The following is a 57,671-nucleotide window of genomic DNA, read 5'->3' on the forward strand; positions in this document are numbered from 1 at the left end:
TGGCGTGCGTGGCGAACGACGACTGGCTGATGAAGAACCCGTGCATCTCATCGCGCTCCTCGTCGCAATGCAGGGCATTGGTCCCGTCCGGCCTGCTGCCGCTGACGTTGCGCTCCAGCAGCTCGATGCAATAGGCGGGGTGGCCGCTCTCGCAGTAACGACAGCGACCACAGGACCCGAAGGTCATGACAACCTTGTCGCCGGGGCGCACCTTGGTGACGTCCGCGCCGACCCGCGCCACCACACCGGCGCCTTCGTGCCCGAGCACCGCCGGCAGCGGAATCCGCATCCACTGGTCCCGGAGCGAGATGTCGGTCCGGCAGAGCCCTACGACGTGCACCTCGACGAGAACCTCGTCCGGCCGCGGTTGATCCAGCTCAAGTTCTTCGAGCATGAACGGCTGCCCCTCGTCCCTGGCGACAGCAGCGGTAACGCGCATCCCGGCCTCCTTGGAGATTCTCGCCCGGGCGGTCGGGCGGCCGCCCGGGCGGATTCGAGTGCTGCTAACCGACCAGGGCGTTCGGGCCGAACACGTGCGTTGGCCGCGCAGGACGCCGAACCGTCTTCGGAGATCGGTGCCGACTCGCCCCGGACGAAGCCCCGGAACCTGTGTCGGCGGCACGGCTCATCGACGGATGATGAGCGGTGTTCCAGCCTCATGACCGGCCCCTTTGCCTTGGTCTCGCGCTCTGGAAACACCACGTTAATCATTCCGGTATGGTGCCGGTCACGGGTAGAACTACGTGGTTTTGCCGACCGGCGGAGGCGACCGGACGATCTACGAGGCATAGGCGGGTGTTCTCGTCAATCCGCCGTCAGTGGCACGACATTCCGGGGCGCGACATTTCCGCCTCGCTTCGGCGGGACCGCGTAGCGGAAGACGGCCGCTGGACACGGCCGTCTTCCGCGAATGCTTGTGCCGCAAGGGCATCCCGGAACCAGGGACAGCTCCGGGCGGGGTTCAACGCTGTTCGGATAGCAGTGCACCCGCTCCGATCTCGACGCAGACGGAACAGGCCGTGAACTCCTCTTCCCGCGCCTCGACCAGCGTCAGCCACTGCACCTGCTTTCCCCGCACCAGGCGGCATTCGCCGGAGTGGAACCGCTTGCGGCCGGGCACCACGCCGACCATCGCGTCGTCGTCCAGCCGCTGCCCGGTCGATAGCGCCACGAAGATCTCGCGGGACGGCTCGGCCGCCGAATCCGGTCCGGCCGCTGCCCCGGACCGCGCTGCGGCGGCATCGCCGGACGCCTCCACATCCTCCGCGGAATCAGGGAGTTCGCCATTATCCGCGGATTCGCCATCGCCAGCGGCTTCCTGCCCCCTGAGCTGCCTGCGCCGCCATACCGAGGCCACCACCAGCACCAGACCGGCGGCCGACAACGCTAGCGCTACGTACACCAGCACGATCTGCTCCAACAGCCACCCGGCGGCGAGGCAACCACCCGATACCACGGCCAGCACGAGAGCCAGCATGTCGTTCCTCCTTCTACAGTGACGTGACGTCTTGCGGTCGGAAGTCCGGTCAGAACGATTTCTTGATCGCTGTCCTGTCAGCCACGAAAGCCGCACGCAAATCATTCTGAAAGGACTGGCCAGCGGTGGTTACTCGCCCTGCGCCGCTCTGGCCGGGGACGCGTCCGGGTCCGCGGGCCGGTATTCGGGTGCGTACGTGACGTCGGCGTCCTTGATCCGCTGGGTGAGGAAACCGTTCCAGACCTTTAGCTTCGCGTCGTTGTCCAGCTTGCCCTTGATGGCGTCCCGGACCTGCTCGAACGAGACGGGCGTCGAGGGGTGCACTTCGCCGACCTTGCCGACGTTCCAGCCCTGCTGGGTTTGCACCGGCCCGAACACCGCTCCGGCCGGTGCCGCGAAGGCGGCCTTCGCGTAGCCGGGATCGAGTTGGTCGGCCTGCACGTCACCGAGCGAGCCGCCCTTGTCCTTGGTGCTGCCGTCGACGGAGAACTGCGCGGCGAGGGCGCCGAAGTCGCTGCCCCCGTTCGCCTGCTCCGCGATCTGCTGGGCCTGTGCCATATCCGGCACGACGATGTTGGCGACGCCGCGCTGCTCCGGAGTGACCATCTGCGCGCGGTTCTGGTCGTAGTAGCGCTGCGCGTCGGCGTCGGTGACCGGTTTGACCGGCTCGGTCACCTTGCCGAACAGCCGGGCGCTGGCCTGCTGGCGTTTGATCTCGTCGAGGACGTTCTGTTCGGAGACGCCCCGGGCCCCGAGCTCCTGGATGAAGGCACGGCGGTCACCACCACTGTTTTCCTTGATCATCTTGTCGAGCTGGTCGCTCGCGGCCTTGTCCGCGACGACGATGCCGTGCTCGGCGGCGGCTCGGTCCACCACGTCGCTGACCACCAGCGCCTTCGCCACCGCCCGGTTGAACTTGTCGACTCCCGCGGGGTCCGGCGGCCGCTGCAACCCGTAGAGGAACTCCATCAAGGCGACCCGCTGCTGGAGCTGCTGCTTCGTGACCAGGACGCCGGATGAGCGGAAGGCCGCGTCCGCGGGCAGCGCCTCCGCCGCGTGCATGGCGGTCTTCGCACCGGATCCACCGACGACCACCAACAGCATCGCGACGACGACGCCCGCTCGATAACCGGTAAGGCGGAACACCGAACGCCTGCCCAGTTGCTCGGCGAAGCGGCCGAGGACACCCCGGTTGAGCCAGGTGGGCATACGGGTCTTCATGAACGAACCTCCGAGAGTTCCGTATCGGCAACGCGGACTTCGGGAGCCTGCACCTGCTTGCGCGCGGCCGGCGGCGTCAGCCGCACGACGGCGAGAGCGGCCAGGTACGACAGCAGTACCGTCACCGCCAACGTGAGCCCGAAGTCGCGGAGCAGGGCGATCTTCGAGGGGACGAGGGCCAGGTATCCGACCACCGAGGTGACACACGCCCACGCGACCACCCGCCGCAACACGGCCGATCGTTTCCGCTGGTCATCGGCAAGCAGCACGGTGAACTCGCACGCGGTCACCGTGGCCAGCGAGCCGAGCGCGATCGTCAGCGGGCTCAGCGGTTCACCGACCAGCCACAGCCCGGCAACGGTCCACCCGGTCGCCATCGCGGCGGCTGCCATCGCGCGCAGCGCGTCCCGCCGGTGGCCGCGCAGCCCGACGAGCAGGACCGCACCGGCAGCGGCGATCCCGACCAGGTTGTCCAGGTAGCGGTGCTGCGAGATCTGTTCGTAAGCGCGGGCCGCGGACACCGGCAGCCCTACGACGTCCACCTGCGTTCCGCCGGGCGGCGGCGGTAGCGCCGCGCGCATCTCGTCGAGCAGCTCGGTCTGATTGCCGAGGTCCTGGAACTTCAGCCCGAACGTCAAGACCGCCTGCTTCCCTTCGGAGCTGAACACCGCGCTGGTCAGGTACGGCGGCAACAACTGCAGCCCGGCTGAGATCTGCTCCGGGCTCGGCTCGGGACCGAGGAAGCTCAGCAGGTCGGGAGCGGTGAGGATCGGCCGGACCTGGTCCCCGTAGCGGGACACGACCACGTCCTGCGCCCGGTACATCCACCCCAGCGCTTCCGGACTCCGCACGTCCATTCCCCGAAGCACGATGCTGACCTCACCGGAGGAACCCAGGACCTGCTCGGCGTACCGGGCGTTCTCCAGCTCGGGCAACCCGCGGGCGGCATCCTCCGGATTGGCTTGGACGTCGAGCGTCGCCAGCGAGGCCCAGCCCATCACTGCGACCGCCACCAGGCTTCCGAGCGCGGTCCAGCGCAAGCCGGGGCGCCGCAAACCGACCGCCGTCGGACGCTGTGGTGCCTCGGGCTTCGCATCGGACTGGGCATGCGGGTCAGGCTTGGCATTCGCATCGGACCGGGCCTTGCGGCCGACCAGCAGGGTGACGCCGACCGTGAACACCACGCCGAGCGCCAGGGCCAGACCGAGTTGCCGGACGAACGGCAACGGCGATGCGGCCAGCGAGGCGAACGCGACAGCGCTCGCGGCCGAGACGACCAGCACACGACGCCGGTTCGCGGACGCGGCGAGGTACAGCGAGAACGAGCTGCCGATGCCCATCAGCAGCGGCAGCAGCGCGGCCGCCCCGAAGGAGATGGGCACACCGGACAGCCCGAACACCGCCAGGGTCAGCGCGCTTCCGATGACCGCGGCCAGCATCGGCCACAACTTGCGGAACAGGCTGGAACCGGGCGAGGCCAGCAGGAAGCGCAGCAGGATCACCAACGCGGCCAAGCCCGCCAGCAACGGAATCTCGGCTGTGACCGCGCTGGTCAGCGAGGAGGTGATGGCAGGAACGCCGGTCACGGTCGTCTTGGTCGTGTCGAGCCCAGCAGCTCCGACCGCGTCCCGCACCCCCGCGACCAGGTTCTTCGTACCGGCCTCGTCGAGATCCTGACGCGGCCGGACCAGCACGGCGACGCTGTTGTCCTTCGGCACCACGAAATGCCAGCGCGCCCGGGGCTTTCCCTCCTCGTCGAAGATGACGTTCTTGACGAAGTCCGGGTTCTTGGTGGTGGGCAGACCACCGGGAAGCCCCCTGACCAGCAGCGTTCCGTAGCGGCGGTCGAAGTCGGCGGTGGCGGCGCCACCGGCCTCGCGGACCGACGACTCGGACTCTCCGCGGGCACGAGCCGCGGCTTCGGCGCGGGCGCGCAATCCGTCGCGGGTGCCGCTGAGGGTCGCGAGCAGGTTCTGCGAAGAGATCGCGAGCTGGTTCATCACCGTGCCTGGGCCGTAAACGGTGGCCACGTCCGGCAGTCGCGACAGATTCCCTTCGAGCTTCATCAGCTTCTCAAGCTGCTGGTCGCCGAGGAGCAGGTGCCCGGGTTCCTTCGACTCCAGGACGACGGCCACGGGATTCCCGCCGAACGACCGGGCGTGTTCGTCCAGGCGTTGCACGCTGGGATCTCTACTGGGCAGGAACGACTCCACAGTGGTCTCGACGCGCAGTTTCAGCAGCCCGGCCACGGTGCTGCCTGCGATGCCGAGAATGACCAGGCACACCACCAGTTTTCGCGCGGTGATCCGCCGTCCGCCGTTCCCGGACCCCGCGGCGGGCCGCCGGATCACTTCGAGGAGATTCCGGAACCGTGCCCGGGATGCCAGCAACAACCGCATCGCTCCCGACCCACCCCTTTCCCGTCGCGTCGATCTCTCGTGACGGGGGACACAGTACCTCGGTGAACCGCCAATGACAACATTGGAAGCAACTCAGTTTCCATACTTGTGGAGTTTCTCTCCATGCCCGAAAACCGAGAGAGCGGACGGATGGGCAAGCTTTTGAACAGGCATTATGTCTAACCTGCCGCACCAGAACTGGGACTGGGAAGATCGCGCCGATGACGCGAACGCACCCGTTGTCAAACGTTCCACTATGGACGGAAGCATGGAAACTCCGGGGTCGGCGGGTCCGACGACCCGCACCGCCCCGGAGGTTCCGGAGATCAACCCGTCCCGGCCGTCAGTTCGGCCACTGGTGCAACTTGGTGAAGTCGCGCCCCTCGGGCGAGACGCTCTGCCCCGGAGCGGGGTACGGGTTGCTGTTCGTCAGCACATCGGGCAGCGGTGCCGGCACACCCTTGACGATGGCCTCGCTGCCCTCGTCGGGCAGGAGCCGGAAGAAGTGAATCCCGGCCTCGTCCGTGTACTGGAAGATCGAACCGAAGTTGGCGAAGAACGCACCGAGCTCCGGGCCGTAGGGCTTCAAGTACGACAGCATCGGGTTGAGGTTGGTCATCGCGGTACGTGCCTGGGGCACGAGGTTGCTCACGTCCTGTGCCGTCGCCGGGACCCGGTCCAATGTGCCCGGTGCCCGGTGCAGCGTGCCGGTCAGATCGGGCAGTAGCCCGCGCAGATCCTCGGTGGTCTGCGGAAGTTGCTCCAGGGCCGTGTTGAGGGACGGCGCGGCCTCCTTGAGGTCCGCAGCGACCGGTCCGACGGAGGTGGACAGCTCCTTGAGTTTGCCCGTGGCCTGTTGCGTGCTCGACAGCACCCCGGGCAGCTTGCGCACCGACGAGGCCAGGTTCTCCTGCTGACCGCTGGTGGCAGAGGTCAGCTGCTGGGCATTGCGCACCAGCGAGGCGATCTGCCCCTTTCCAGTGTCGAGCGCGTCCAGCACGTCCGTGGTCTGCTGCGCCAGCACTTTCAGGTCCTGCGACTGCGCCGAGATGGCGTCCACTGCGGTGTAGCCCTCCCGTCCCAGCTGGCCGAGACCGGTCATGGCGCCGTCCACGTCCTCCTTCGTACCGGTGGTGCCCTCGCCCGCGGTGCGGATCACACCGCTGAGCGCCTCCCGGGTCTTCGGATCGAGGCTGTGGACGACATCGCGCAGTTGCACGCCCCGTTCAACGGACTCCGGCACGATCCTGCTGCCGCTCGGCATCTCCTTCCCATTGCCATCGACGATGTCGATGTAGGACTCACCGGCGATGGACTTCGCCCCGATCCGGGCCTTGACCTTGGCACCTTCGTGCAACGGCGCCGCGTCCTGGTCCAGGTGCACCACGACCAACGCCTTGCCACCCACTTGCTCGACGCTGTCAATACCGCCGACGGTGACGCCGGCGATCTTCACGTCGCCGACGGGAATCGCGTTGTCCACATCGTTCACTTCGAAGGAGACCGTGTAGGATTTCGAGTTCGCCAGTGGGTTGGTCGCGCCTGCCTTGTCCAGCAGGTATCCCATGTAGATCATCGAGAGGACGAAGAAGACGCCCAGGACGACGAGTTTGCCCGCAGTGCCTTGGAAGAACTTCATCAGTCGCCCCCTGTGTTTCCGCCGTGGGTACCAGGCAGCACACCCGCATCCGGTAGCGGAACCGCCACGTGACCCCGGATGAACCCGCCATTGGCGTCGGAAAGGCTGAACGCCCCGTTGGTGTTGAAGATGAACGCCTGCAGATCGTTGAGGTAGGACACGAGCAATTCGGAGTCCGGTCCCAGATCTCGGGCGACCGGCTGGAGGTCGCCCAAGGCCGTGTGCGCTTGGTCCACCATCGGCCGGAGATCCTGGACGACCGGTCGCGCGGCGGACACGACGGGCCGTGCCGCCTGCACCGTGCTTCCCAGGTTGTCGACGGTGCCGTTGACCTTGCGCAGCACCTCCGGCAGCCGGCCCGACGCGGCGTTGAGGTTGTCCAGCGCCGGGTTCAGCTGACCGGTCAACCCGTTGACGCCGTCCATCGCGCGCTTGAGCTCGCCGGTCGTGTCCGGCAGCTGCGCGATCGCGGACTGGACGTCCGCATTGTGCTCGGACAGCACCGACAGCGTCTGCTCGCTGGCGTTCATCAGCTCGGTGAGCCGCCGGTCGTTGCGGCCGACCGCCCCGCTGATCTGGGACAACGCGGTCACCAGCTCGGCGATGTTCTGACGCCGGGTCTGCAGATTCTGCAGTACCGGCTTGAACCGTAGCAACGTGGCGTCCGCGGCGTTGAGGCCGGCTGGCAGATTCTGCGGCGCGTTCGCCAGCGCCACGTCGGAGGTGGACAGCAGGTTGGTCACCGCTTTCCTGCTGCGCTCATCGAGGTGGTTGAGCACTTCGTCGGGCTGCCTCGGGCGCTCCGTCTGGCTCGCCGGAATGACGCCCTTCGGCGGCAGTGCCGGAGCTGGCGGACCGCCCGGGTTGATCTCCACATACATCTCGTTGAGCGGGTTGGTCGGTCGCAGGACCAAACGCGCGTTGCGATAGACCTCGTACCCGGGTTCCAGCGACAATGTCAGCCGCGCCTTGCCGTCCCGGGTGACCTCGCTGCCGGTCACCTGTCCGACCTCGACCCCGGCGATGCGCACCTTGGGCTGCTGGTCCGGGCTCACCGCGGGAACCTGCTCGAACTCGGCCGCGATCTGGTAACGCTCCGACCAGGGCGGCAGGAACCGCTGATTGGACAAGATCACCGACGAGCTGACCACACCGAGGACGATCACCACTGTCAGCGCGAGCAGGTTGCGTCCCAGGCCCGGAACCGTTCGGATCCGCTCCCAGATCCTGCTGAATGAGAGCTTTTTTGTCACGGTCGGCTCCTAATTCCCTTGAGGCTGGGGCGCGCCGGGCTCGGGCAGGATCTGGTCCTGCCCGGGAGACGTCGCCGGTACCGGGGCGAAGTCGTCGCCGGAGTCGTCCGGCGGCGGCAGCACCTTCAGCCCCTCGGGCAACAACCCCAGCGACTGCAGAAACTGCGCCGTGCCGGGGTTCTTACCGCCCACGGAGGAAACTCCAGCACCGAGCGCGAGACCAAGCATCCGTCCGTTCTTGTTGCCGTACTTCGACAGGTTCGCGGTGTGCGCGGCGAGGTATCCGACCTCCTCGTAGAGCTTGTGGCCGGTACCTCCATTGCCCTCGTAGGCTCCGGTGCCCTTCCACGGCGACATCACGGCGTTCGCGATCGGCCCGTTGATCCGGTCCAGCACCGGCCCGCGCACGAGATCGAGCGTCGAGGTGGCTCGGTCCGCGGTGGGTACCAGCTGGTCGACCACAGGCTGCGCGTCCTGCAACAGCGGCCGGAGTTCAGCCACCAACGGCCGGGCCTCGCGCAGGACCGGATCGGCCTCGGCCAGCACCGGACCCAGCTCCTGCACGGCGGGCCTGGCGTTGCCGGCCGTGTCCGTCAACCGGTTCAGGCTGCCGTGCAGCTCGTCCAGCCCCCTCCGCGTGCTGGTCAGCGTCTCTGGAAGAGCGGTGATCGAGTCGGTCAGCGGCCGGCGCACCGTGGACAACGTCGCGCTGACGTCACCGAGCGAGTCGATGGTGTGCCCGAGCTGCCCGTCCCGGTCGGTCAGCGTGACGGCGATCGCGTCGACGTCCGGCACGATTCCGTACAGATCCTGACCCGGGCGCGTACCCCGCGCACCGGAGAGGACCTCTCCCGCCGGGCCGAGCGTCTGCGGCGCATGTTCCAAGACGTTGCCCAGGTTCTCGCCGGCACCGGCGCGCAGGGACTCGTCCGTCAGCCGCGTCGTGTTCCGGATGCTGTCCTGAGCTCGCCCAGGTATCGCGGCGAGGATCTTGTCGAGTTCGGTGGGAACGCTGGTGCGCTCGGAGGGGATGGGTTCGCCGTCGTACTGCCCGTGCCCATCGCCTTGCTTGAGTTCGATGTAGTAGTTGCCGCCGAGCAGCGTCGTCGGCCGGATGATCGCGGACGGCGCACTACCCAGCTTGTCCGTCGTGGCACCCCAGACCTTCATCGATACCAACGCTTTTTCGCCCTCGTCCTGCTCCACATCGGTCACCGTGCCGACGACGACACCGGCCATCTTCACCTCTGACTTGGCAGGCACCAGCCGGTACTGGCGGTCGAACTCGGCCTGGACCTCGTCTCCGGAGGACAGCGTGGTGCCGATCCGCTCCTTCTGGTACACGCCGAACAGCACCACGAGAACCGCCACCAGCAGGACCGCCCCGATGGCCAGGGGTGAGCCGAACCTGCGCCTCTTCGCGGACATCATTGGCCACCTCCGGTGAGAATGTTCGGCAGCAGTCCGGTGCGCTGCTTGTAGACCTCACCGGGCGCCGGGTAGGGGTCTTGCCCTTGCAGCGGGTCCTTGAGCAGGCCACCGTCGGCGATGGCAGGCCCTTGCGCTGCCACCCCGACGCGAGCGCCGTGCACGCCCGGCGCGACCGAGGTGGACACCATGCTCTCGATGTTCCGGAAGAAGGCGACTACCTCGGGGCTGTATTGCGCCAGCGTGTTAACCGGCGGAGCGGCGTCGGTCAACGCACGGGACAGCGGCGGTACCAGCGGACGCGCGTCTGCCACCGTCTGGGTCAGGTCCTCGACCGCGGGCTCGGCCTTGTCGGCCACGCCGGGAACCATGTCCAACGGCTTCCGGCCCTCGCGCAATACCCCGCGCACGTCGGGGGTCGCCGATCCCAGCGCCGAGGCACCGGAGCGGATGTCAGACACCGCGGAGCGGACATCGCCCAGCGGCTCGTCCAGCGAGTCGAGGCCGGTACGGGCCTCATTCAGCGTCGCGGGCAGCGCCTTGAGGCTGTCTTGCAGCGGCGCTCCGCGGTCCACGGCGGCGGCCCCGGCCGTGTCGCCGACCTCCCGCACGAGATCCGCCAGTTCCCGCTCCCGGCCGTTCAGCGAGCCCACCAGATCGTCGGCGCGGTGCAACAGCCCGGGCAGATCCGTCTGCGGATCGCTCAACGTTTCCGACGTGTTGCCGAGTCCGCGCAGGATTTCAGGAGCTTTGGCGGCCATGTCGTTGATATCCTGACCGTGCCCCGCTCCCCCGCTCCCGACCTCGCGGAGGGTGCCGGTCAGCGCCTCGCGGGTCTTCGGATCAAGCGCATCCAGCACGTTGTCGAGATCGGCCGAGCCAACGTTGCGTTCCGCCGGGATCGTCTGACCGCCGAGCCGGCCGGACTCTTGATGCCCGCGGTCGATCTCCACGAACTTCTTGGCCAGCGCCGACTGGTCCCAGATCTGGGCCCTGGCGTCCTTGTAGACCGGCACCCGCCCGTCCAGTTCCAAGGTCACCACGGCATGTCCGTTCTCGTAGCTCAGGTCCGACACTTCCCCGATCCGGGAGCTGTTCTCCCGGACGTCGTTGCCCACCTTCAGCGAGGCACCGACGTGATCGAACTCGGCCCGGACCGTCGTCACCGGCGTTCCGGGCAGACCCGAGCTGGCCGTGACCCCGACGAACACGAACCCGCCCAGGACGACCAAGCCGACCAGACCGGCCAGGAACGACCGAGTCGTCGGTCGTGACACCGCTGCCATCAGCGTCCTCCAAGAAGTTGGTCGACCAGCGCGGTCTCCTGCGAGAGTTCGAGCCCCGTCGCGCTGCCATCACCGTTGGCCGCCGGGCCGCCGGGCGCCGGAGCGTCCGGCTTCAAGCCGCCGTCCTCCGGAGAACCGGTAAGCCCGGGGATGCTCGGCAACCCCGGGAGTGGCGGGGGCACACCGGGAACTCCCGGGATCGGTAGTTCCGGCGCCGGGCGCGGACCGGGCTGCCCCGGCGGACCGACTCCCACACCGGGGTACTGCAGCAAGCTCTGCGGCGTCGTCACCACGAATGCGCGGAAGTAGTTGCCCAAGCCGTCCCGGCCGTTGGTGGACATCGCCCAGTACTTGATGAAGTCCAGCGCCGTGCCCATCGCCGGCGTCAGATCGCCGACCAGCCGGTGCGCGGAGGAACTCACCCCCGGAAGTTGCTCCACACCGGGTTTGAGTTCCCGGACGGCAGGCGCGGCCTGGTCGAGCAGCGCCTTGCCCTTGTCCAACACCGGCGGCAGGGAAGCAAGCGCCGGATCCGCGGCGTCGGCGAACTTGTCCAGCTCGTCGGTGATCTCCGTCAGGTTGTCGGTCACCGGCCGGACGTCACGCAACGCGGGCGTGGCCTGTTCGGCGACCCCGGATACTTCGGAGAGCACGTTCCTGGCCTTTTCCAGGGTTCCGGGAAGCTGAGCCAGCGAGTCCTTTGTGGCTTGTCGCTGAGCGGCCACCGACGCCAGCAACTGCTTGCCGGACTCCACCGCCTTATCGAGGTTCCCGCCGTTCTGCTCGGCCAGCGCCTTGGCGACCGGGCTCGTGCGATCCACGAGCTGTCCGAGCACCTCGTTCTGCTGCTCCAGCACGGACCCCAGCCGCTGGGTGTCCTGCAACGCCGGGGCCAGCGCCTTGAGAGCCTCGTCGATGTTGGCGCCCTGCCCGGCCGTACCTTCGCCCAGGGTGGTGACCAGGGCGGCGAGCGCGGTGCTGGAAGGATCGTCGAGCGAGTTGAGCACCTCGTCAAGGTCCACCGCACGGGTGGCGCGGTCCGCACGGATCTCCATCGGCTCCGGCAGCTCAGGAGCCCCGGGCGAACCGCGGTTGAGGTCGATGAACCGCTCGCCGAGCAACGTCACCGGGCGGATCTTCGCGCTCGCGTCGCTGTGCAGGGGAAGCACTGAACGGTCGATGCGCATCTTGACCGCCGCTTGACCGTTGCGCAGCTCGATGGACTCGATTTGGCCGACTTCGACGCCGTCGAGCCGGACGAGGTTCCCCGGGATCATCGGACTGGCGTTGGCGAACATCACCGTCAACGGGACGTCCTTGTCCTCGTCGAAGCGCGTCACGGCGACCCCGGTGGCCACCACGGTGGCGACCGCGGCGAGCACCAGTCCGATCCGAATTCCGGCGTGCTTGAAGAATCTCATCGGGGTGCACTCCCATTCGCGTCGACCCAGGCTTGACCGGATGCCATACCCGGCGCGGGACGCGAGTTCGGCCCGCCCTTGAGGCCCACGTTCGCTCCGGGGTTGTCGTCGAGGACGCTCGGACTGACTTGAACCGCCCCGTGGAAGTAGTGGCCTTGCGAGTCGTAGTTCGCGAACGCCGCGCTCCAGTTGCTCAGCCAGCCCATGAGGTCCGGGGTGTAGGGCCGGAGGAACTGCACGGCTGGGTTGAGCTGGTCCAACGCCTGGGTCACGCCGGGCACCGTGCCGTGGGCGCTGTCCAGCAGGTCGGGCGTGCGCTGCAGCAACTCATTCGCGGAGGTCAACGTCGGTCGCAGATCGCTGATCGCTGGCCGCAGATCCCGCAACAGCGGACTCAGGTTTTGCGACACCGACTTCAGCTGCTGAGTCGCTGGCCGCAGATCCCGCAACAGCGGCACCGTTTCGTCGACTGCTTCGGGAACACCGTCCATCGTCCGCTTCGCTGAGTCCAATGTGGACGGTAGCTCGCCCAATGCCTGCTTCAGTTGCTGTTGCTCGGCGGACATCGTGCCGGTGGCAGCGGTCAGATCGCGCACGATCTTTTCGAGTTCCGCCTGCCTGCCCGCCACCGGCTCCATCATCGTCCGCAGGTCGCGGATAAGGCGCTGGATCGCCGGGCCGTCCTGCCCTACGGCCTTCAGAACCTCGCCGAGTTCCTGGACCGCGGGCCCGGCAGCGTTGAGTGTCGCCTGGATGTCCTGCGGATGATCTTTTAGCTGCTGATTCAGCTGTTGCACGGTGGATTTCACGTGTTTGCGGGTGGGGCCATCGAGTGCGGCCAGCACCTGTTCCAGCTCGACCTGCTCGGAGCCGGCTTGCACGAGGCTTCCGGACGGAATCTCGGGGTTGCCCTCCGGCCCGGGTAGCAGCCTGATCACGCGCTCGCCGAGCAGGCCCCGCCATTCGATCTGTGCTTTGGTTCCCGAGTACAGCGGTGCGTGGTCGTCGTCAACCGATACCGTCACCAACGCCTTGCCATCCCGGGCTTGCAGCCCGGTGACCTCGCCGACCGCCTTCCCGTCGACCTCGACCCGCGATCCTTCCAGGAGGTTCGCCGCGTTGGGCATAACCAGCTGGAGCTCGTAGTCGTCGCTGCCCGCCGCCCAGGCGAACCCGCCGAGGGCGAGAGCCGCGACGACCACGGCGGCTCCCCACTTCACCACTCGGCGCATCTCAATCCATTCCCAATGGGCCGACCGAGTCCCCGGCGAGGAATTGCCGCACGAACGGATCGTCCGACGCGAATGCTTCCGCCGCGGGCCCGTAGTACACCACACGCCCCTGCCAGATCAGGCCGACGTAATCGCTCACCTTCCGTGCCGTCCTGATGTCGTGGGTGACCACGACATAGGTGCCCCGATCCTCGCTGTGAATCTTGAGAATCACATCGTTGAGCAAGCTGGTGCGGACCGGGTCGAGCCCCGAGTCCGGCTCGTCGAACAGCACGATCTCCGGATTCAGCACCAGCGCCCTGGCGAAGCCGGCACGCTTTTTCATGCCACCTGAAATCTCGCTGGGGAATTTCTTCCACGCTGCTTCCAGGCCGACCTCTTTGAGTCGGTAGGTGACAATCTCGCCAACATCCTTCTCGGGCATTTCGGTGTGCTTGCGAAGCGGGAACGCCACATTGTCGTACACGTTCATGGAGCCGAACAGGGCCCCGTCCTGGAACAGCACACCGAACCGCTTGCGCAGCTTGGCCCGTTCCCGCTCCTCGATTCGCCAGATGTCCTTCCCGAACACGCTGACCATGCCGGCATCCGGTTCCAGCAGGCCCACCATGTGCTTGAGCAGAACACTCTTTCCGGTGCCCGAGGGGCCGAGGATCGTGGTGATCGCACCCGGCTTGAAATCCAGGCTCAGACCATTCATCACCTGGAAAGAACCGAAGGACTTGTACACATCGCGCACCGACGCGATCTTCCCGTCACCGTTCGCTTCGGCACTCACCGCCGACGACATGACTTCGGTGTCTTGTAAATCCATCAAAGACTCCTCAACTCAGCCACGTTTCCCTAATTGGCAATCGGCGTCTGGATCGTGGTGCCGAAGAAGAACTGGTACAGGATGGCAGCCGCAGCGCTGACGATGATCATGTTGACCATCATCGACTTCGCCGTATTGACCCCGACTCCGACAGGACCACCGGACGAGGTGTAGCCGTAATAGCAGCCGACCAGAGTGATCAAGGTGGCCAGGATCATCGCCCAGATCAGCGCATACAATAGGTCGATCGGCGCCTGGAAGGACCAGAAGATGTTGGTGTAAGCACCAGGAGAAGTGGTGTCGAGCATCAGCTGGGTGACCGTCCAGGAACCGATGAACTGACATCCCATCCCGGTCAGGAACAAGAACGGTGCCGTGATCCACATGGCCCAGAGCCTGGTGCCGGCCAGGTAGGCGCGGGAGTGGATGCCCATCACTTCCAGCGCGTCGATCTCGTCGCTGATGCGCATCGATCCGATCTCCGCGACGTAGCCGCAGCCGACCTTCGCCGCAAGAATCCAGCCCCACATCGAGGTACCGTCGGCCTTCAGGTCACCGACGGCGTTGAAGACCCCGACGTAGTCCGACGCGCCGAACTGGTCGAGGATGTAGCTGCCCTGCAGTCCCGTCTCCCCGCCGATGGCGAACGCCATGAACCAGATGACCAGGCTGCTCGACCGGATGAGAATCGCCGACTGCCGGATGACCTCGGACAGGTAGAGGCCGATGGCGAGTGGCATCTCCACCAATACCCGGGCGCTGAACGAGGCGATGTTCCCAACGGTGGTGAACGTAGTAAAGAACAAGATGGGCGGACGTTTCCGCTGTTCCGACCCGCGCCAGCGCAGAACGTTGCGCGGAGCCGGCTGCGCGCTTTGGATGGCCATCCGGGATTCCTTATCTCAGCATCATCAGGTTGGGGTTCAACCCCTGAGCAATGGCGTTGAAGAAGAAGTTGAACACCCACACCAGCGCGAAGGAGATGACGACCGCCTGGTTGACGGCACGGCCGACGCCTTCCGGGCCACCGCCGGCGTTGAGCCCCTTGTAACTGCAGACGACGCCGATCATCAACCCGCTCAGCAGCGTCTTCAGTTCCGCGCCCCAAATGTCGGCGGCGTAGAGGTTGTGGAACATGCTGTCCATGTAGGCGCCCGATGTGGTGTCCCCTAGCGCACCCACCGCCAGCAGGCCGAGGAAGATACCTACGAACGACGCGAGGAAGTTCAGCAGAGCACACAAGATTGCGGTCGAGATCACCCGCGGAACCACCAGCATCCGGATCGGATCGAGCCCCAGAACTTTGAGGGCGTCGAGTTCTTCCCTGGCCTTGCGGGCTCCCAGGTCCGAGGTGATGGAGGTACCGATGACACCGGCCACAACCATCCCGACCATCCAGGTGGCGATCTCGCGGATGTCCGCCATCACCCAGAAGGACCCCATCCGGTTCGCCGCGCCGAGTAGCACCAGCAATCCGACGCCCATGACGCAGATAAGGAATCCGAACCCCGCCATGGAGAACGTCGCCGGCCAGAAGCAGAGCTTCAGCGCGGCGTACATCTCATCGACGGTGTCCTTCCAATACCCGCGCGGGTAGCGGACGGCGCTGTAGACGACCTTGCCGAGCAGCTGGCACATCTGCCCGATCTCCAGCACGACGTTGCGCACCGGCCCGGGGACGGACCCGACGGCCCGGTCCACCGTCCGCGACCCCGACTTCTCGCCTTTGTCCACAGTGGTCATTCGTGCTCCCTGATAATCGCCGCGGGAAATCCTGAGCACGGCCGACCGCGCCCGGAAGGGTGTGCTGGTCCGTGGTGCAGGCGCGAGGGCTGCAGGCGGCGGATCGGCGCGCTCATCTACTTCACCGCGTCGACCAGATCTTCGCGCCCGGCGTCGCGCAAGATCTTCTCGTAGGTGGCGAACAGCGGTTTGGTGTACGGCAAGATCTTCATAACGGCCGACACCTTGCCCTTGTTGCGGATCTGGCCCTTGGCCATCGCCAGCGCGACGTTGACCTTGCCGAGCCAGAAGCGATGCGCGACATCGGCTTCCATGTCGAGTTCAGCATCGATCGCGCTGGTGACCTTGGTGTCGTCGTTCTCGCCGAGCTGCACGACGCCCTCGCCGAAATCGATCACGATCATCGACGTCGGATCAGTCTGGTTCAGCTTGAGCACCGAGCCCACCTTGCGGAGCTTGGGACCGAGTTCCGGGTCCTCCATGCTCACTTTGAAGATCCGTCCGACGTACTGGTAGACCTCGGATTCGTCCTTGAAAACGCCCATGATTGGCATCCCTGCTTCGGTTGCGGCAGTCAGTTCGGGGTCCGGAGACCGATCAGTCCTCGTGCAGCGAGATCGCTCGTTCCGGGCAGACGTCGACCGCCTTGCGGGCGTCCTCCGCCAAGTCAGGGCCGACTTCGTCGACGAGGACGAAGGAGGCCCCCTCGTCGTCCACGTCGAACAGGTCCGGTGCACGCGCGACACACCGCGCGTGGCCCGAGCACTTGTCCGGGTCGATCGAAAGACGCATCAGGCGGCACTCCAGGGCTCGAAGGTCACCGGCAGCTTCTTCACGCCCCAGGTGTTCCCGGTGTGCCACACCGCTTCCTGCCCCGGAGTAACGTCGTAGCGCGGCACCCGCGCCAGGAATTCCTGCAAGAAAACCTTCAGCTCCAGTCGAGCGAGGTGGGCGCCCAGGCAGCGGTGGATGCCCGAGCCGAACCCGAGGTGGCGGTTGGGCGACCGGTCGAGCACCAGCTCGTCCGGGTTCTCGAACTCCTCGGGATCGTGGTTCGCGGATGGCCACAGCAGCAGCATCCGGTCGCCCTCCTCGAGGTCCTGCCCCAGGAAGGTGCACTTCTCCGCGACGTTGCGGGCGACGCCCGGCTGCGGCGGCATGAAGCGGATCAGCTCTTCGATGGCAAGGTCCAGCTTGCCGGGATCGTCGACGATGTTCTCGAACTGGGTGCGCACCTCGGGCTGTTCGGCGAACATCAGCAGCAGCCGACTAAGCACGCTCGCCGTGGTGTCGAACCCGGCCGGTACCAGCACCAGGCAGAAGCCGAAGATCTCGTCGTCCTCCAAGCGCTCGCCTTCGATCTCGGCCTGGTCCAGATCACTGATCAGGTCGGTGCCATACCCGTTGATCCGGAGGTTCTCCAACATCTCGGCGAAGTACTTCTGGCAGTGCAGGCCCGCTTCCAGCGCGCGCTCCGTGTTCTCGTCATCGCTGCACTCGGGGTCGGGCTGCAACAAGATGAGGAACTGGTCCTTGAGCATGTCCCAGTCCTTCTTCGGAACACCCAGGTACAGCTCCAGAATCGCCCGCAGCGGCAGCGGCACGGCGACTTCCTTGGCCAGGTCCACCTCGGTGGCGCCGCGGAAACCGTCGATGATGCTGGTGATCATCTCGCGCATCTGCGGCTCGATGTTCGCCACCGACTTCGGGCTGAACTGCCGTCCGACCAGCGCCCGGTAGTTGCGGTGGCGCGGCGGGTCGGCCTCGATCGGGATCATCGGAGTCGGGTTGCCGAACGGCGGAATCGTCACCGGGAACGACGAGAAGGACTCCGGCTGGTGGGACGCTTCGTAAACGTCCTTGTAGCGCGACAGCGCGTAGAAGCCGCCGTGCTCCGAGCTGTGCGCGACAGGGCAGGACTTCCGCATCTCCGCGAAGAGTTCCTGCGAGTGCTCCTGGCTTTCCTTACTGTGCAGGCTGAATCGCCCGATCAGCTCGCGGAGCCGACTTTCGTCCAGGCGCGGCGCCTGCTTGCTGACACTGTCTGGAGAGCTCAATATGACCGTCCTCTTCCGTGGTGGTGGTGCGATCGCGACCGCCAGCCGATGGATGCCGACGCGCAGTGAAGACGGGCGACGCGGTGGTCGCCGATCACTCCGATGACGGACAGGAGGTGCGCACGCCGGGCCGGTCCGCGGCTGGCCACTCCGGGTCAGGACCCCGAGAGACACCTCACATGTGACACACATGGGAACGTAATACTTACTTGTGTATATAGTCAAGTTGCGTGTCGCACATTCGCGACGACGACTCCGGCCGCGGCTGAGCCGCTCCGGTCCCCGGCACCTGCGACCGCCCTCGCCGAGCTGTCATCGCAGCCCATCCGGCCCCACTGCGGTCAACGGGACCGCGCCGCCCCCACCCGGAGCGCCACATCCGCCGGCGCGATCACTCCGGCGAGCCGCGACACGCATAGTCGACACAGTTGGCTGTTCGGACGCTTCTGGTGTAGCCCTTAAGAGTGTGCCACCAGCTCATGCCGAGAAGTCACGGCAAAACCAGCACCGCCGCAGCCGTGCGCGCAGCGACCGCGGCGCACCCCCTCGTCCGCGCGGACTAAAGTGGTCACCGGCAGGGCCGTTCGCTCCTCGCCCGGCAGAGACAGCTCCTGCCACCTGCAAACTCGCCGACCGGCGGCCGACAGGAACGGCGTCCCGACGACCCGAACGACACTCCGGTCGGCCGCGACCGTGGAAGGACCCGTGATGGTGCAATCGAGTCGACGCACGTCGGCGGACAACGGGCCGTCGGCCAAACCGGCCGCGCGGCCCGCGGTCACGACGGGCAGCGCCCGTTCCATGCTGATCACCGTGCTGGGCGAGCTGGTGCACCCCAACGAGCAACCGGTCTGGACGTCGTCGCTGCTGTACATGCTCGTCGGCATGGGGATCGAACAGCGCACGGCGCGGCAGGCGATCTCCCGGGCCTCGGCGTCGGGCTGGATCATCGGTCACCGCCAGGGCCGCGAAGTGCGCTGGGAACTGACCGAGAACGGCAAGCAGCTGATGGACGAAGGCGCCAAGCGCGTTTACTCGTTGCACGCCGACTCCGGCTCGTGGGACGGGAACTGGCTGATCCTGCTGGTCACCATCCCGGAAGCGCAGCGTTCGATGCGCAAGACGCTCTACACCGCGCTGGACTGGGAAGGGTTCGGCAACCCGACCCCGGGAGTCTGGGTCTCCCCGCACATCGATCGCGAGACCCAGGCCCGCAGGGTTATTGACGAACTCGACTTGAAGGCGTCCACCCTCGCGTTCATCGGGAAGGCGAGCGACATTGGCCAGACCGAGCAAGAGATCGTCTCCCTCGCCTGGGATCTCGACGAGGTCACCGAGAAGTACGAGGAGCTGCTGATCCGCTACAGCGGCTTGCAGCCCGCCCAGGGCGACCCGCTGCTGTTCACCCACGTGAAGCTGGTCAACGAATGGCAGCGATTCCCCTTCATGGACCCGCAACTGCCAGCCGAACTGCTGCCGAACTGGATCGGCAGGCGGGCCGCGGTGCTGTTCCACCAGCTCCGCTCGGCGTGGTACGAGGACGCCCAGCAGCGGTGGCGCGAGGTGGTCAAGGAGACTTCCCCGAGCTGAAGCCCCTTCGAGTCGTGCTGTGCCGCGGTGCGGGTCGCGGAACCTCGGACCCTGTCCCGGAACTTGTTCGACACGTTCTCACCGCGGACGCGGCCGGGCGGGGTGGCTCCGCGCCACCGCGCCCGGGCCGTCCCGCACTCGCTCCGGACTACACCAACTTCAGAACGGGCTTGACGGTCTTGCCCGACTCCGCGTCCTCGCACGCCTTGTTGATGTCCTCGAACTCGTAAGCGGTGATCAACCGGTCGTAGGGGAACCGGCCCTGCTTGTTGAGCTCGATCATCTGCGGGATGAACTCGTCCGGCCGGGCGTCGCCCTCGGTGACGCCGGTGAGGGTGCGCCCGGCCATCAGGAATTCGAGCATGTCGACCTGGATCTCGGTGCCCGCGGTTCCGAAGCCCAGAGTCGCGCAGGTCCCCTTCAGCGCCAGGCAACCGACCGCCTGGCGCACGACGGAGGTCACCGCGGTCGTGTCCACCGAGAAGTCCGCCCCGCGCCCGGTGATGCCCTGGATCTCGGCCACCACGTCCTCGCTGCTCTTCGCGTTGATCGTGTGGGTGGCGCCGAGTTCTTCGGCCAGCGCCAGCCGTTCCGGTACCAGGTCGACGGCGATGATCTTCGTGCAGCCGGCGACCCTGGCCGCCATCAGCGCGGCCAGTCCGACCGCGCCGACGCCGAAGACCACCAGGCTGCTGCCCGCCTGCGGCTTCAGCCGGTTGAGCACCGTGCCCGCGCCGGTCTGGATGCCGCAGCCCAGCGGGCCCACGATGGACAGGTCGGTCCCTTGGTCCAGCTTGACGGTGTTGCTCTCCAGCGCGATCGCGTACGTGGCGAACGAGGACTGGCTGAAGAAGAAACCGTTCACGTCCCCGCCCTTGCCGTGCAGGGGGGTCGTGCCGTCCGTCCGGGCGCCCGCGACGTTGCGCAGGACGAACTGCTCGCAGTAGCTGGAGTCGCCGCGGTTGCACATGGTGCAGGTGCCGCAGGACCCGTAGCTCAGCACGACCTTGTCACCCGGTTCGACCTTGGTGACGTCCTTGCCGACGGCCTCGACCACACCGGCACCTTCGTGCCCCAGCACGAGCGGCAGCGGCACCGGCAACCACTGGTTGCGCACGCCGATGTCGGTGTGACAAACGCCGGTCGAGTGCACCTTGACCAGGATCTCGTCGGCACGAGGTTCGTCGAGTTCGAGTTCCTCGAGCTGGAACGGTTTCTCCGCCTCGCGGACGACCGCAGCAGTGATCTGCATGAACACTCCCTGAAAGTAGAAGGTGGGTGGCAGCGCCGGGTGTCAGCCCGGGAGGTAGATGGACTTCAGCTGCTGGTAGCCCGCCAGCGCCTCCGGGCCGAACTCGCGGCCGATACCGCTGGCCTTGACACCGCCGAACGGCGCGTTGAGATCGATGACGTAGCCGTTCACGCCGATCGTCCCGGTCTGCACCTGGCGAGCGAGATTCATCGCGCGCTCCGAATCCGTCGACCAGACGCTGCCGCCAAGCCCGTACTCGGAATCGTTCGCGATCTTCACCGCTTCGTCGTCGCCGTCGTACTTGATCACCGACAGCACCGGGCCGAAAATCTCCTCCCGGGCGACCGTCGCCGAGTTGTCGACGTCCGCGAAAATCGTGGGCTCCACGAACCAGCCCCGGTCGATACCGGCCGGCCTGCCGCCGCCGAGCGCGACCTTGGAGCCTTCGGCTCGTCCCTGGGCGATATAGCCCTCGACCCGGTCGCGATGCTCGGCCGAGGCGAGCGGACCGAGTTCGGTCGTCGGATCAAGCGGGTCGCCGATCTTCAACCCCGACAGCGAGGTGGTCAGCGCGTCGACGACCTCGTCGTAGCGGCTGCGGGGGGCGAGAATGCGGGTGCACGCCATGCAGGTCTGGCCGTTGTTGGCCAGCGAGGCGAAGAACAGGCCGTCGGTGACCTTTTTCAGGTCGGCGTCGTCGAGGATGACTGCTGCGGACTTGCCGCCGAGCTCCAGGTTGACAGGACGCATCAGGCGCCCGCAGTTCTCCGCGATCGTCCGGCCCGCCGCCGTGGAGCCGGTGAACGCGACCTTGTCGATGCCGGGGTGCTTGACCAGGTAGTCGCCGAGCTCACGGCCACCCGGCACCCAGTTGATCACGCCGGGCGGAACACCCGCCTCTTCGGCGGCTTCCGCGAGGATGAAGCTGTCCAGCACCGTTCCCGGCGACGGCTTGAGCACCAGCGTGCATCCGGCGGCCAGCGCAGGACCGATCTTGGTGACCGCGAGCAATACCGGGTAATTCCACGGAACGATCCCGGCTACGACACCGATCGGTGCGCGCTGCACGAGCGTGTCAAATCCCAGCGGAGACGGGCGCCGCTCCTCGAACTCCGCCGAGGCGGCCAGGCCCGCGTAGTAACGCAGCAGCGCCACCACATAACCGCCCTCGAACTGCTCGCTCAAGCTGACCGGCATCCCGTTCTGCAGGCTGACCGTCCGAGTCAGCTGCTCGGAACGCTTCTCCAACGCGTCCGCGAACCTGTCGAGCACCGCGGCGCGCTCGGCCGGGGCCGTGGTGGCCCAGCCGGAATCGTCGAAAACCCGGCGAGCGGCCTGGACCGCGCGGTCCACATCGGCGTTCGCGGCTTCCGGCACGCTCCCCAGTGATTCCTCAGTCGTCGCGTTGACCACCTGGATCCGGCGATCGGTGGCGGGCGAAACCCAACTGCCGTCGATGAAAAGACCGTCATGGACCACTGCCATGGTCAGCTCCTTTGCTGTGACCGTTGAAACAGGCGCGGATCAGCGCCGAAACGGCGTATCGCCCGATCTACCGGGGTGACCCTGCTCACCGAGAAGGTAGGCGAGCGCCAACCGTTTAGTCAACACCTATCGGTAGTCAGTACCTCGCCATGTAATTCTTTTCTCCTCGCGAATCTGCCCGAACGCCCGAGACCCCCGGCGGCGGTAGGCACGGGCGCGGCTCGCACCTCGGCGGACGATCAACGGCCGCGACGACCGGCTCCGATCAGCTTGAGCGCGTCCTGCCAACCGGACCGCTGCGCGATCAGGCGCTGGCACTTGGCGCTGTGCCCCGGGTTGTTCATCGTGAAGGCGCCGACAACACGGTCCTCCCGCCGGTACAACGCCGTGAACTTCGCGGATTCGAGGTCACCGGCGGCGACATGGACCTCGTCGACACCCTCCGCCACACCGGCGAACTGCATCTTCCGGTCGTAGCAGTCGGACCAGAAGTAGGGCACCTCGTCGTAGCGCTCCGCCGAGGCCGGATCGAGGGCGTTGCGCGCCGCCAGGGCACCCTGCTCCGCGGCGCTCGTCCAGTGCTCCACGCGCAGCGACCTGCCGAACAGACCGCTCCGCCACCTGGCAACATCTCCCGCGGAGTAGACACCGGGCGCCCCGGCATTCAAAGTCTCGTCGCACACCACGCCGTCGTCGACATCGAGCCCGGACGAACGCAACCACTCCGTCTCCGGTATCGCGCCGATCCCCACGACCACCAGGTCGACGTCCAGCACGCTGCCGTCGGAGAGATCCACCTGCTCCACCCGATCCGTCCCGCTGACACCCGTGACCGTGATGCCGCATCGAAGATCGACCCCGTTCTCCTCGTGCAACTCGGCGACCGCCGAACCGACCTCGGCGCCGACCGCGCGCACCAACGGCACGGGCATCGCTTCCACCAGCGTGACCGGCAGATCCCGTCGACGCGCTGCAGCCGCGACCTCGGAGCCGATGAAACCACCGCCCACGACCAGAGTGCGCGCTCCGCCATCGAGCGCTGCGCGGATCGCACGAGCATCGTCGAGCGTGCGCAGGGCGTGCACGCCGCGAAGCCCCTCCGCGCCGGGCAATGATCGAGCCGCGGCCCCGGTCGCGATGACCAGGCCGTCGTACTCGATCAGCTCGCCACCCACCGCGATGCGGCGCTCGCCTACGTCAAGTTCGGACGCTCGCCTGCCCAGGCACAGATCCACCTCGAGCTCCGCGAAGCGCGCTTCGTCCCAGTGCAATGCGGGCTCCGGCGCGGCTTCGGCGGCGAGGAACCCCTTGGACAGCGGTGGCCGGTCGTAGGGCAGGTGCGGCTCATCGCCGATGAGGGTGATGCGGCCTTGATGACCGGACTTGCGGGCCGATTCCACCGCCCGCAGGCCCGCGAGCGAGGCGCCGACCACGACCAGGTGCGCCGCCCTCATGAGCACCGACCGAGATTATATACGACATGGCACGTCCTCAAGTTGCACATGATGTATATAGTAAATGGGGTCAGGTGCGCTGACCAGCGTGAGCGACGGTTAGATGGCCCGCGCGGGACTGGAACATGAGAACCGCGGCGCCGGGCAATAGAAGGCATGCCTCGTGCGGGTCGACGATTAGCAGCGCTCAGCTCCGCATGCCCATGGCACCGCACAGCGGAGCAGGCCAATCCAGGTTCGCGGACCGGGCGATCTCGCGGTCCAAACTGGCGGCGATGTCCGCGGGCAGCGGGGTCGCCCGGCGGGAGTCCATCCCGACGTGCACCATGACGATCTCCAACGTACAGGCGAGTCGTTCGTTGGTGCGGTCGAGCAGCATCGACACGGCGTGCAGGGCCTTGTCAGTGCGCTCCAGGAACCGCACGTGCACCGAGAACTTCTCGCCTTCCCGCAGTTCGCGGTGGTAACACAGGTGGTGCTCTGCAGCGAAGACGCCCATTCGCCTCCGGCTCCGGTAGGTTTCGTCCATGCCGATGCCACGACAGATCGAATCGGCGCCCACGGCCCCGTACTCCAGGTAGTGCCGGATGTTCATGTGCCCGTTCAGATCGATGGACTCGGTCGTGACGGTGCCTTCCAGCACCGCTGGGAGCGCCACCATCTGGTCGAACTTCTGGGTATTGCCGGTCATTCGCCGCTCCGATCGCAGTAGGCGGAATAGGCAGGGGCCCGCGGTGGTGAATGCACCGCGTCGGACGTGACATGAGTTCTGGCCGTGCCAGCGGCCCAACCGCCGGACAACGACCGCCCAAGGCACCAGCGCTCCCGCGGGGTCGTGGCGGCTCTCTCGCCGGGACGGCCGTGCAGCCGCGTATGTGGCCAGTTCGGAAATCACAGCCGCACCGGCCGAGGGTCCGCCGCCTGACCCGTCACGCAAGTCGTGCTGAAAGCACTCGTCATTCCGGAAGCACGACGATCGCCATCACCGCCCACCTCGGGGCGGTCCAGAATCGGCGCGGGGCACACCGGGCCGATTAACATCCATCGGTTCGGGCCCCCACACCCGCGACGCGACGTCGACCCGGCTCCGCACCGCCTTGTAGCAGGTACGGCACATCGACCCGGGCGTGTACAGCTGCAGCTCCGGGCAGTCCAGCACGCATGCCGGATCCGCCTCTTCCTGGCAGATGCCGTGATGGCCGGCCTTGTTGCACAAGCAGGTGCACAGCGTATGCATTTGCGCCTCACCCCGATCAGCTCTTGCGCTTGGCGATCTCTTCGGTGAGCTGCGGCGCGACGCCGAACAGGTCGCCCACCACACCGAATTCGGCGATCTCGAAGATCGGCGCTTCGGCGTCCTTGTCCACCACGACGATCGTCTTCGCTTCCAGTTGCACGATCCCGGCATCGGTGCCGACACGAGCCTGCGCTAGGAGCACGTGTCTCCCGCGCACGCGAATTTTGGCTTAATCTATTAAAGGACAGACCAAAATGCAACACTGTGCCCACCCGGACCAGCGCCCCAGCGACCACGAGCAGCCGAGTTGACGACGAGACACCAAGAAGCGCCGACCCTCCCGGAGTCGCGTCCACCGGGCCGCTCGACGGCGCCTCGGTCGTAGCGCTTGAACATGCCGTCGCTGCGCCGATCGCCACGAGGCAACTCCCCCGCCGGGTGCGCGCGTGATCAAGGTGGAACGGCCCGACGGCGGCGATTTCGCGCGCAGGTACGACGACGCGGTGCGCGGGGAGCTGTCGAGTGTCTTCCTGTGGACCGGCCGGGACTATGAGTCCATCAACTCGATCTCAAGGAACCTGGGTGTCACATAAGCCGGAGCCCGCCGCGGCGCTCTCGCACCCGGCGGACCGCCCACGACGCGCGCCAACGAGCGTCCGGCCGCATCGTTGAAATCGCTCCGCAGCCGACTTGACCGACCAATGTGGCCCGTCTCCGGTTCGTATCCACAACGACCGAGCGACCCATTTCCCATCCCGGCGAAAGGTGCCGCTCCGGTGATTTCGTTCGCCTTCACCGCAGAACAGCGCGAAGTCCAGCAGACTCTCCTGGACTTCTCCCGCAAGCGCCTGCTCCCAGGCTACCCATCGCCGAGTACCAAGGCGTGTCGTTTCAGCTCGCCGAGCATGCAACGTACCTGGAGGCCGCCCTGTGGATGTGCCACCGCGCGCGCTGGCTACTCGAGGCGAACCAATCGCACACCGCGCTGGCATCGATGAGCGAGTGGGGGCCGCCGGCGGTCGCGACGAGCGCCTCGAGTCGGAATGCGGATTCACGGGGAACCTCGGCTACTCCACCGAGTTCCCCTCTGCCAGCGCTACCGGGACGTGATGGCCTACCTGGTCGCCGATGGCACCGCGGAGATCCAGAAGAAGATCATCGCGAAGGACGTGTTCGAACGCCGCAGCATCGACCGATGTCGGTCTCCCGAAGGAAAAAGGTGGGACGGAAAGTCAGTTCCCTGTCATCTTCGCCGCTTCCTTGATGGCGGTGCGGATGCGGAAGTAGGTGCCGCACCGGCAGACGTTCTCGATCTCGTCGATCTCGGCGTCAGTGGGTTCGCTGGTCTTGCGCAGCAGCGACACCGCCTTCATGATCTGCCCCGGCTGGCAGAAACCGCACTGCGGGACGTCGATCTCCAGCCATGCCTGCTGAACGGGGTGCAGCTCGTCGCCGTCGGCGAGGCCTTCGATCGTGGTGACGTCGCGGCCTTCGACGTCGGCCATGCTGGTGACGCACGTCGTGTACGCCTCGCCGTCGATCAAACACGTGCAGGCCTTGCACACATCCAGGTTGCACCCCATTTTCGGGCCGGTGACGCCGAGCTGGTCCCGCAGCGTCCAGAGCAACGGGTGGTCCGCGGGCGCCTCGACGCTGACCTGCTTCCCGTTGAGGGTGAAGGAATAACGTGGCACGATTTCTCTCCTCAGTGGACGATGGTCGACGATTCCGGTTCGGTCAGTTCCGAGCTGGGAGGGGACGCATCGGCGGGCGCGGGGCCGGCCCCGGTGGGTACGGCTCGAAGTCCACATCGGAGTCGATCGGGAACCTGGCCGGCATGATCCCCGTGGCTCGCCGGTAGGCGTTGACAACCGCCGCGAACGAGACGGGGACCGCGAATTCGCCCATGCCGCCCGGCTGCCCCTCCCCGGGCTGCACGAAGATCCGCACGTCGGTCGGAGTGTTCTTCTGCCGCGCGAAGTGGAAGTTGTGGTAGCTGCCCTCCAGGAAGTAGCCGTCGCGCAAGTGCAGTCCGCCGCGCAAGGCCACGGAAATGCCGTCGGTCAGGCCACCGAGGGCTTGCGCTTCGATACCGCTGACGTTGATCGGCCGTCCGACGTCGACGACCATGACCGCCTTGACCACCCTCGGCTGCCCAGGGTCCCGCGCGTCGATCTCGACGAGGCAGGCGAGCACGCCCTTCATCTCGTCGTGGAAGGCGAGTCCCTGCCCGAACCCGGCCGGCATAGTCCGTCCCCAATCGCCCTCGACAGCGACCTTGTCGAGGACAACCCGCTGCCGGTCGTTCTTGAGGGAATCGCGGCGGAACGAGACCGGATTCTTGTGCAGCCGCCGGGCGAGCTCGTCGACCACGATCTCCTCGACGCCCCGGACGTTGAGCGAGTACACCGATCGCCAGCTCCCGGTGTTCATCGGGACGGACACCTCGTGGAGGTGCGTCGCGACCGCGCCGAAGTTGTACGGGCAGTGCACCATCGACCGGAACATGATCTGGCTGACACTCTCGTTGCCGACGGCCGGGATCTTGGCGGCGGCGGTCGTGAGCGCCTCACCGAAGCCGTGTTCCAACGAGGTGTCGACGGCCGCGTTCCAATGCTCGTAGGACAGCACCTGGTCCCGCCCGTAGTGCACCCGGACCTTGTGGTGCTTCGCGGGGTGCACCCGTCCGTGCCGGATGTCGTCCGTGCGGTGCCAGATCAGCTTCACCGGCTTGCCCATCGCGCGGGAGATCTGCGCGGCTTCGACCGCCGCGTCGTTGAACAGGCGGCGGCCGAACGACCCGCCGCTGGGCATGACGTGGACCGTGACGGCGGCCTGCGGCAGGCTCAACTCCCGGGCTATGGCCTCTTGCGCGCTGGTGGGAATCTGCGCCGCCGACCACACCTCCGCGCGGTCATCCCGCACATCGGCCACCGCCGCGTTGGTCTCCAGTGGAGCGTGGCTCAGGAAGGCGAAGTCGAACTCCATCTCCAGAGTTCCGGCCCCCAGCGGCAATGTCACCGGCGGGTCGCCCAGCGGCCCCACGGCGGCGCGCAGTTTGCCGCGGACCGTCTCGTCGCTCTCGTCGTCAACGGAGCCGGGGCCCCACGTGACGTCGAGCGCGTTCATGCCGTCCAGCGCCATCGCGAAGGTCTCGGCCAGCACCGCGACACCGGTCGGGATCACGGCGACGTCGATGACGCCGGTCATCCGCTTGACGGCGGCCGCGTTGTGCACCGCCTCGACGGTGCCGTTGATCGTCGGTGGCCTGCGGACCAGGCATGGCTTCGCGCCCGCCACGTCCAGGTCTTGGGTGTAGGTGTTGGCTCCCGTCACGATCCGGTGACCGTCGAGTCGGCGGACGCTGCTTCCTATGAGCTTGAACTCGGATTCCGGTTTGAGCTCCACCGGCAGATCCGGCAGCTTCGCCGAAACCGCCGCTACCGCCAGCGAGCCGAACGTCGCGCTCCGTCCGTCCGGGGCGTGCACGACGCCGTCGGAGACCGTGAGCCGATCACCGGGCAGCCCCCAGCGCAGCGCAGCCGTCGCCACCAGTCGTGTCCGGGCCGCCGCGGCGGCGAGCCGAGCCGGTCCGTACAGCGAGGTGATGCTCGACGAGCCGCCGGTGAGCTGGCCGAACAACAACTCCGGCCGCGCGTCCGCGAGGGGCATCTTGACGTTGGCGAGCGGGATGTCCATCTCTTCCGCGATCAGCATCGGCACCGACGTGGTGAGACCTTGCCCCACCTCGGCCCGCGGTAGCGGAACGGTCACCGTGCCGTCCTCGTTCACCGTGATCTGGAACAGCAACGCGGCCGTGGGAGCGCCGATCACGTTGATGACGTCTTGGAGATCGACGGTTTCCCCGATGAGCTGCGGAGGTGACGGAACGGCGGCCTCAGCGGGTTCCGCGGTGGCTCCGGCCAACGTGACCTCGGTCGCCACTGTCAGCGTCGGAGCTGCGAGCAGGTAGCTCAGAAACCTGCGACGGCCGATGGCCGGTACGGTCGAAGACTTCCTCGTCGAATCGAAGATCACCGGTACCTCACAATTCTCGCCTCGCTCGGCCCGCCGCGCCGATCAGGCGGTCGATCCACCGGCGCGGAAACCGCCGAGCTGCACTGATGATTTCGCGACCTGCCGGCGCGACGCTCCGGAAGACCGCCGTGGTGACGCGCCCGCCCGACTCGAACCGGCTGTTTCCGGTATGTAACCCGGATCAGGTCGGTCACGAGGTATGAAGGTAAAGCGCCAGGAGTGACAAATCAAGAAACTTCGACAACTCTTGTGTAGTACTTTCTCGGCGGCCGCCGGACGAGGATGCCGACACCTCCCGACCGAGGGTTCCGCGGTCCCGGTTGCACACCGCCCAACGGAAACGGGGACCATGTGGACGTGACTCGGAGTGATACAGCAGGTGCCTCGCCACTGCCCGTGACGAGCGCCCGGTCGTTGTTGCTCACGGTGATGGGCGAGTTCTCATACCCGCGCGATGAGGCGATCTGGACCACCGCCCTGGTCAGAGTCCTCGGTGGACTCGGGGTGGAGGGGCACGCCGCACGGCAGGCGATCTCGCGGTCGGCGGACGCGGGCTGGATCGAAAGGGAGCGAATCGGCCGCACCGCGCGTTGGCGGCTGACCACATCCGGGAACAAGGTCATCGAGGACGGGTTGCACCGAGCGACGGCGTTCCTCGACCGCTCGGAGCCCTGGGACGGACGTTGGCTGATCCTCCTGGTCTCGGTACCGCAGAGCGAGCGCACCACCCGGAAACGCCTCTACGGGGGTCTCGCCTGGCTGCGCATGGGAAATCCGACGCCCGGCGTGTGGCTCACGCCGCACGTGGACGCCGTGGACGACCTCCGCTCGCTCATAGCGGAGTTCGGCCTCACCGGTAGCGCCCTCAGCTTCGTCGGGCACACCGAGAACGTCGGGCTCAGCGATGAGCAGATCGTCCAGCGGGCGTGGAACCTCGCCGAGTTGGCGGACAGCTACCGCGCCCTGCTGGCCCGCTACGCCGGTTTCCGGCCGGCAGGAGGGGACGAAGTGCTGTTGAGCTACCTCGAACTGCGGAACTTCCTCCAGCAGTTCATGCGCCTGGATCCGCAACTGCCGGAGGAGCTGTTGCCGGAGTGGGTGGGGCACGAGGCATCGGACCTGTTCCTCGACCGGCGTGACCGGTGGTCCCCGGGTGCATGGGAGCGGTGGCGGCAAATCCTGGGGGAAGCCAGGCCGAACGGCGCACACTGAACTCATCCCCGATAGGGCGTGAACTCGGCCCCGAAGAGCTCCCTGGATATGATGATCTTCTGAATCTGCGCGGTCCCGTCCGCGATCTCCAGCGCCAAGACATCGCGCAGCCGCTGCTCGAACGGGAACTCTGCGGAATAGCCGTAATTGCCGTGTAGCAGCAGGCATTCCTTGATCGCGTTTCCCGCCATCTTCGGCCCGTACCACTTGGTCATCGCGGCGTCAGCGGTGTGCCGGACACCGCTGCCTCGTTTCCAGAGCGCGGAGTAGCAGAGCAGGCGGGCCGCCTCCAGGGTCGTGCTGTGCTCGGCGAGCGGGAACGAGACCCCTTCGAAGCGGGCCAGTGGTGAGCCGAACGCCGACCGCTCGCGCACGTACGCCGCGGTCTCGTCCAGACTCGCCTGGGCGCACCCGACCCCGGTGAGCGCGAGCAGCGGCCTGGTGAAGTCGAAACCGTTGAGCACACTGCGGAAAGCAGCCCCTTCAGCTCCGAGAAGTGCGCCCTCGTCCACCCGGACCTCGTCGAGGTGGACCATGCTCCGCCCCATCGGCTTCCAGCCGGTGTCCGCGATACCGGAGGTCGTGATTCCGGGGTCGTCCATTTCGACGAGGAACGCGGACACCCCGAGGTGGACACCTTCGCGGTAAGTCTGCGCGGTCACGATCAACGCACTCGCATGGGCCGCCATTGTGACCGATGCCTTCTCCCCGCTGATCACATAGCCGCCGTCCACGGCGACAGCCTTGGTCCGCAACGCCGCCGCGTCCGATCCCGAATCCGCCTCGGTCAGACAGAAGGACACGTACGTCCGGCCGCCCACGAGCGGACCGAGCCACTCGCCCCGGACGTGCTCCGAGCCGTGCCTGCTGAGTAGGCTCGCCACCAGCATCACCGGGATGACGGCGTTCGCCACGTTGACGTCGGCGTACGCCAGTTCCTCCACCGCCAGGCCCGCGGCCACGAAATCCTCGGCGTCAAGCGGATTGTGGTCTGCTCCGGCCAGCAGTCCGAGGACACCGAGCTCCGCTACCTGCTTGTGGACCGCCCACGGGAAATCGCTTCGCTTGGATCGTGCCAGGTAGCCGGGAGCCAGCTCGGCCCTCGCGAAGTTCCGCACGCTGTCGCGCACCGAGGCATGGTCCTCAGCCAGTCCGAAATCCATCCTGTGCTCCCGATTCACTCACTCCGGTTCGACCCGTCCGTCCGCCTCCGGCCGATGCGTGTCGGCACCGAGTTCGCCGGTGGAGAGCTGCTTGCGCAGCATGTACTTCTTGATCTTGCCGGTCGGGGTGACCGGGAACTCTTCCACGAAACTCCAGTAGAAGGGGGTCTTGTGCGCGGACATCTGCGAACGGGAGAAGGTCCGCATCTCCTCGACGGAAGGCATGCTCGCCCCCGGACTGAGCCGGACGACGGCCGCCAGCTGCTCACCCCACTTGTCATCTGGAACGCCGACCACCGCGACATCCGAGACGGCGGGATGAGTCAGCAGGAACTCCTCGATCTCCCGTGGGTAGATGTTGACGCCACCACGGATGATCATGTCCTTCAAGCGGCCGGTGATCTGGATGAAGCCGCGCTCGTCCATGCAGCCCCGGTCGCCCATGTGCAGCCAGTTCTCCGGGTCGATGGTCGCCCGGGTCTCTTCCGGCATGTCGTGGTATTCGATCATGTTCTGGTAACCGCGACAGCAGATCTCGCCGGACTCCCCAATGGGCTGGACCTCGCCAGTCACCTCGTCGGCGATCTTGATTTCCAGGCTCGGCAGCGGCTGCCCGACCGTCTCCGACTGATCTTCGGGCGAGTCGGTTACCCGCGTCTGGGCGATGACCCCGTGCATTTCCGTCTGCCCGAACAGGATGCTCGTCCGGCAGCCCAAGATGTCGGCCGTGCGGCGGACGAGCGCGGCAGGCACCGTGGCGGCCCCGCTCATGATGGTCTGCAAGCTGGACAGGTCCCGCTTCTCCCGGTCCGGATGGTCGAGCAGCGCCAACAGCATCGTGGGGACGAGGAGGGTGTGGGTCCCACGGTAGGTCTCGATCGTCTCCAGCATCAGCTCTGGGAGGAACTGCGGGACGATGACGAACTTGCCGCGCTTGGCCAGCGTCCCCAATGAGGTCACCGCTCCCCCGCCGATGTGGTACATCGGCATGGAGTTCACGTTCACGCCTCCGTCCTGCATCCCGGCGCGCTCCGCGACGAGCCTCGCGGCGTTGGCGAGTCCTTTGTGGTGCAGCCGCGCCCCCTTGGGGAAACCGGTCGTGCCGGAGGTGTACTGCACCTGGATCGGGTCCGTCGGAGCGACTTCGGGCAGCTCGAGCTCGACATCCGCACCGCTCGCGAGGAAATCGGGCCACTCGGCGAAGGTGATCGCGCCTTGGAGGCCCGGAAGCTGCGGCCGGATCTCATCCACGACGGTGGTCAGGTCGAAATCCCGGTAGGAGTCGGCGTAGAAGAGCGCGACCGCTCCGGAATGCCGCAGCACGTATTCGAGCTCGCGCGCCCGGTACGCCGGGTTGGCGGCAACCAAGATCATCCCGGCGAGGCTGATCCCCTGCTGGAGGATGATCCAGTCCGCGCTGTTGGGCGCCCAGATGGCCACCCGGTCCCCCGGGGCATAGCGAGTCAGCAGCGCCTTCGCGGCTCGCGTGGCGTCGGCGAGGAACTCTTCGTAGGTCCAGCTTCGTCGAGCATCCGTGTCCTCGACGGCATCCACGAGCGCGACCCGGTCGGGCACCGTGGCGGCGGCCTCCCGGAGGAGATCCCCGATCGTGACCTCGTTGACGGCCTCGTCCTGGTTGGCAGGCCAGTACGACTCGGCGAGGACTCTGTCTGTTGTGGTCATACCGTGACTCCCGGCGAAATCTCGTTGGCTGACTTTCCCTTGTAGAAACAGAACGAATCGCGTCGAAACACCACCTGGCCGGTTACCGGCGCAGCACCGCCCACCCGGCCCACGCCGCGGCTGGAGCGCGGGCCCCGGCCTGGCCGTCACCTGAGGTCCCGGAGCGTTGATCACTACTGGTGACCGCGCGAGTTCTCGGGAACATCCGCTACGCCATGCACCACTAGGCGTTCATATGACTTCACTTCCTATTTGAGTACTTCAGCTGTAGTGTGACTGCAGACACCTCATTTGGTCGTATATATTAAAGGTCTGACCTAAATAGAGCAACACCCCCAGTCCGCTCGGCGCCGACGAAGCGTGGGACAGCCGGGCACGATCCGCCGCTCGAACGCAGCACAGGTCGGCACCTAGTCAGCCCGCCCGCACACCCGCAGCACCCCCGTGCCCGCCAACGCATATAAGTGCAGACCGCGGCGTGTTCGGGTCGTTCTCGGTTGCCAACGCCGACTGGTGGCCTGCATGGAGATCACCCGCACCCCCGCAAGCCTCAGGCGGGTAACCATGATGGGTGCCGTACCCGTTCCACTTGCCCGCGAAGTGCAGGTAGAGACTCGTTGCCGAGCTCCGAGCTCCGAGCTCCTTAGCCACTACCCGCATCGTTGATCAGAGGAGACCACGCGGGTTGCGGACCTGGTCGCTCCTGCGCTCCAGGACGCGCCCGTCGAAGGGTAGAACTGGCTCCCGTTACCTTTTTCGTGTCTCTGATCTTGGATCCCTGGTCGCCGGGTCCGGCATGACTAGCTCCCCCAGTCGCTTGCATGATCCGGGGGTTTCACCGGGCTGGTGGCATCGAGGGACCGCTGATAGGGACACGGCCGCCTCCGAGCAGGTCTCGTCGTAACGTGGCTGCCGGCCGTCGGTGCCTGACTGGTGACCAGCAACTTCGAGGTGAAGAACTGGGCGGATAACCAGTACATACGGCGTGTTCCTTGGCCTAGACGTAGGCAAGGGCGAGCACCACGCCGTGGGCCTGGACCCGACCGGGAAGCGCCTGCACGACGGGCCGCTGCCCAAGAACGAACCGAAGCTGCGGGCGGTGCTCGACAAGCTCGCCGCCCCCACGGCCCGCTGCTGGTCGTAGTCGACCAACCGGCCACGATCGGCGCGTTGCCGGTCACGGTCGCGCGTGCTTGCGGGCACCAGTCACCCACACCGCGGCGCTGGAAATCCTGTTCCGCTGCGGCGGTCCGATCGGCCTGGCCAGCATCAGCCGCAGCAAGCTGATCTCGATCGCGACCAAGCACGCTCCCCGCATGGGCCAGCGGCTCGTCGACGAGCTGCTGGCCGAGCACACCGTGATCGTTCCCGGTGCCGTGCGGCCGACCTGGTGCTGCCGTGCCTGGCCGAGATTCTGGAAACCGTGCTGGAGCAACGCAAAACCCTCGCCGTCGAGGTTGAAGGGATCCTCGATGCGCACCATCTCGCCGAGGTCCTGACCTCCATGCCCGGCATCGGGATCAGGACCGCAGCCCGCATCCTGCTGGAGATCAGCGAGGCCTTCGCATTCGCCAGCCCTGCACACCTTGCCGCCTACGCCGGCATCGCCCCAGTCACCCACCGCTCCGGCAGCAGCATCCGAGGCGAACACCCTGCCCGGACCGGCAACCGCAAGCTCGAACGCGCGTTCTTCTTTGCCGCATTCGCGGCCCTGTCCGACCCGATCAGCCGCGCCTACTACGACCGCAAACGAGCCGAGGGCAAGAAGCACAACGCCGCCCTGATCTGTCTGGCCCGACGCCGCTGCGACGTCATCTTCGCCATGCTCCGCAACAAGACCTGTTACCAGCCCGCCCGACCGACAACCCAACCCACGGCGCCCCCGGTCGCCGCCTGACAAAACCATGGGAAACCCCCTGTCTCGATAGCCGGTAGCTAACGGAGCTTCGACCCTCAGGGACTTTGAGCAGGCCTGGTGTGAGGACGCAGTGTGTACGGGGCTCATGGAACACTGCGTCCGGGAGAATCAGCAACTGGCGTTGGTCACGCGATGAATGTGGTTCGGCTCTTTTGCTTCACTGCTGATCACATCGAGGTTGCCCTTGAGCTTCTCGATCAGCAACGTGACGTTCAGCCCGACAGCCAGCGCACCGACCACAGCGATCAACGCAATCGTCCACATCGGAATCATTGTTTCCTCACATTCGATGGGTTGTTTTTCGTGGTGGCTTACCGCGGCCGGCCTTCGAGGCCAACGACTTGCGGGGCCGTCACTTTGAGCTGCGGTGTCAACAACGCCGCCACTGCGCACAGCCCTGCCGCACCGATCCACACCAGGTCATATGTGCCGACCAGGTCCCGCATAACGCCACCGAGGAAAGCCATGCCGCCAGCGCCCAATTGATGTGCCGCGTTGACCCAGCCGAACACGATCGCGCCATCCTCGCCGAAATACGTGCGTGCCAGCGCGCTGGGCGGGGGTACACCGTCGCCACATCCAGAATCCCGAATATCACGACAAATAGGACCAGCGACGGCTGAACCGTCGCGGACATCAGCAAAGGGAGGCACAAGAGAGCGGCCCCGCGCAGTGCGAAGTACCAAGTCAAGAGCCATCTCGCACTGACTCGGTCGGAGAGCCAACCTGAACTCACCGTGCCCGCGACGTTGAATATGCCGACCATCGCCAGCAACGAAGAGGCGACAGTGGGAGGCATCCCGTGGTGCTGTGCCGCTGGTACGAAATGGCTCCACATAATCCCGTTGGTGGGAGGAACCGCAGATCGCAAATGTTGCAGCCAGCAGCCAGAACGGCCGTGTTGTCGCCGCACTCAACAGCACTGTCACCGTCCGCCGAACAACACGCGGCGCCGGATCCGGCTTTGGCGTGAACTCATCGGCACCATAAGCTCGCACCCCCGGATCCGCGGGGTGATCGCGCAGTAGCAGGAACGCCAGCGGCAGGACGCACAACGCGACCAGCGACACCGTGACCAGCGCGGCTCTCCACTGGTACTGATCGGATATCCAGGACAGTATCGGCGGCAAGAGCACCAGCCACGACCCGGCGAGTTCCGAGGCGATCCATCAAGGCGGCCGCGAAGGGTGCGGTCAACCCGTAGAGGGTCATGTTCACCGACACGGCGGCACCGATCGTTGCGTGCGACCACCCGAACTCGTGATGAAGCGGGTTGACCAACAATCCGGACATGGTCGTGAATGCCCGGGCGGCGATGATCGTCATCCCGGCCACCGTGATGACCCGCCACGCCTGATGCATGCGTGGCGAGTTTGTCCGGCCTACCGCGCTTTTCTGCCATGTCTCAACCATGTCGGTTCCCGACAGCACGGCACTAGTGGCTGGAGAGACAGTCTTCGCAAGAATCGAGTCATCCGTGCGCGCCAGCCGCCGATCCGACCGAAGAGGCATACCGACTCGACGCCGAACACTGGAAACTGCACCAGCGTCCAATCTCAGCCGACACCCTCCGCCGCAATCTCAGCATCGGCTCAAAACGAGCCCGCACCGTCACTCACCCCATCCGCCCAACACCGCCAGCCGACTGCAGCGCTGCCCTACAGGGCCGACGCCACCAGCGCCAGGGGCTGGGACGGCGCCAGGCGGAGACGACGTCGCGACCCTCGTCAGCCCTGGAGGGCCGACGCCACACCGCCCCGCCAGGCCGAAACCACGGTCGTCACTCCAGTTGCGAGACATAAGTCGGGAAAGTCGGTGAAGTTACGACCCTCTCGTAGGGGCGATGAACACCCGAGATCCAGGGTTTCCGCGCGACGCCACGTGTTGCGCCACCACTCGTCGCGCACGTCGATCACGCACCATCGGCAGCACCGACCGCCAGCACGTTCCCACCTCAGCGTAGCGACCAAAGATCACCCATCAGCGTGACCAGGAAATCCTCCCATCACGCGACCCCATTTCGCCCCAGCACTGATCGATCCTCCCAAATTCCTCCCAAAAATCGGAGCAGACCGACCACGAAGATCAACTACGAGATCACCACCGCAACATCAAAAAGCCCGCTGACCTGCGCATTTGCGCTAGATCAGCGGGCTTCCGCGACCGTCGGGACGGCGGGATTCGAACCCACGACCCCCTGACCCCCAGTGGCGCCCGTCAACTCACGTGACCTGCGAAGACAGAGAAACTGCTGGTGCGACGGTGTCGTTCGCTACTGTTGAGGTTTATCCAGCAACGTTCAAGACCGCACGTTCCTCCCAATTTCCTCCCACGCGCCGATGTCAAAAATCGTTCGTGCTGACGAGCAACGCACTTACATACTGTTATAATCCACAACAGACTTATCCGGGGCCAGCGAGAACCGCCCCTCACGGCGCGGTTCCCACAAGATACCTGGTATCCGTGCCGACTTTCCAGCAGCCGGGGGTCTAGTCGGTAAAGGTCGCCGACTTCGAGAAGTCCAGCGACGCGACGGTTATCACGTGCTTGGATCCCTGTCCAGTATATGCCACCGGCACTTTCACCGTCTGCCCCGGACCGAGCGGCGGAGCGGACAACAACCCATTGAATCCATTCTTTCCATCGAAAATCTCCTCAGCCGCCCGGCTGTCCACGGTCGCCCCAATGTTCAGCACCGCCAATGGAAACGCCCGGTCGGTGCGATTGGTGAACTCAAACTCAACTCCCCACGCCGGAACACCACCCTGCGGAGCGGCGAACTCCGACGTGTTGAACTGGAACGGATCCAGCTTCCGCACCGTAGTATCAATCTCACCTTCGTACGTTTGACCAAACTGGAACGTATTCGGCTGCCGGTCAGCCTGCCCAGCCGGGTTCGGTACCGCCGCCGTATCCGGCGTGACCGGCCCAGTCGGCCCCACACCGTCCTGCACCCCACACCCAGACAACACACCGACCGATAGCGCCAGGCCTCCGGCAACCGACCACAACTGTGTCACTGCGTGACACCTCCATTACTCAACGGATTCGACCGAAGAACAATACACACACAGGGCCAACGTGGGGCCAATCCACTACATGTCACTCGAAACGACGCGTTCCGACCGCAGCTACCACCCCATCCGCTCAAGGACAGATTTAAGGGACCAGGCACGCTCGCACCCGACTTAGCTATCACCTGCAGCAACAAAGCCAGCGCAACACCTGCCGCGGGTGCTGCCGCCCATGCACCTAGCGCTGACACAGCCACCGCCCCACGACCGCCGAGTGCGGCCGGAAACTTGCGACGGCCTCGCTACTCACACGAGGTGATCCGCGGATACGCTCCCCTAGCCACAAGAGCCTGAGCGGCTGCGTATCAACGCGGGTCGATCAGCGTGAGGTGTTCGAAGAACGATGTACTCAAGCTGTCCAGGATGGCTCGTCCTTTGGCCGCGGTTGCTTCGGAGGGACGGCCGATGACGCCGCTGGGGCTGTAGTGCTCGACTCCGAGGGTCAACAGATGCGGCCGGTCGTCGGCCTGGTGATCGGCGCGGTAGTAGCTCTCGCCGACGAGGTGCGGGTGCGCGTGCAGCAGCAGCGAGGTTTCGAGTTCACCGGCGTGCATGTCCTCGTGGGACGAGGTGACCGCGCCGGCGTGCTCGCGGGCGCGGTTCATGTCGCCCCCGCCAGGAAACAGAACCACGCACCGTTCGTCGGTATTGGCTTGCTGGGTGATGTTGGAGAGGACGTAGTTTCCGCCGTGCCCGTTGACCAGGACCAGTTTGGTGATGTCCGAACGGCGCAAGGAAACGCGGATGTCCTCGATCATCGCGACCAGCGTTGTGGCGCTGACGCTGACCGTTCCGGGGAAGGAGTCGTGTTCGTGCGAGCACGACACGGTGATCGGCGGTAGCAGGAAGAGATCGTAGTCCTCGGCGATCCGTTGGGCGATCAGGCACGCGATGACGGTGTCGGTGGTCAGCGGAAGGTGCTCGCCGTGCTGCTCGAAGCTGCCGACGGGAAGCACGGCGACACGTGCCTTTCGGGCCGCTTCATCGGCGGAAGTGGCAGTGGTGAGCACGTCCACGACTCTCCTCAACTTGCTCGCAGCGTCACGCCAATGTCGTCCGCAGCGTACGGCTCAACTGGGACGCCTGATCGTGCGCGCCCGCGTCCGCCAACAGCTGCGACGTTCGACGGAGCTGCCGTGCCGTGCGGTGGGACCGCGTTTCGGTCGCGATCGTGAGCGAATGCCGCGCCACGGCGACCGCTTCTTCCGGTTGGTCGGCGACGGCATGGGCAACGGCCAATCGCGCAAGCCCGAGCCCGAGGTCCCGCCGGAAGTCCGCGTGCCAGTTCGCGATGCCCTGCTGGAGCGTGGCCAGTGCTTTGACCGGTTTGCCGAGTTCGACCCAGCAGTGCGCGGCTTCCATCTCGACATAGCTCGGCGTGCAATACCGCGCGATGTCGCTCTCGTCGTCGGGCTCGTCGGCCGCGTATCGAAACGCTCGGTCGATGGCGCGCGAACATCCCTCGTAGTCGCCGGCCATGGCGTGCCCGTGCGCTTCCTGCCGCAGCGCAACCGCCTTGAGGCGCGGGCTCAACGTCTCCGAGGACCGCAGGGCAGCCTGAGCGAAGTCGATCGTCAAAGCAGGCTTGTGCGCGTCGCTTGCGATATTGCTCTTGCGCATGTGGATGTAGGAAGCCAGGTGTGCGTCCTCGGCCTCGTGCGCGAGATCGAGCGCCGTGTTCGACCACGCCATCGCTTCCTGCAACTTGCCCGCGTCTTGGTCCAGCCATCCCGTGAACTCGGCGAACCGCGCGGCGACGTACAACAGCGACCGGTGGCTTTGCCCTTGGCTCTGCGCGAGCAGTCCGTTGGCGAAGCTCGCTTGCTTAGCGGCGACCGGAAGCACCGAACGCGGACCGACGAGGTTGTCGGTGGTGATGTACTGCTTGAGCGTCATCAGCAACGACTCGGCCAACGCTGGCTCGGTACGCACGTTCGCAGCGGGAACCGATGGGCCTCCCGGCAGAACTACCGCAGCGTGTTTCGGTGGCACCGGTTCGTCAGCGCTATCGCCCGCGTCGAACCACAGCAGTTCAGGCGGGATGCGCAGCTGCCGGGCGTAATGCCGGAGCTGATCCAGCTCGCGCACCCGGTTCCGCCCGGACTCAATCCTGCTGAGCTGGCTTTGGGTGATGCTCAGCCACTTGGCCACATCGGCTTGGGGCAACGGTTTCCGGCCATGCGCGGGATGAACGCGGTAGGCCCGCACGACAGCTCCCATGTCCTTGCCGGCAAGCGCTTGGCGTAGCCGGTCTTCGGCCCAGAACTCGTCGCCGACGCGCGGGCCTGCCTCCTGATGATTCTTGGGAGCGCGCCGACACGGCGAGCAGACGGGCGCGGCGTTGTCCCGGGCAAGTTTGCTGCCGCATCTCGCACAGTGGCGCGATGTTTCTGAGCGGCCGGCTTCTGACCTCATCAAGATCGCTCCCAGTCGATTCGGGTAGCCATCGTATCTGCTAGGGCCAGCCAGTATGCGCGGTACGCATATTTTTCATGCGCGATCCGGGCAATCGTGCCGGCTGTGCGGCCATAGCTTCTACATACGCCAGCACCAACGACGTGAGGAGGTGTCTTCGAATGCATGGACGACTCACTGTGGCAGTTTCCTCAGCGCGACCGGAACAAGTTTCCCGTAGCGGTCGTACCGCCAAGCGAACGGCCCGCCTGTACTGGTTTTGCGCTCGTGGAGATCCGCAGCGACGTCACGCTACGCAGGAAAGCCTCTCGGCTCTGCCTGTCAACTCCGCGGTCAAGACCTTGTGCGGGTACGCGGCGACGGTGCCGTTGCCGACGCCGAACGACCGGGTTCCGAAGAGCCGGGTGGTCACGGCGCGATGTGGCGCATGTGTGAAGGCAGCGGAATCGCTCGGGGCCCGTGAGGTCGTCTGGGATTCGTGATCGTCCGGTGCCCGCTTGATGTGGCGCGGGCGCTGGGTCGAGGGCCGTGCGGTGCGGATGAAGCCCCCCGCTTCCGCACCGCGCGGTCCGCAATTTCCCACCGAGAAACGAAGAAGCGCAGGACGCCCAGTTCCCGTCCAACCCACTCAACGAGCACTCACCATCCAGGCACGGACTCAAGGAGTTCTGATGATCCAACAGCACACGTCGGCCCCGCCGAAGACCGGTGACGTGGTCGAGCTTGGAAAACAGATCCACGACCGGTTGGGCGAAGTCCTGTTCGCACTTCCGGGCCGCAGCACCGTCACCTACGAAGAACTCGGCGATCTTGGCGCCCGGTTGCGCGGCCTCGCCAAGATCTTCGACCGGTACGCGCCCACCCGCCCGATGGCTGAGCGCCCCGGCTCGGCCACAGCTCCACAGGAGAACGCGCGAGTCTGGGTTTTCCCGGGCCAGCAGCGATAACCGACTCCCGGCAAGAGCGTGCCGTGCTCCCCGACACGAGCGCTCCGGCCGGGCGTGGTCTGTGCCGCCAGGACATCCCTCCACCGGCGGCACAGACCACAACCCCAAGGCGCAGAGCAGGAATCGACATCGGCAGCGCCCCGCATCGCTGCCGGTCCGGATCCCGTGCCGCGCCCGAGCCGGTTTCCGCCCCGAAAGAGAACCGGCTGGCAATGCGGGGGCTCGATCACCACGCCCGCCCCGAGCGGATCTCGCCGCGGCTCGATCCGCGTGTGGTGATCGAGTCCCCAGGCAGACGCGTGCTCGTATTCCGCACGCACCCCAGGCCACTCATTGCGGAAAGTCTCGACCTTGTCAGCATCCTGACTTGGCTCGACCGCCTACGACTGCCGCGCCGAATATGCCTACCAATCCGTGCCGAAGCTCCTACGCAACGGCACACCGTCCTATCAGGAGAGTTGTGCATGAACCGTGGAATCAGTGTGGTGTCGCTGAGCGTCGGCAGGCTGCTAGGGCACACGTACGGGCAGAGCCTCGGCGATGCATTGGCCACGGCATCACCGAAGGACCCGGCCACCGTCGCCGCGGTCGTGCGCACCCACCTGCACACCGCCACCGCGATCAGCGACGAGCTGATCCGCCAAGTCGCGGCCGACCTCGCGCTTCCTCCCGGGCAGCTCGCCGATCTGCTGCACACACCACGGCCACTGCTGTTGAATCCGACCGCGCGGGCGCTGATCGCAGGACTCCGCGACGCATGTCCCGACATCCGAGTCGTGGTCTGCTCCAACCTCGCCTCCGCCGACCACGTCCACGCGAACGCGGTGCGCGATGAACTCGGACCGCTGCTGGACGCGGCCTACTTCTCCTGCGAGACCGGCCTGGCCAAAGGCAACGGCCCTGCCATGTTCGAGCACCTCGCTCGGAACCATAGCGTCGAAATCGGCGAGATCGTTCACGTCGGCGACACGCTCCTGGAAGATGTCCAGGCACCGCTGCTGGCCGGAGCACGTGCCTTGTGGGTTCACGCCGACCATGCGCGCACTCCCCGCGTCGCCGGACCGGATCGCTACCGTGCTGTTCCCGACCTGGCCGAGGCGATCCGCGAACTTCGTGAATGGATACCGGAAAGCCAACCTCGTCCCGCGTTACCGGTCCGCGCCGCAGCACTGATCCGCGATGTCCAACAACGCATCTTGCTGGTACGCGGTCCCGACGACGAAGACTTCTCGCTGCCCGGCGGCCGGTGCGAGGCCACCGGATCCGACTCGCCGCCCACCGCGATGGCCCGCGAAGTCCACGAAGAACTTCGGCTGGCGGTCACGCCCGGCAAGCTAGTGTGGGCTGGCTGGTCCGAAGCCGAATCCGCCACCGGTGAAAACAAGATCCACTTCTTGTTCGAGGCGCACATCGTGGGGACCAGCGTCCCGGTTCCGGACGCCAGCGAGGTCGCCGAGATCCGCTGGTCTGGCCACCACGAGGCGCTGCGCCTGCTGCATCCCGCCGAAGCCGACCGGCTGCACCGCATCGGTTGCGACCGCAGCCACGGATGGCAGTACGACACCACCCGGCCACCACGGGCTCAGGGCCCCTAGGTCTTGGTGCCTTACGAAGAAGCTGCACCGGATCGCCTGCGGAGTTCCGTGGAGCTCTGGGCCAACAGGGTTTCGAGCTGTGCGCCAGTGATGGCGGCATCGTGGAGCTGCGCGAAGAAGTCCTCGTAGGCGCGAACGTCGTCGGGCGAATCGAGACGCTGCTGTGCGGTGAGGGACTCGATGAGGACGTGGTCGTCGTAGAGCAGGAAGTTCGTCAGCGGAAACACGGGCATGGCCGCGGTGAACGGCACGACGCCGATGTCGACCTGCGAGTAGCCGAGCAGGGCGAGCAGCCGGTCCAGCTGACCCGCGAGGGTCCGAGGGTCTCCGAAATGGGTGTGCAGGGCGGCCTCACCCATGATGATCCGGATCGGTTCCTGCCGGGGCTGGTAGAGGACTTGCTGCCGTTCCATGCGTTTGCCGACGATCTGGTCGATTTCCTCGTCGGCTACTCCGGCGGAAGCTGGGCCGCAGGGGCGGGTGAGAACTTCACGCGCGTAGGCGGCAGTCTGGAGCAGTCCGGGCATCATCGCGGGCTGGAACTCCGCGATGCGCGCGGAGGCGGCATCTTCGTTCGTGGTCGCCTGCTGCTCGGCGACAGCACCGCCGTGCTGGCGGTAGCGCTGGCCGAAGGTGGCGTACTCGATGCGGGCCGCCTCGGCGAGTTCGAAGAGCTCGTCCAGTTGCTCGGCGGTGGCATCGACAGCCTCGCCCCACCGGCGAAGGTCGTCGTCGGTGGGACGCTGACTGCCTTGCTCGAGCTTCGACACCCGCGTCTGGTGCCAGTCCAGATGACGCGCCAAGGCGCTGCCGGAGGCAAACGCGGTCGCGCGCAGCTCGCGAAGACGTCGAGCGAGCAGTGCTCGCTGCGGCGTGTTCGGGCCCGGCACGCTGGTTCCCTTCTTCTAACGCGAGTCGTACTCGCTCCACGATATTGACTGCGCAATCGCGGCCTCGCGCTGGGCGCACGCATCGGCGATGCACTGCGGATCGGTGGTCGGCTCGGCGCCGAGCCACGCGCCGTCCGGGGAGTAGCGCATGGTCCACAGCCTGCGTGCGTCGATGAGCCAGTAGTCGGCGGCGTGCACGTCGGTCGGCCATTGATCTCCGCGGACGGGAATGATCCGGACGTCCTCCCCCGCTTGAACGTTGGGGGCGTACGAGGCCAGTTCGAACCGTACGTAGTCGGTCAGCGGTTCGGTCACTACGTGCACGCGCTGGAGCCGGCAGCCCTGGCCGACGCGGTGACGGGTGCGTTCGCACCACTGCTGGAGTTCCGCGGTGACCGGGATGCGGCCGGTGCGTCGCCACTCGGCAAAGGCGTCGTCCTCGCTGCTACCGGAGTAGTTCTGCAACGTCTCCAGACGAAACAGCGAATAGCGGAAGGCGGCAAGCTCGTGACGAAGCTGGTCGATGCCCTCGCGCAGGTCTTGCGCGGGCGTCACAGGGCCTTCTCCTGGTAAAGGCGGGCGACCTCGACGAGGATCTCGGGCTTGATCAGGACACCCGACTCGCCCGGGAGCAGATTTTCCATGTTGGCGAAGGTCTCCGGGTCCATCTCGAGGCCCTGGACGGCCATCATGCCGTTCTCGGCGAGGTAGACGCTCTGGCAGCCGGTGGGGTTCGACTCCGGGTCCTTGCAGATCTTGTGCAGGTGCACGACGGCCTCCCGTCTCGTCGGGGCGCGAACGCCACGATCTTCGCTTAGAACGACCTTGACTGTCCATAACCTTGCTGACAACCTCATTCTAACCGCGTTCTAACCTTGATCGTCGTTAGGCGGTGTTCCCGATAGCCGTCGGCGGCTTCCCCTCCCTGCCCACCAGGGCGCAACGACAGCTGGCGTTCAGGGAGCACACGCGCGTGCGGCGAACAGCGGGAAGATCATCGAGAGAAAGGCAGGAAGCCCGGTGAGCACATCTTCCGAACAGGACCCGGACGACTCGCTGGAACCGGCGGCGAGCCCTGCCACCGGGGCGACCCCGATTCAGCCGCCGCGGGCGGCGATGGTGCAGCGGTTGTGGAAGCTCAACGCGCTGCGTTCGGAACGTGTCGCGGAGGTCTTCGCCACGGTCGACAGGCACGTGTTCGCACCGAGTGTGCCGGCGGAAGAGGTCTACGACGCTACGACCGCAGTTCGGACGAAGTGGGACGAGCACGGCAGCGCGATCAGCTCGATCTCCGCTCCGCAGATCCAGGCGTTCATGTTGGAACAAGCGGATGTCCGGCCGGGGATGCGCGTGTTGGAGGTCGGCTCGGGCGGCGTCAACGCCGCCATGCTGGCCGAACTCGTCGGCGACACGGGCACCGTGACCACAATGGACATTGATCCGGAGATCACCGGCCGAGCCCGGAAACTGTTGGATGCGGCGGGATACCCGCAGGTGCACGTGGAGTGCGCGGACGCCGAGCATGGCGTGCCCGCACGAGCACCTTTTGATGTGGCGCTGGTGACGGTCGGCTGCTGGGACCTTCCTGCCGCGTTGATGGACCAGCTTGCCGAGAGCGGACGCGTCGTCGTTCCGCTGCGGATGCGGGGGATTACGCGGTCCCTGTCGTTGCGTCGCGCCGGTGACCACTTGCTGGCGGATTCGGCCGAGGTGTGCGGGTTCGTCAAGGCACAAGGTCTTGGCGCGCACCAGGAAAGAATGTTGCTGCTGCACGGCGACCGGATCGCTCTGCGCTTCGATGACGGCACCGCACCGGCCGATTCGGCCCGGCTGGACGGCGCGTTGGGTACCGACCGCGTTGACGTGTGGTCCGGCATCACCGTGGAAGCGATGGAGCCGTTCGACAGCTTGGGGCTGTGGCTGGCTTCGGTGTTGCCGGGCTCGTGCCGGATCGCGGTCGATCCCGACTACGACCCGGACACCGACAGCGGTCCGGCGATGGTCGTCCCCGAAGGCCGCTGGTTCCCAGACGCCTACGTCAACTCGCACGAGGACTCGTTCGCCTACCTCGCTACCCGGCGCCTCGACGACGGGCTCTTCGAGTTCGGCGCCCACGCCTTCGGCCCGCACGCCGGAGAGGCCGCCGAGGCGATGGTGGAGCAGATCCGCGCGTGGGACCGCGACTATCGCCACGGCCCTGACCCGAGCGTCGCCGTCTGGCCGTACGACGCCCCGGACGAGGCGCTGGAGTCCCCGGATGCCGCTGCGACGACGGTGATCCCGAAGCGGCACACCACCATCACGATCTCCTGGCCGCACCCTTCGGCGTAGCAACCGAGTCGGCCAGGTTCGTTGGAACGGAACGATAAGGAAGGAAACGCATGGCGGCCAACACGACCACGCTGTCCCGCACCGAGGACGTCGACATCAGCGACGATTTCACGCTCGACTTCCAGGTGATCGAGTCCGCGTACCCGCTCGCGAAGTTGAGTTGCGACACCGATGACGGGTGCGGGCAGACCTGCTCCACCAGCGCCTGCAACAGCCAGGCCAACAACCCGTCGTGAACCCTGCCCTCGCCGGGACGCCGAATCCCCGTGGCGCCCCGGCGGGGACGCTCTGTCCGATCCAGGAGGTTTGCGTGGCCACGCCGTGCCTTTTTCGTCACGCCGAGTTCGTACTGGTTCGAGCGAGCACCGACCCGGGAGGACTGAGCCTGCCGCGGCTGGATCTGCACACTGCCGAGGACGCCGAGACGACCGGCCGGGAATGGCTCACCGAGTTATGGGGCCGCGATGTCGTACGCACCGCCTTCGGTGTCGCCAGCCCAGCACTGTGCGAGCAGATCGCCGCCGCAGTCGACGGCGCGAAACTCAACCGCCGATCCTGGCGCCGCTTGCTGGTCTCGACGTGCTCCTACGTCCTGCGCTGGCAGCAGCGCCCCACTCCCTTCGGCCTGTTCGCCGGAGTGACCACCGCAGCTATTGGCGGGTCCACGCACGTCGTCTTCGGCGAGCAGCATCAGCCGCACCGGCAGATCGACCCGAACTGGCTCCACAAGTTGATCAGCGAGCTCGAATCCGATCCCGAGGCGCTGGCGAAAGCATCGCTCGTGGTCAACAACGCGGGCACCGTCCGCGGCGACCGATTCGTCGTCCCCAACCATTTGTCCGGTACCGCTGATGAAAAATCCTCGGCGCAGGTGGCCGCTGGGCTCGATGAGGTCGAACTGGCGCTGCGTCGCACACGCCCGGTCGATGCCGCACTTGCTGCAGCGCGGGTTCCGATCCCGGGACGAATGCTGATCGACCGACTGCACCGTGAATTCCCGTCGGTTCCGCGTGAGCAGGTCACGACTCTGATTAGCGGACTTGTCGCGCACCGCGTGCTCGTGACCAGCCTCCGGGCTCCCGCGTCCTACCCGAAGCCCGCCGAACATGTTCTCGCGCAGCTGGACGATTCCCACCGCGACAGCGACGAGAACGACCGTGTCGGCGATGCTCGCGAGGCTCTGCGCTCCTTCTTCAGCTCGGGCTCGCAGGCGAAATCCACCGTGTCCGAAGCCACGAGCTCGGCTCGCTCGACACCTCCGACCAGTGTGGACGTCTCGCTGGACGGACGGATCACGCTTCCGGAGCCCGTGCTGTGCGAAGCCGAGTCGGCGGCCTCCGTCCTGCTCGAGGTGAGTCCGAGCCCGTTCGGCACTGCACCGCGGCGCGACTACCACCTGCGGTTCCGAGAACGGTACGGCTCCGGTGCGCTGGTCCCGGTACGCGAGTTGGTGTCCGACTCCGGGCTCGGTTTCCCAACCGGTTTCCTCGGCGCGGCCCGCGAACAAGGGGCTCGCTTCCTGACCGATCGCGACGCCGCCCTGCAAGCGATGCTGCAGGAGACCGTCCTCGATGGACGGACCGAACTCGCCTTGTCCGAGGAACTGATCGAGCAACTCTCCGTCGGAGACCACCGCGATCTGACGCCTCCTGAACGCGTCGAGCTGGCGTTCACGATCCACACAACCTCGACCGAGGCCCTGGACCAGGGACGGTTTCAGCTGTGGGTCACCGGGGCTCCGGTGCCGACCTCCAGCATGGCCGGGCGCTTCGCCAGCGTGCTCGACGAGCACGCGCGGCAACGGCTGTCCCGCACCTATCCCCAAGGGGACGAGGTGATGGTCGCCCAACTGTCTTTTGCCCCGCGGCGCATCGCCAATGAAGCCGTCACCCGCACTCCGGACCTGTTGCCGTGGCTGTTGCCCATCGGCGAGCACCCGCCGGAGCTCGGCGCCGACTCAGCTCGGTTACTTCATCTCGACGACCTCGCGGTGACCGCCAGCTCCACCCAGTTCTTCCTCATCCACCGCCCCAGCGGAAAGCCTGTGCACCCCTACGTGCCACACGCCTTGGAAACCACCGTCTACACGCCACCACTGGTGCGTTTCCTCGCCGAACTGCCCACCGCGCGGCGGGCGGTGTTCGGCCCCATCGACTTCGGCGCGAGCCGCACCCTGCGATTCCTGCCCCGCATCCGACACGGCCGCAGCGTGTTGTCCCCGGCGCGGTGGTTGCTACACGTCACCGATCTCCCCGGCGCACGCGCCGCGAGCAGTGAATGGGAGCAAGCCTTGAAAAGGTGGCGCGAGCGCTGGCGAGTTCCCGCCCACGTGCTCCTCGTCGAAGGAGAACAACGCCTCCCGCTCGACCTCGACGAACCGACCCAGCGCAGCCTGCTGCGCGTGCGCCTGAACCGAGCAGGCAAGGCGGAGCTTCGCGAAGCAGGCGATCCCGCACGACGCGGCTGGACGGGACGCGCGTGCGAATTCCTGGTCCCCCTCACCGCTAGCCCGATCCCGCCCGCGCCGCCGGTCAGCCGGAAAGTCGTCGTCCGCGATGACAGCGTCGGCTCGCCCGCCCGAAACGACGGCGCCTTCCCGGGCACTTCATCGCTCGTCTTGTCCACATTGGAAGGACATCCGCAGCGGTTCGACACCATCCTGGCCGACCATCTCCCGAACCTGCACCAGCACCTCGACAACGAGATCCAACGCCTGTGGTTCCGCCGCCACCACGACACCACCCGACCTGACTCGGACCACTCGCTACAGCTATGGCTGAGGCTGACCAGCGCCGACCGCTACGGATCCGCTACGACATGCCTGGCCGAATGGGCCGAAGACCTGCGCGCGTCCGGACTGCTGGCCCAAGTCAGCTTCGAGACCGCCTGGGCACAACCCGGCAAGTACGGCGACCTGTCCGCCGCCGAGTGGGTGTTCGCGACCGATTCCGCAGCCGCACTTGCCGAGATCTCCTGTGCCGAACAGCTTCAGCTTGCTCGAGCTGCGGTGGCTGCGGTGTCGATGGTTGATCTCGCCACAGCCCTCGCATCGGACGCGAAGAAGGGCTGGGAGATGGTGATCGCCAGCCTCCCGCAGCAGACCGGCCCGCTCGACGCTGTTCTGCGCGAGAACGCCCTCCGCTTTGCACGCGACCTACGACAGGATCAGCCAGCCGCCCGCGACGATGTACTGCGCGCGGCATGGGCCGAGCGTCGCGAAGCGCTCGAAACGTACCGAGCGCAGCTCGACCGTCCGCCGGAATCAGTCCTCCGAGCGCTGTTGCACGAACATTTCCGGAGGACCATCGCGGTTTCCCGCGAACAGGAGGAGATCACCAACCGGCTCGCCCGCGCCGTCGCGTTGCAGGCGCTCGCGCTGACCCAACGAGGTGTTGAATGAACCGGCACCACTTCGCCGCGCCCGGCACCACGAAGCACGCCGAACTCCTCAGCGTTCTGGCAACGCCCCTGACCGAACCCGACGCCGGGCAGCCCGAGCTGGCCCAATCGTTGTCCCGCGGAGCCGCCGGCATCGCCCTCTGGCACCTCGAACGCGCCCACCACGATGTCCCCGAAACACGGCCTCTGCTGCACCAGTGGGTGCGCGCCGCGCTAGCTTCGCCGATCAGTTCAGCCGAAACTGCGGGCCTGCACGCAGGTCTGCCCGCGATCACGTTCCTACTGCACCTTGCCGAGCCCGTACTGCCCGAATATCGCCCGGCCATCACCGAGTTCGACCAGCACCTGAGACGGCTCGCCCACCGCCGGGTCGACGCCGCGCTGGAACGCATCCGGCACGGCCTTCCGACTCGTTTCGCCGAGTACGACCTGATGCGCGGGCTGACCGGGATCGGGCACCTGCTGCTGCACCATCAACCAGGCTCCGATGCCCTGGCCCGGGTACTGGACTACCTCGTGCGGCTGACCAAACCGATCACCGCCGACGGGACGACACTGCCGGGATGGTGGGTCGACCACGCACCCGACCAGCTGCTGCCGACACCGGGCGGGCACAGCAACCTCGGCATTGCCCACGGCATCACCGGCCCCCTCGCCGTGCTCGCCCACGCGGCACGGCGCGCGATCACCGTCGATGGCCAATACGACGCGATCGAGCGGATCTGCGCGCACCTCGACCACTGGCAGCAGGACAGCAACGCCGGACCCTGGTGGCCGTATTGGATCGACCACCACGACTACGTCCTCGGGCGCCTCACCAACCACCAGCCGGGACGGCCATCGTGGTGCTACGGCACCCCAGGGATCGCCCGAGCACAACAAGTCGCAGGACTCGCCACCGGCGATACCACTCGGCAACACGTCGCGGAGGAAGCACTGCTGGCCTGCCTCAACGACGCCAGCCAAACTGACCTGATCAGCGACATCGGCCTATGTCACGGATGGGCCGGGCTGTACCTCACGGCAGCTCGAACTGCCCACGAAGCAGCCACCCCGGACCTCGCCGCAATGCTGCCTTCCCTCGCACAGCAACTCGTCCGACACAACGAAGCCACTCCGCCTCCCGAACTCGGCTTGCTCAACGGCGCTACCGGCGTCGCCCTCACCCTTCACGCCGCCAGAACGGGCATCCCGACATCCGGATGGGAACAATGCCTCCTGATCAGCTGAACACCGCGGCAGCGCCGGCCGAGCTCATCGCCACGGCCATCCGCAGCGTGACGGCAGGCGAAATCCTCACCGAAGCCGCCGCAGCCCACGACCTCGATGTCGGCGAGCTCGCTGACGCACTCGACACCTACGACCGGGCCGGACGCGCCGCCGTGTACGACCGCGCGGCAGATGCGACTTGGTGGCAAGCACATCTCGAATTCAGCGCATGGGACCAAGCCGAACTCGTCGCAGCCTCAGCCCTCGCACCACTCCTGAACGCTTGGAGCCGGACCGGCCTCCTCCGGCAATGGTGGTTCATCCGGAAAGCACCGAGCTGGCGCCTCCGCCTGCAACCCGACACCGACCACGATGCGCTGCACACCCACGCCACCACCGAGCTCGACCGCCTTGTCCAACACGGCCACCTCGCCAGCTGGCGCCCGAGCCACTACGAACCCGAAGCCCTCGCATTCGGAGGCCCCACCGGAATCCGCATCGCACACACCCTGTTCAGCGCCGACAGCGCCAACCTCCTCGCCCACCTCCACACCCGACACGTGCCGCTCGGCCGCATTGAACTCTCGATGCTGCTGTGCACCCAGCTCTTCCGCGCCGCGGGACAAGAACAGTTCGAGGCCGCCGACATCTGGCACCGCGTCACCTACCTGCGGCCGCACCCGCAGCACACCAGCACCGACACCGGACACCACACCGACTTGACCCAGCAGCTACGCACGATGCTGACCTACGCTCGACCCACCGGACCGCTCTTCGCCCCCGAAGGCCCCCTCCACGCAGCCCACGACTGGGCACACGCCTTCCACCAAGCCGGACGTGACCTCGCCCGCGCAGCACAAGAATCCAAGCTGCACAGGGGAATCCGACACATCCTCGCCCACCACGTGATCTTCCACTGGAACCGGCTCGGCCTCGACACCAACACCCAGCACGCACTCGCCCACGCCGCGACCTGTGCACTGCTCCCGCTTGAGACCACGCTTTGAACTGGACCTGCAGTGGCAACTCCGCAAAACGGCTCGTCCCGCTACCGCGATTTGTCTGAGACGAGCGACGACGCAGCAGCACCAAGAACGCCCACTCCGAGAGTGCCCTCCAGAACGACGTCGGGCCGGAGAAGCTATGCGTCGTGCAGTGCTTCGCGTACCTTCTGGTGAATACTCTCTAGGAGGATTGTAAGGTCGTTCGCGATCACGTCGACGCCACCGGATTCGACCTCGTATGTGGAACCGACGAGAGCGCCGCCTTGGAGGAGGTAGATCCTTCCATCTGATCGACTCAGGGCGAACAGCCCTCCACCACCGTCGGATCCGATGACGATGATCGAGTCCTCGACAGCGCCCGTGACGCGGGTGGGTTGACCGTCTTTCGCACCGTCGACAACAGCCGTGGCCGATTCGATGAACAGGCCGTTCTGCACGTCGGGAAGTGACACTTCGTGAACTTCCGAGTAGAATTCGAGCAGGCCCGAGGGAGCACCCATCGACGAAAGTTCGGCGATGGCTTCGCTTTCACCGCCTTCTTCCGACCTGGTCACCACATTGTCGTCGGGAGGGTATCCGAATGTGTCCTCGAATCCGCGCATGAGTTCGTCGAGGTCTTGCGACATCGACTGGATCCAGCTATTTAGGCTCTGCCCAGAAATATTCACCGTAGCCCCTATCGATCTGGCTCGTTACGTCTTCGATCTCAGCTCGCGTGGGGTTCGGGTTGAGATCGTGGAACCACTTCCACTGGTTCGTGATTTCCTGGTGGACGTTGGCCCCGCGAGATCCCATCCTACTACCGGGGATCCCGCGCATGTTGGACGGCGCGTCGAAGTCGAAGTCGTGGAACTCCGGGTGGTTCCGGTACTCCTGCGGCACCGCGTGGTGGGCGTCCCAGTCCTTCGGGAGTCGCTGGAATCCGTTCTTGTTCAGCCAGGCGTTGAATCTGCCACGGTAGTTGTCCTTGCTGATGGAGGGGAATTCGGGGTCGCGTCCTGCCGCCTGGCCGCTCTGGTAGGGCGAGAGCCCTACCGGGTCCGATAACCGGAAGGGGTTGTCGACGTACGAGGTCGGGTTCGGCGCCGGTCCCAGTCCAAGCGGGTCCGCGGATGCGTAGTGTCCTGTTTCGGGCGAGTAATGCCGGTGATAGTTGTAGTAGAGTCCACTTTCCTCATCGTGGTACTGGCCGGGGAAGCGCAGCGGCGTAGCGGCGTCGTGTTCCCGTCGACCGGGCACCGTGCCCCACGTTGTCATTCGGCTATGCCAAGCGACCGTGCCGTCATCATCGACCAGCTCCGCGGGGGCGCCCACGAGATCGGCGACAATCAGGTGGAAGCGCTCGTCGATGATTTCTTGGGATGCCTCGCGGAGAGATCCGCGTTCTCGTTGGGTGACCGGGCGGAACGTTCCTGGTTCGTAGTCCCACACCGTCACCGAAGCATTGGCGGCATTCGGGTCTTCCGCGCCTTCATGAGTGTGGGATTGCTCTGCGAGTTGGGCGCCGTCCCAGGCGAACGTGACCTGCTCGGCGATCGAGCCGTCCGCGGCGAGGCGTTGCTTGGCGGTGCGTCGCCCCAAGGCGTCGTAGCGATAGCGCCAGTGGGATCCCTCCGGTGTGGCCACACGCGTAAGCCGGTCATCGGCGTCCCAGGTGTAGCGCCATGTGGCGGGCTTCTGCGACAGGCGCTTCTGCTGCCGCAACACCAGCCGACCTTGCGCGTCGTGTTCGTAGCGGACTTTGCCGGCTCGCCGGATCAGGCTGCCGCTGTATTCGCGCTCGCCCAACGCCTCGGACTCGCTCTCCGGCGCAGGCCACGACGCACTGGTGATGTTGCCCGCTGTGTCGTAGGCGTAGCGTTCACTCCACCCGGAACCGTGCACAGCGGTGACTCGTCCGACGTGGTCGAGGTCGAAGCGACGAGGCCCCGCGATCTGGTCCTCGATGCCGACCAAGTAGCCGTCGGGGCGGTAGGCGTAGGCACGGTGCTGGTTGTGCCTTCCGGTCGTTCCGATCACGGCCTGTGCCGTGAGCTGATGGTTGGCGTCCCATTCCTGGGTCAGCGCCACATTCGCTCCGAGGGACCTGCGAATTTCCCGCCCCGCCGCATCGTGGCTGAACCGCACCGTGCGTCCCCCGGTGTGCAGCGCGAGCGGATTGCTTCCCTCGTCGAAATCCCACACGCTTTCCGCGCCGGACGGAGTGAGTCGTCGGGTGCGCCGTCCCAGCGCGTCGTAGGTCGAGCTGAGCCTGCGGCCGTTCACGGATTCAGCGAGCACACGGCCCAGCGAGTCACGTTCAAAGCGCACCTGTGCGTCGTCGTTGGTTGCTTCCAGCAGCCTTCCGAGGGCGTCATAGCGGAACGACGCCACAGATCCTCCACTGCGGCGTTCGAGGACCTGGCCCAGCGGATCACGGAGGAACGAGGTCGTCTCGCCCGCTCCGTTGGTGCGTGCAACGAGCTCACCGGCGGCGTCGTGCTGGTAGGTGAGGGTCCGTCCGTCGAAGTCGTGCTCGGCGGTGAGGTTGCCCGCGGCGTCGTATTCGTAGCTCCACACCAGGCCGCGCTGGTTCGTGACGCTGACGAGTCGGAGTTCGGTGTCGTAACCGAATTCCAGTCGCGTGCCGTCGGGACGGACTTCGGCCGAGGGCAGTTCGAAGTGCGTGGCTTCGGTGCGGGTGGTCTGACCGAGCGGGTCGATGTGGGTGCGGAGATTGCCCTCGCCGTCGTAGAGCCACCGTTCGGTTGCACCGTCAGGCAGGACGCGCCACGCGGGTTTTCCGTCGACGGTATAGCCGAGCCGGGTCACGCCGCCGACCGGATCGATGCTGGCCACGACGCGGCCGAAACCGTCCCGCTCATACCGGGTCGTCCCGCCGGTCGGCCCAGTAATCGCCGTCGGTAGTCCCGCCGCGTTGGTTTCGACCGTACTGGTATGCCCCAACGTGTCGGTGACAGCAGTGAGATGACCGCGCTCGTTGTAGCCGTAGGTTGTTACCGCGTCCACCGGGTCGATGACCCGGGTGAGGTTGCCAGCGTCGTCGTACTCGTGGCGTTTGAGCGTGCCGTCGGGTGCGGTCATCGTGACTGGCTGCCGCAGTTCGTTGTACTCCACGGAGATCCGGTTGCCGTCCGGTCTGAGGACGGTCGTGACGTTCCCGTTGTCGTCGTACCAGTACCTCGTGGTGCGCCCGAGGGGGTCGGTGCGCGAGGAAAGCCGCCGGTGCTCGTCCCATTCGGACAGCGTCTCGCTGCCCAACGGGGCGACCTCGCGGATGATTTTGCCGTCATCGTTGAGGTGGTATTCGGTCTGATTGCCGAGGGAGTCGATGAGGTAGGTGATCGAGTTGTCGCTGTCGTACGCCAGCGTGCAGCTGAGGAACCCGTCTGCGCCTTCCCCGCGGACGCAGCGGCCTTCGCCGTCGTAGGTGAAGCGGTACGAGCTGCCGACGCGGTCTTTCCAACCGATGATGCGACCGGCGTCGTCGTAGTCGAACCGCATCGGTTGTCCGGATGCGTTGATCACCTCGGTGAGCCGGTCTCCCCGGTAGCGGTAACGCATCAGCGGCACGTCCGCGCCGTTGTCGGCGCCGCACAGATACAGCGCGGTCACGAGACGGTCGGTGCTCTCGATCCGGATCCGGTAGCCACCGCTGTGGCGGACCTCGGTGGGCAGACCGGTGTCGTCGTGGACGAAGTCGATGCGGTGGCCGTTGCGGTCGGTGATCGCCGTGAGCGGCCAGTGCGCGTCGTGCTGCGTGAAGTGCAGGAACCGTCCCTGCTCCACGTCGGTGATCACGTACTCGCCGTCCTCGGTACGGATCAGCGGCCATTGCGGCCCGACACGCGGGAGAACCGTGACCCCGGGCATCGGGTCCGGGTAGGCCAGCGCGAGGGCGTCGTCCGAGGCGAAATACACGCCATCGCCGTCGACTTCCAAGCGCTGGTCCAATGTGGAGGCCCAGCTCGGCCCGAATGCCTGCCCGATGCGGTACGACGACAGGTGGGTCCGGCGCAGCACCAACGGAAGAACGCCGTCGAGCTCGACGTCAGTCTGCGTCTGCAGCATTCGCCCGCTGTTGACGTCGATCGGGTCTCCGCCCGTGGTCAGGGATTTCGTCTCGTCCGTGTGGCTGGCGAGGTCGCCGCCGTGCTTGGTGCCTCGCGCGTTCTTGGCGACCTTGGACAGGCCCCCGACCACTTTGCTGCCGAGTTTGGCTACCTTGCCGAACGGTATGACCGTTAAGGCGGTGTCGACGAGTATCGAGGTGAGACTGCCTTCGCCGGTGGCGGCGTAGATCCCGGCGTCGATGGCCAGCGCGGCGCCGCCGGTGATGCCGGCGGCGATGAGGAAGGCGCCGCCGACGGCGTTGCCGACCACCGGGATCGCCTGCAACACCACACCGATCACCGCGAGCGCGCCCGAGACGACCTTCAGCGCCGAGGAGATCTCCTTGAGCACGTCCTTGTTCTCGCGGATGAAGTCCTGACCCTGCCCGATGAGGTCGTAGCCGGCCGGGGGCTCTTTGAACCGCATCCCCTTGGCGTCGTTAATGCGATTCGTGCATTCGCGGGCCGCGGCGGTCATCTCCGTGCGCAGACCATTCGCCTTGTCCACGCAGTCCTGCCACGCCGCCCGCGCCGACGACAACGCCGCCGACGCATCCCCCGCATCCGACTCATACGCAGCACCCGGCGGCGGCGCGTGTCCGGCCGGAGCATGGGCCTGTGCGTCACGGACCTTGTCCGCATGAGCACGGTCCGCACTCTCCGCCCGCTCGACACGCCCCTCGCTGGCCTTGAGCTGCTCCCACAAGCCGGGCGCCTGATGCGCCAGCGGTCGCATCTTGCCCTGCAGCTCCGACAACCGCGACGAGAAGGTGTTCAGCGCCGTGCCGACCTGGCTGAAGGCCGTGCCGGTCACCCGCAGGTCCGGCGGCAGCTCCGAATCGATCTTGTCCCGGAACTGCTCCGCCTCCGGACCCTGGAACTCGCCGGTATCCATGCCGGTGATCCGCTCCGCCGCGTGCGACGCGGACCCGCCGAAACGGTCATACCGGCGGGCCGAACCCGCGATCGCTTCCGGTGATCCACCCAGCGAGAACAAGTGCTCCGGAAAATCCGCCATCGCGACCCCCACATCACCAGGGCTCATGTCCGCGGTGGTGTGCGCCAACACCTCTGCACGGCCGACACCGCGACGAGCAGCACTCAAGCGCGACCACTACCCATGATCACGACAGACCGCTGAAAGTTTACGACACCGGCTCGCCCCGTAGAGACCGAACGAAGAATCCCGCCCTCCGGAAGCTGACACCGACTGCGCCGACGAGTTCGCGTTGGTGCAGTCCGGGGAATACCGCCGCGGAGCTGGCCAGAGGCTCGTTAGTCCTACTTGTCGATGTGTTCGCTCAGTTCGACCGCTCGGGGATCGTGCAAGTGGTCGGCCAGCGCGGCGGCCTGCTGCCATGAGTCGCCCGCGAGATCGTGCTCGCCGCGAGCGTGAGCGAGGTGCGCAGCAGCGTCCAAGATCCCGATCAGTGACCACTCGTCGCTGGCGTTCTCGGCGATCTGGTGGCCAGCGGTAAGTGCGGCTTCGGCCTCCTCATAACGGCGCTGTTGGGTACGCAACCGCCCACGGGTTTCGTGGAAGGCGGCAAGCAACGTCGGATCGACCTCGTGGTCCGGCAGGGCGTTCTCGGCGTGCTCGAGCGCCTGGTCGCAGCCCTCCAGATCACCTGCGGCAAGCCGACCACCGGCACGGAACACCCATGCCAGTGTCGGCCCGTTGGGCACCTCGGCA

At 66.4% G+C, this 57,671-nt stretch carries 46 protein-coding genes and 3 pseudogenes (2 of these 49 only partly in view); 12 read left to right on the top strand and 37 right to left on the bottom strand.

Annotated elements, in window-relative coordinates; translation table 11 throughout:
* From INP57_RS26615 to INP57_RS26690, 16 genes are all read right to left on the bottom strand, one after another.
* Positions 1-439 carry the start of an NAD(P)-dependent alcohol dehydrogenase gene (locus tag INP57_RS26615; RefSeq protein ID WP_200073106.1) on the bottom strand. The gene continues 767 nt to the left of window position 1, outside the view, so only the first 439 of its 1,206 coding nucleotides appear in the window; its start codon is at positions 437-439; the stop codon falls past the left edge of the window.
* Positions 440-961: 522 nt separating this feature from the next.
* A complete protein-coding gene (locus INP57_RS26620) occupies positions 962-1,477 on the bottom strand; it encodes a hypothetical protein (RefSeq protein WP_200073107.1) in 516 nt (171 codons plus the stop codon).
* A gap of 129 nt (positions 1,478-1,606) precedes the next feature.
* Positions 1,607-2,698 (bottom strand): peptidyl-prolyl cis-trans isomerase, encoded by a 1,092-nt coding sequence (locus INP57_RS26625; protein WP_200073108.1) that lies wholly within the window; start codon positions 2,696-2,698, stop codon positions 1,607-1,609.
* Positions 2,695-5,049, bottom strand: a complete 2,355-nt coding sequence (locus INP57_RS26630) for an RND transporter family protein (protein ID WP_307850299.1) — start codon at positions 5,047-5,049, stop codon at positions 2,695-2,697. Before INP57_RS26630 ends, INP57_RS26625 begins: the two co-directional genes overlap by 4 nt.
* A 391-nt stretch (positions 5,050-5,440) precedes the next feature.
* Positions 5,441-6,736 (bottom strand): MlaD family protein, encoded by a 1,296-nt coding sequence (locus INP57_RS26635; RefSeq protein WP_200073110.1) that lies wholly within the window; start codon positions 6,734-6,736, stop codon positions 5,441-5,443.
* Positions 6,736-7,989 carry an MlaD family protein gene (locus INP57_RS26640; protein ID WP_200073111.1) on the bottom strand — a complete coding sequence of 418 codons (1,254 nt, stop codon included), beginning with the start codon at positions 7,987-7,989 and terminating at the stop codon, positions 6,736-6,738. Before INP57_RS26640 ends, INP57_RS26635 begins: the two co-directional genes overlap by 1 nt.
* A 9-nt stretch (positions 7,990-7,998) precedes the next feature.
* The gene (locus INP57_RS26645; protein ID WP_200073112.1) at positions 7,999-9,417 is read right to left on the bottom strand and encodes an MlaD family protein; all 1,419 of its coding nucleotides are present in this window, start codon (positions 9,415-9,417) and stop codon (positions 7,999-8,001) included.
* On the bottom strand, positions 9,417-10,703 hold the full coding sequence (locus INP57_RS26650) for an MlaD family protein (protein ID WP_200073113.1): 1,287 nt from the start codon (positions 10,701-10,703) through the stop codon (positions 9,417-9,419). Before INP57_RS26650 ends, INP57_RS26645 begins: the two co-directional genes overlap by 1 nt.
* Positions 10,703-12,124 (bottom strand): MlaD family protein, encoded by a 1,422-nt coding sequence (locus tag INP57_RS26655; RefSeq protein ID WP_200073114.1) that lies wholly within the window; start codon positions 12,122-12,124, stop codon positions 10,703-10,705. Before INP57_RS26655 ends, INP57_RS26650 begins: the two co-directional genes overlap by 1 nt.
* A complete protein-coding gene (locus INP57_RS26660; protein WP_200073115.1) occupies positions 12,121-13,326 on the bottom strand; it encodes an MlaD family protein in 1,206 nt (401 codons plus the stop codon). The genes INP57_RS26655 and INP57_RS26660 overlap by 4 nt, the downstream gene beginning before the upstream one ends.
* A 31-nt stretch (positions 13,327-13,357) precedes the next feature.
* Positions 13,358-14,146, bottom strand: a complete 789-nt coding sequence (locus tag INP57_RS26665) for an ABC transporter ATP-binding protein (RefSeq protein ID WP_233628353.1) — start codon at positions 14,144-14,146, stop codon at positions 13,358-13,360.
* A 53-nt stretch (positions 14,147-14,199) separates the two neighbouring features.
* Positions 14,200-15,057, bottom strand: a complete 858-nt coding sequence (locus INP57_RS26670; RefSeq protein ID WP_233628337.1) for an ABC transporter permease — start codon at positions 15,055-15,057, stop codon at positions 14,200-14,202.
* A gap of 10 nt (positions 15,058-15,067) precedes the next feature.
* Positions 15,068-15,913 carry an MlaE family ABC transporter permease gene (locus INP57_RS26675; protein WP_233628338.1) on the bottom strand — a complete coding sequence of 282 codons (846 nt, stop codon included), beginning with the start codon at positions 15,911-15,913 and terminating at the stop codon, positions 15,068-15,070.
* A gap of 116 nt (positions 15,914-16,029) precedes the next feature.
* Positions 16,030-16,458, bottom strand: a complete 429-nt coding sequence (locus tag INP57_RS26680) for an SCP2 sterol-binding domain-containing protein (protein ID WP_200073117.1) — start codon at positions 16,456-16,458, stop codon at positions 16,030-16,032.
* 52 nt (positions 16,459-16,510) lie between these two features.
* A complete protein-coding gene (locus INP57_RS26685) occupies positions 16,511-16,705 on the bottom strand; it encodes a ferredoxin (protein WP_200073118.1) in 195 nt (64 codons plus the stop codon).
* On the bottom strand, positions 16,705-17,970 hold the full coding sequence (locus tag INP57_RS26690; RefSeq protein ID WP_200073119.1) for a cytochrome P450: 1,266 nt from the start codon (positions 17,968-17,970) through the stop codon (positions 16,705-16,707). The genes INP57_RS26685 and INP57_RS26690 overlap by 1 nt, the downstream gene beginning before the upstream one ends.
* A gap of 708 nt (positions 17,971-18,678) precedes the next feature.
* Between INP57_RS26690 and INP57_RS26695 the strand changes: the two genes are divergently transcribed.
* Complete coding sequence (locus tag INP57_RS26695; protein WP_200073120.1) at positions 18,679-19,560, top strand: PaaX family transcriptional regulator; 882 nt, start codon at positions 18,679-18,681, stop codon at positions 19,558-19,560.
* 148 nt (positions 19,561-19,708) lie between these two features.
* On the opposite strand, the gene INP57_RS26700 is transcribed toward INP57_RS26695, so the two are convergent.
* The 5 genes and pseudogenes from INP57_RS26700 to INP57_RS26720 form a co-directional block, all read right to left on the bottom strand.
* Positions 19,709-20,812 (bottom strand): NAD(P)-dependent alcohol dehydrogenase, encoded by a 1,104-nt coding sequence (locus INP57_RS26700; RefSeq protein ID WP_200073121.1) that lies wholly within the window; start codon positions 20,810-20,812, stop codon positions 19,709-19,711.
* 42 nt (positions 20,813-20,854) lie between these two features.
* Positions 20,855-22,297 (bottom strand): aldehyde dehydrogenase, encoded by a 1,443-nt coding sequence (locus tag INP57_RS26705; protein WP_200073122.1) that lies wholly within the window; start codon positions 22,295-22,297, stop codon positions 20,855-20,857.
* Between the two features lie 239 nt (positions 22,298-22,536).
* A complete protein-coding gene (locus tag INP57_RS26710; protein ID WP_200073154.1) occupies positions 22,537-23,751 on the bottom strand; it encodes an NAD(P)/FAD-dependent oxidoreductase in 1,215 nt (404 codons plus the stop codon).
* 187 nt (positions 23,752-23,938) lie between these two features.
* Positions 23,939-24,442 carry a thioesterase family protein gene (locus INP57_RS26715; RefSeq protein ID WP_200073123.1) on the bottom strand — a complete coding sequence of 168 codons (504 nt, stop codon included), beginning with the start codon at positions 24,440-24,442 and terminating at the stop codon, positions 23,939-23,941.
* Between the two features lie 562 nt (positions 24,443-25,004).
* Positions 25,005-25,136 (bottom strand): annotated as a pseudogene (locus INP57_RS26720) (electron transfer flavoprotein subunit alpha/FixB family protein); the annotation flags it as partial.
* Positions 25,137-25,399: 263 nt separating this feature from the next.
* On the opposite strand from INP57_RS26720, the pseudogene INP57_RS29875 reads away from it, so the two are divergent.
* Both INP57_RS29875 and INP57_RS30595 read left to right on the top strand, forming a co-directional pair.
* Positions 25,400-25,548: pseudogene (locus INP57_RS29875) on the top strand (CoA transferase); the annotation flags it as partial.
* A 323-nt stretch (positions 25,549-25,871) separates the two neighbouring features.
* A complete protein-coding gene (locus INP57_RS30595; RefSeq protein ID WP_200073124.1) occupies positions 25,872-26,252 on the top strand; it encodes a hypothetical protein in 381 nt (126 codons plus the stop codon).
* On the opposite strand, the gene INP57_RS26735 is transcribed toward INP57_RS30595, so the two are convergent.
* Complete coding sequence (locus INP57_RS26735) at positions 26,221-26,682, bottom strand: (2Fe-2S)-binding protein (RefSeq protein WP_307850300.1); 462 nt, start codon at positions 26,680-26,682, stop codon at positions 26,221-26,223. The two genes, INP57_RS30595 and INP57_RS26735, sit on opposite strands and share 32 nt — an antisense overlap.
* Before the next feature lie 43 nt (positions 26,683-26,725).
* Positions 26,726-28,933, bottom strand: coding sequence for a molybdopterin cofactor-binding domain-containing protein (locus tag INP57_RS26740; protein ID WP_307850301.1), 2,208 nt, complete (start codon positions 28,931-28,933; stop codon positions 26,726-26,728).
* A 489-nt stretch (positions 28,934-29,422) separates the two neighbouring features.
* Between INP57_RS26740 and INP57_RS26745 the strand changes: the two genes are divergently transcribed.
* A complete protein-coding gene (locus INP57_RS26745) occupies positions 29,423-30,238 on the top strand; it encodes a PaaX family transcriptional regulator (RefSeq protein WP_200073126.1) in 816 nt (271 codons plus the stop codon).
* Positions 30,239-30,240: 2 nt separating this feature from the next.
* Here INP57_RS26745 and INP57_RS26750 read toward each other — a convergent pair whose 3' ends face one another.
* Positions 30,241-31,401, bottom strand: coding sequence for an acyl-CoA dehydrogenase family protein (locus INP57_RS26750; protein ID WP_200073127.1), 1,161 nt, complete (start codon positions 31,399-31,401; stop codon positions 30,241-30,243).
* 18 nt (positions 31,402-31,419) lie between these two features.
* The gene (locus tag INP57_RS26755; protein ID WP_200073128.1) at positions 31,420-33,084 is read right to left on the bottom strand and encodes an AMP-binding protein; all 1,665 of its coding nucleotides are present in this window, start codon (positions 33,082-33,084) and stop codon (positions 31,420-31,422) included.
* A gap of 967 nt (positions 33,085-34,051) precedes the next feature.
* On the opposite strand from INP57_RS26755, the pseudogene INP57_RS26760 reads away from it, so the two are divergent.
* Positions 34,052-34,981, top strand: a pseudogene (locus INP57_RS26760) (transposase).
* A gap of 129 nt (positions 34,982-35,110) precedes the next feature.
* Here the strand turns inward: INP57_RS26760 and INP57_RS26765 are convergent.
* The 6 genes from INP57_RS26765 to INP57_RS26785 all read right to left on the bottom strand — a co-directional run bounded on the left by INP57_RS26765 (position 35,111) and on the right by INP57_RS26785 (position 40,491).
* Complete coding sequence (locus INP57_RS26765; RefSeq protein ID WP_200073129.1) at positions 35,111-35,266, bottom strand: hypothetical protein; 156 nt, start codon at positions 35,264-35,266, stop codon at positions 35,111-35,113.
* A gap of 47 nt (positions 35,267-35,313) precedes the next feature.
* Positions 35,314-35,514 (bottom strand): hypothetical protein, encoded by a 201-nt coding sequence (locus INP57_RS30445; protein ID WP_307850302.1) that lies wholly within the window; start codon positions 35,512-35,514, stop codon positions 35,314-35,316.
* Between the two features lie 463 nt (positions 35,515-35,977).
* Positions 35,978-36,514: an MFS transporter gene (locus INP57_RS30600; RefSeq protein ID WP_374220975.1), complete on the bottom strand. Its 537-nt coding sequence runs from the start codon at positions 36,512-36,514 to the stop codon at positions 35,978-35,980.
* A 977-nt stretch (positions 36,515-37,491) separates the two neighbouring features.
* The gene (locus INP57_RS26775) at positions 37,492-38,022 is read right to left on the bottom strand and encodes a hypothetical protein (protein WP_200073130.1); all 531 of its coding nucleotides are present in this window, start codon (positions 38,020-38,022) and stop codon (positions 37,492-37,494) included.
* Between the two features lie 359 nt (positions 38,023-38,381).
* Complete coding sequence (locus INP57_RS26780; protein WP_200073131.1) at positions 38,382-39,092, bottom strand: creatininase family protein; 711 nt, start codon at positions 39,090-39,092, stop codon at positions 38,382-38,384.
* A 25-nt stretch (positions 39,093-39,117) separates the two neighbouring features.
* A complete protein-coding gene (locus tag INP57_RS26785) occupies positions 39,118-40,491 on the bottom strand; it encodes a helix-turn-helix domain-containing protein (RefSeq protein ID WP_200073132.1) in 1,374 nt (457 codons plus the stop codon).
* A 671-nt stretch (positions 40,492-41,162) separates the two neighbouring features.
* Here INP57_RS26785 and INP57_RS26790 point away from each other — a divergent pair.
* Entirely contained in the window at positions 41,163-41,438 is a 276-nt protein-coding gene (locus tag INP57_RS26790; RefSeq protein ID WP_200073133.1) for a hypothetical protein, read from the top strand.
* A 23-nt stretch (positions 41,439-41,461) separates the two neighbouring features.
* Entirely contained in the window at positions 41,462-43,033 is a 1,572-nt protein-coding gene (locus INP57_RS30450; RefSeq protein WP_200073134.1) for an NUDIX domain-containing protein, read from the top strand.
* Positions 43,034-43,044: 11 nt separating this feature from the next.
* On the opposite strand, the gene INP57_RS26800 is transcribed toward INP57_RS30450, so the two are convergent.
* Genes INP57_RS26800 through INP57_RS26810 form a run of 3 tightly spaced genes read right to left on the bottom strand, consistent with a single transcriptional unit; the run spans position 43,045 to position 44,693 of the window.
* Positions 43,045-43,923, bottom strand: coding sequence for a helix-turn-helix domain-containing protein (locus INP57_RS26800; RefSeq protein ID WP_200073135.1), 879 nt, complete (start codon positions 43,921-43,923; stop codon positions 43,045-43,047).
* 15 nt (positions 43,924-43,938) lie between these two features.
* A complete protein-coding gene (locus tag INP57_RS26805; protein WP_200073136.1) occupies positions 43,939-44,478 on the bottom strand; it encodes a DUF6879 family protein in 540 nt (179 codons plus the stop codon).
* Positions 44,475-44,693: a hypothetical protein gene (locus tag INP57_RS26810; RefSeq protein WP_200073137.1), complete on the bottom strand. Its 219-nt coding sequence runs from the start codon at positions 44,691-44,693 to the stop codon at positions 44,475-44,477. The genes INP57_RS26805 and INP57_RS26810 overlap by 4 nt, the downstream gene beginning before the upstream one ends.
* Before the next feature lie 250 nt (positions 44,694-44,943).
* Between INP57_RS26810 and fxlM the strand changes: the two genes are divergently transcribed.
* The 5 genes from fxlM to INP57_RS26835 all read left to right on the top strand — a co-directional run bounded on the left by fxlM (position 44,944) and on the right by INP57_RS26835 (position 51,869).
* On the top strand, positions 44,944-46,254 hold the full coding sequence (gene fxlM, locus INP57_RS26815) for a methyltransferase, FxLD system (RefSeq protein ID WP_307850304.1): 1,311 nt from the start codon (positions 44,944-44,946) through the stop codon (positions 46,252-46,254).
* Between the two features lie 50 nt (positions 46,255-46,304).
* A complete protein-coding gene (locus INP57_RS26820; RefSeq protein ID WP_200073138.1) occupies positions 46,305-46,490 on the top strand; it encodes an FxLD family lanthipeptide in 186 nt (61 codons plus the stop codon).
* A 74-nt stretch (positions 46,491-46,564) separates the two neighbouring features.
* Positions 46,565-49,654: a lantibiotic dehydratase gene (locus tag INP57_RS26825; RefSeq protein WP_200073139.1), complete on the top strand. Its 3,090-nt coding sequence runs from the start codon at positions 46,565-46,567 to the stop codon at positions 49,652-49,654.
* Positions 49,651-50,883, top strand: coding sequence for a lanthionine synthetase C family protein (locus INP57_RS26830; protein WP_200073140.1), 1,233 nt, complete (start codon positions 49,651-49,653; stop codon positions 50,881-50,883). Before INP57_RS26825 ends, INP57_RS26830 begins: the two co-directional genes overlap by 4 nt.
* Entirely contained in the window at positions 50,865-51,869 is a 1,005-nt protein-coding gene (locus INP57_RS26835) for a thiopeptide-type bacteriocin biosynthesis protein (RefSeq protein WP_200073141.1), read from the top strand. The genes INP57_RS26830 and INP57_RS26835 overlap by 19 nt, the downstream gene beginning before the upstream one ends.
* Positions 51,870-52,003: 134 nt before the next feature.
* On the opposite strand, the gene INP57_RS26840 is transcribed toward INP57_RS26835, so the two are convergent.
* From INP57_RS26840 to INP57_RS26850, 3 genes are all read right to left on the bottom strand, one after another.
* Positions 52,004-52,492, bottom strand: a complete 489-nt coding sequence (locus INP57_RS26840) for a hypothetical protein (protein ID WP_200073142.1) — start codon at positions 52,490-52,492, stop codon at positions 52,004-52,006.
* A gap of 13 nt (positions 52,493-52,505) precedes the next feature.
* Positions 52,506-57,023, bottom strand: a complete 4,518-nt coding sequence (locus tag INP57_RS26845) for an RHS repeat-associated core domain-containing protein (RefSeq protein ID WP_233628340.1) — start codon at positions 57,021-57,023, stop codon at positions 52,506-52,508.
* 236 nt (positions 57,024-57,259) lie between these two features.
* On the bottom strand, positions 57,260-57,671 hold the 3' end of the coding sequence (locus INP57_RS26850) for a tetratricopeptide repeat protein (protein ID WP_200073143.1). The gene runs 1,388 nt beyond the window's last position; only the last 412 of its 1,800 coding nucleotides appear in the window; its start codon lies beyond the right edge, outside the window — the gene reads right to left on this strand; it ends in the stop codon at positions 57,260-57,262.

It is taken from the genome of Saccharopolyspora galaxeae, assembly GCF_016526145.1.
GTDB classification, from domain to species: Bacteria; Actinomycetota; Actinomycetes; order Mycobacteriales; family Pseudonocardiaceae; genus Saccharopolyspora_C; species Saccharopolyspora_C galaxeae.

What these genes read in the sequence shown, in the direction of transcription:
- INP57_RS26620 (WP_200073107.1), bottom strand. Translation starts at nt 1,477, where the DNA reads ATGCTGGCTCTCGTGCTGGCCGTGGTATCGGGTGGTTGCCTCGCCGCC.
- INP57_RS26625 (WP_200073108.1), bottom strand. Translation starts at nt 2,698, where the DNA reads ATGAAGACCCGTATGCCCACCTGGCTCAACCGGGGTGTCCTCGGCCGC.
- INP57_RS26635 (WP_200073110.1), bottom strand. Translation starts at nt 6,736, where the DNA reads ATGAAGTTCTTCCAAGGCACTGCGGGCAAACTCGTCGTCCTGGGCGTC.
- INP57_RS26645 (WP_200073112.1), bottom strand. Translation starts at nt 9,417, where the DNA reads ATGTCCGCGAAGAGGCGCAGGTTCGGCTCACCCCTGGCCATCGGGGCG.
- INP57_RS26650 (WP_200073113.1), bottom strand. Translation starts at nt 10,703, where the DNA reads ATGGCAGCGGTGTCACGACCGACGACTCGGTCGTTCCTGGCCGGTCTG.
- INP57_RS26655 (WP_200073114.1), bottom strand. Translation starts at nt 12,124, where the DNA reads ATGAGATTCTTCAAGCACGCCGGAATTCGGATCGGACTGGTGCTCGCC.
- INP57_RS26665 (WP_233628353.1), bottom strand. Translation starts at nt 14,146, where the DNA reads ATGTCGTCGGCGGTGAGTGCCGAAGCGAACGGTGACGGGAAGATCGCG.
- INP57_RS26670 (WP_233628337.1), bottom strand. Translation starts at nt 15,057, where the DNA reads ATGGCCATCCAAAGCGCGCAGCCGGCTCCGCGCAACGTTCTGCGCTGG.
- INP57_RS26675 (WP_233628338.1), bottom strand. Translation starts at nt 15,913, where the DNA reads ATGACCACTGTGGACAAAGGCGAGAAGTCGGGGTCGCGGACGGTGGAC.
- INP57_RS26680 (WP_200073117.1), bottom strand. Translation starts at nt 16,458, where the DNA reads ATGGGCGTTTTCAAGGACGAATCCGAGGTCTACCAGTACGTCGGACGG.
- INP57_RS26685 (WP_200073118.1), bottom strand. Translation starts at nt 16,705, where the DNA reads ATGCGTCTTTCGATCGACCCGGACAAGTGCTCGGGCCACGCGCGGTGT.
- INP57_RS26695 (WP_200073120.1), top strand. Translation starts at nt 18,679, where the DNA reads ATGGTGCAATCGAGTCGACGCACGTCGGCGGACAACGGGCCGTCGGCC.
- INP57_RS26700 (WP_200073121.1), bottom strand. Translation starts at nt 20,812, where the DNA reads ATGCAGATCACTGCTGCGGTCGTCCGCGAGGCGGAGAAACCGTTCCAG.
- INP57_RS26705 (WP_200073122.1), bottom strand. Translation starts at nt 22,297, where the DNA reads ATGGCAGTGGTCCATGACGGTCTTTTCATCGACGGCAGTTGGGTTTCG.
- INP57_RS26710 (WP_200073154.1), bottom strand. Translation starts at nt 23,751, where the DNA reads ATGAGGGCGGCGCACCTGGTCGTGGTCGGCGCCTCGCTCGCGGGCCTG.
- INP57_RS26715 (WP_200073123.1), bottom strand. Translation starts at nt 24,442, where the DNA reads ATGACCGGCAATACCCAGAAGTTCGACCAGATGGTGGCGCTCCCAGCG.
- INP57_RS26750 (WP_200073127.1), bottom strand. Translation starts at nt 31,401, where the DNA reads ATGGATTTCGGACTGGCTGAGGACCATGCCTCGGTGCGCGACAGCGTG.
- INP57_RS26755 (WP_200073128.1), bottom strand. Translation starts at nt 33,084, where the DNA reads ATGACCACAACAGACAGAGTCCTCGCCGAGTCGTACTGGCCTGCCAAC.
- INP57_RS26765 (WP_200073129.1), bottom strand. Translation starts at nt 35,266, where the DNA reads ATGTGGACGATTGCGTTGATCGCTGTGGTCGGTGCGCTGGCTGTCGGG.
- INP57_RS30600 (WP_374220975.1), bottom strand. Translation starts at nt 36,514, where the DNA reads ATGCCTCTTCGGTCGGATCGGCGGCTGGCGCGCACGGATGACTCGATT.
- INP57_RS26785 (WP_200073132.1), bottom strand. Translation starts at nt 40,491, where the DNA reads ATGAGGTCAGAAGCCGGCCGCTCAGAAACATCGCGCCACTGTGCGAGA.
- INP57_RS26790 (WP_200073133.1), top strand. Translation starts at nt 41,163, where the DNA reads ATGATCCAACAGCACACGTCGGCCCCGCCGAAGACCGGTGACGTGGTC.
- INP57_RS26820 (WP_200073138.1), top strand. Translation starts at nt 46,305, where the DNA reads ATGGCGGCCAACACGACCACGCTGTCCCGCACCGAGGACGTCGACATC.
- INP57_RS26830 (WP_200073140.1), top strand. Translation starts at nt 49,651, where the DNA reads ATGAACCGGCACCACTTCGCCGCGCCCGGCACCACGAAGCACGCCGAA.
- INP57_RS26835 (WP_200073141.1), top strand. Translation starts at nt 50,865, where the DNA reads ATGCCTCCTGATCAGCTGAACACCGCGGCAGCGCCGGCCGAGCTCATC.
- INP57_RS26840 (WP_200073142.1), bottom strand. Translation starts at nt 52,492, where the DNA reads ATGTCGCAAGACCTCGACGAACTCATGCGCGGATTCGAGGACACATTC.
- INP57_RS26845 (WP_233628340.1), bottom strand. Translation starts at nt 57,023, where the DNA reads ATGAGCCCTGGTGATGTGGGGGTCGCGATGGCGGATTTTCCGGAGCAC.